The sequence below is a fragment of the Pseudomonas sp. C5pp genome (assembly GCF_000814065.1).
In the GTDB taxonomy this organism is placed as follows: domain Bacteria; phylum Pseudomonadota; class Gammaproteobacteria; order Pseudomonadales; family Pseudomonadaceae; genus Aquipseudomonas; species Aquipseudomonas asiatica.
This window is the reverse complement of sequence record NZ_JWLN01000008.1, coordinates 56912-114582: the sequence shown is the minus strand read 5'-3', so window position 1 is coordinate 114582 and position 57671 is coordinate 56912. Positions and strand designations below refer to the sequence as shown.

General features: G+C 62.4%; 45 protein-coding genes and 2 pseudogenes (2 of these 47 running past the window's edge). 20 read left to right on the top strand and 27 right to left on the bottom strand.

The window, feature by feature from the left end; translation table 11 throughout:
- From RR51_RS08685 to RR51_RS08650, 8 genes are all read left to right on the top strand, one after another.
- On the top strand, positions 1–1738 hold the 3' portion of the coding sequence (locus RR51_RS08685; protein WP_039613221.1) for a DUF294 nucleotidyltransferase-like domain-containing protein. The gene continues 200 nt to the left of window position 1, outside the view; 1738 of the gene's 1938 nt are visible here — the last part of the coding sequence; its start codon lies beyond the left edge, outside the window; it ends in the stop codon at positions 1736–1738.
- Positions 1735–2445, top strand: coding sequence for a 3'-5' exonuclease (locus RR51_RS08680; protein WP_039613220.1), 711 nt, complete (start codon positions 1735–1737; stop codon positions 2443–2445). Before RR51_RS08685 ends, RR51_RS08680 begins: the two co-directional genes overlap by 4 nt.
- 243 nt (positions 2446–2688) lie before the next feature.
- Complete coding sequence (locus tag RR51_RS08675; RefSeq protein ID WP_039613219.1) at positions 2689–3207, top strand: RNA polymerase sigma factor; 519 nt, start codon at positions 2689–2691, stop codon at positions 3205–3207.
- Positions 3204–4160: a FecR domain-containing protein gene (locus RR51_RS08670; RefSeq protein WP_039613218.1), complete on the top strand. Its 957-nt coding sequence runs from the start codon at positions 3204–3206 to the stop codon at positions 4158–4160. The genes RR51_RS08675 and RR51_RS08670 overlap by 4 nt, the downstream gene beginning before the upstream one ends.
- Positions 4161–4379: 219 nt before the next feature.
- Entirely contained in the window at positions 4380–6815 is a 2436-nt protein-coding gene (locus RR51_RS08665) for a TonB-dependent siderophore receptor (RefSeq protein ID WP_039613217.1), read from the top strand.
- Positions 6816–6944: 129 nt separating this feature from the next.
- A complete protein-coding gene (locus RR51_RS08660; protein WP_039613216.1) occupies positions 6945–8057 on the top strand; it encodes a PepSY-associated TM helix domain-containing protein in 1113 nt (370 codons plus the stop codon).
- On the top strand, positions 8054–8239 hold the full coding sequence (locus RR51_RS08655; protein WP_039613215.1) for a hypothetical protein: 186 nt from the start codon (positions 8054–8056) through the stop codon (positions 8237–8239). Before RR51_RS08660 ends, RR51_RS08655 begins: the two co-directional genes overlap by 4 nt.
- A gap of 66 nt (positions 8240–8305) precedes the next feature.
- On the top strand, positions 8306–11125 hold the full coding sequence (locus RR51_RS08650; protein ID WP_039613214.1) for a dermonecrotic toxin domain-containing protein: 2820 nt from the start codon (positions 8306–8308) through the stop codon (positions 11123–11125).
- Here RR51_RS08650 and RR51_RS08645 read toward each other — a convergent pair.
- From RR51_RS08645 to glnE, 8 genes are all read right to left on the bottom strand, one after another.
- Positions 11086–12528, bottom strand: a complete 1443-nt coding sequence (locus tag RR51_RS08645) for a lipopolysaccharide kinase InaA family protein (RefSeq protein ID WP_039613213.1) — start codon at positions 12526–12528, stop codon at positions 11086–11088. The genes RR51_RS08650 and RR51_RS08645 overlap by 40 nt on opposite strands.
- Entirely contained in the window at positions 12528–13280 is a 753-nt protein-coding gene (locus RR51_RS08640) for a lipopolysaccharide kinase InaA family protein (protein WP_039613212.1), read from the bottom strand. The genes RR51_RS08645 and RR51_RS08640 overlap by 1 nt, the downstream gene beginning before the upstream one ends.
- Positions 13277–14011 (bottom strand): lipopolysaccharide kinase InaA family protein, encoded by a 735-nt coding sequence (locus RR51_RS08635; RefSeq protein WP_039613211.1) that lies wholly within the window; start codon positions 14009–14011, stop codon positions 13277–13279. The genes RR51_RS08640 and RR51_RS08635 overlap by 4 nt, the downstream gene beginning before the upstream one ends.
- A complete protein-coding gene (gene rfaP, locus RR51_RS08630; protein WP_013970539.1) occupies positions 14011–14817 on the bottom strand; it encodes a lipopolysaccharide core heptose(I) kinase RfaP in 807 nt (268 codons plus the stop codon). Before rfaP ends, RR51_RS08635 begins: the two co-directional genes overlap by 1 nt.
- Entirely contained in the window at positions 14814–15938 is a 1125-nt protein-coding gene (locus tag RR51_RS08625; protein WP_039613210.1) for a glycosyltransferase family 4 protein, read from the bottom strand. The genes rfaP and RR51_RS08625 overlap by 4 nt, the downstream gene beginning before the upstream one ends.
- On the bottom strand, positions 15938–16996 hold the full coding sequence (gene waaC, locus RR51_RS08620; RefSeq protein ID WP_039613209.1) for a lipopolysaccharide heptosyltransferase I: 1059 nt from the start codon (positions 16994–16996) through the stop codon (positions 15938–15940). The genes RR51_RS08625 and waaC overlap by 1 nt, the downstream gene beginning before the upstream one ends.
- Positions 16997–18046, bottom strand: a complete 1050-nt coding sequence (gene waaF / locus RR51_RS08615; RefSeq protein ID WP_013970536.1) for a lipopolysaccharide heptosyltransferase II — start codon at positions 18044–18046, stop codon at positions 16997–16999.
- Between the two features lie 223 nt (positions 18047–18269).
- Positions 18270–21203, bottom strand: coding sequence for a bifunctional [glutamate--ammonia ligase]-adenylyl-L-tyrosine phosphorylase/[glutamate--ammonia-ligase] adenylyltransferase (gene glnE / locus RR51_RS08610; RefSeq protein ID WP_039613208.1), 2934 nt, complete (start codon positions 21201–21203; stop codon positions 18270–18272).
- A 383-nt stretch (positions 21204–21586) separates the two neighbouring features.
- On the opposite strand from glnE, the gene aceE reads away from it, so the two are divergent.
- From aceE to RR51_RS08585, 5 genes are all read left to right on the top strand, one after another.
- A complete protein-coding gene (aceE, locus tag RR51_RS08605) occupies positions 21587–24232 on the top strand; it encodes a pyruvate dehydrogenase (acetyl-transferring), homodimeric type (protein ID WP_003258640.1) in 2646 nt (881 codons plus the stop codon).
- 13 nt (positions 24233–24245) lie between these two features.
- A complete protein-coding gene (gene aceF, locus RR51_RS08600; RefSeq protein WP_039613207.1) occupies positions 24246–25886 on the top strand; it encodes a dihydrolipoyllysine-residue acetyltransferase in 1641 nt (546 codons plus the stop codon).
- Between the two features lie 283 nt (positions 25887–26169).
- Positions 26170–28860: a putative bifunctional diguanylate cyclase/phosphodiesterase gene (locus tag RR51_RS08595; RefSeq protein WP_039613206.1), complete on the top strand. Its 2691-nt coding sequence runs from the start codon at positions 26170–26172 to the stop codon at positions 28858–28860.
- A 159-nt stretch (positions 28861–29019) separates the two neighbouring features.
- On the top strand, positions 29020–29688 hold the full coding sequence (msrA, locus tag RR51_RS08590) for a peptide-methionine (S)-S-oxide reductase MsrA (protein ID WP_003257532.1): 669 nt from the start codon (positions 29020–29022) through the stop codon (positions 29686–29688).
- A gap of 3 nt (positions 29689–29691) precedes the next feature.
- Positions 29692–30315 (top strand): glutathione S-transferase, encoded by a 624-nt coding sequence (locus RR51_RS08585; RefSeq protein WP_039613205.1) that lies wholly within the window; start codon positions 29692–29694, stop codon positions 30313–30315.
- A gap of 149 nt (positions 30316–30464) precedes the next feature.
- On the opposite strand, the gene creD is transcribed toward RR51_RS08585, so the two are convergent.
- The 4 genes from creD to rloA2 all read right to left on the bottom strand — a co-directional run bounded on the left by creD (position 30465) and on the right by rloA2 (position 34694).
- Positions 30465–31793, bottom strand: coding sequence for a cell envelope integrity protein CreD (creD, locus tag RR51_RS08580; RefSeq protein ID WP_039613204.1), 1329 nt, complete (start codon positions 31791–31793; stop codon positions 30465–30467).
- Positions 31794–31983: 190 nt separating this feature from the next.
- The gene (gene creC / locus RR51_RS08575; RefSeq protein ID WP_039613203.1) at positions 31984–33420 is read right to left on the bottom strand and encodes a two-component system sensor histidine kinase CreC; all 1437 of its coding nucleotides are present in this window, start codon (positions 33418–33420) and stop codon (positions 31984–31986) included.
- Positions 33420–34100, bottom strand: coding sequence for a two-component system response regulator CreB (gene creB, locus RR51_RS08570; protein WP_039613202.1), 681 nt, complete (start codon positions 34098–34100; stop codon positions 33420–33422). The genes creC and creB overlap by 1 nt, the downstream gene beginning before the upstream one ends.
- Positions 34101–34193: 93 nt before the next feature.
- Entirely contained in the window at positions 34194–34694 is a 501-nt protein-coding gene (gene rloA2, locus RR51_RS08565; protein ID WP_003257529.1) for a retropepsin-like aspartic peptidase RloA2, read from the bottom strand.
- 182 nt (positions 34695–34876) lie between these two features.
- Between rloA2 and RR51_RS08560 the strand changes: the two genes are divergently transcribed.
- Both RR51_RS08560 and RR51_RS08555 read left to right on the top strand, forming a co-directional pair.
- Entirely contained in the window at positions 34877–35764 is an 888-nt protein-coding gene (locus RR51_RS08560; RefSeq protein WP_039613201.1) for an acyltransferase, read from the top strand.
- Between the two features lie 245 nt (positions 35765–36009).
- Positions 36010–37359, top strand: a complete 1350-nt coding sequence (locus RR51_RS08555) for an APC family permease (protein WP_039613200.1) — start codon at positions 36010–36012, stop codon at positions 37357–37359.
- Positions 37360–37563: 204 nt separating this feature from the next.
- On the opposite strand, the gene RR51_RS08550 is transcribed toward RR51_RS08555, so the two are convergent.
- Positions 37564–38154, bottom strand: coding sequence for a DUF2780 domain-containing protein (locus tag RR51_RS08550; protein ID WP_039613199.1), 591 nt, complete (start codon positions 38152–38154; stop codon positions 37564–37566).
- A gap of 163 nt (positions 38155–38317) precedes the next feature.
- Between RR51_RS08550 and RR51_RS29025 the strand changes: the two genes are divergently transcribed.
- Positions 38318–39301 (top strand): RHS repeat-associated core domain-containing protein, encoded by a 984-nt coding sequence (locus RR51_RS29025; RefSeq protein WP_082044670.1) that lies wholly within the window; start codon positions 38318–38320, stop codon positions 39299–39301.
- A gap of 659 nt (positions 39302–39960) precedes the next feature.
- Here the strand turns inward: RR51_RS29025 and RR51_RS29020 are convergent.
- The gene (locus tag RR51_RS29020) at positions 39961–40941 is read right to left on the bottom strand and encodes an RHS repeat-associated core domain-containing protein (RefSeq protein ID WP_082044669.1); all 981 of its coding nucleotides are present in this window, start codon (positions 40939–40941) and stop codon (positions 39961–39963) included.
- A 262-nt stretch (positions 40942–41203) separates the two neighbouring features.
- Between RR51_RS29020 and RR51_RS29015 the strand changes: the two genes are divergently transcribed.
- Both RR51_RS29015 and RR51_RS30195 read left to right on the top strand, forming a co-directional pair.
- The gene (locus RR51_RS29015; protein ID WP_082044668.1) at positions 41204–42184 is read left to right on the top strand and encodes an RHS repeat-associated core domain-containing protein; all 981 of its coding nucleotides are present in this window, start codon (positions 41204–41206) and stop codon (positions 42182–42184) included.
- A 176-nt stretch (positions 42185–42360) separates the two neighbouring features.
- A pseudogene (locus tag RR51_RS30195) lies at positions 42361–42486 on the top strand (DUF3077 domain-containing protein); the annotation flags it as partial.
- A gap of 117 nt (positions 42487–42603) precedes the next feature.
- Here RR51_RS30195 and fdhA read toward each other — a convergent pair.
- A complete protein-coding gene (gene fdhA, locus RR51_RS08545) occupies positions 42604–43803 on the bottom strand; it encodes a formaldehyde dehydrogenase, glutathione-independent (protein WP_039613198.1) in 1200 nt (399 codons plus the stop codon).
- A 271-nt stretch (positions 43804–44074) separates the two neighbouring features.
- Here fdhA and RR51_RS08540 point away from each other — a divergent pair, with 271 nt between their 5' ends.
- Entirely contained in the window at positions 44075–44407 is a 333-nt protein-coding gene (locus RR51_RS08540) for a hypothetical protein (RefSeq protein ID WP_039613197.1), read from the top strand.
- 6 nt (positions 44408–44413) lie between these two features.
- On the opposite strand, the gene purU is transcribed toward RR51_RS08540, so the two are convergent.
- The 6 genes from purU to RR51_RS08510 all read right to left on the bottom strand — a co-directional run bounded on the left by purU (position 44414) and on the right by RR51_RS08510 (position 51982).
- Positions 44414–45271, bottom strand: coding sequence for a formyltetrahydrofolate deformylase (purU, locus tag RR51_RS08535; RefSeq protein WP_013970522.1), 858 nt, complete (start codon positions 45269–45271; stop codon positions 44414–44416).
- Positions 45272–45283: 12 nt separating this feature from the next.
- Complete coding sequence (locus RR51_RS08530; RefSeq protein WP_039613196.1) at positions 45284–45916, bottom strand: sarcosine oxidase subunit gamma; 633 nt, start codon at positions 45914–45916, stop codon at positions 45284–45286.
- Positions 45917–46098: 182 nt separating this feature from the next.
- Positions 46099–49116 (bottom strand): sarcosine oxidase subunit alpha, encoded by a 3018-nt coding sequence (locus RR51_RS08525; protein WP_039613195.1) that lies wholly within the window; start codon positions 49114–49116, stop codon positions 46099–46101.
- Positions 49113–49448: a sarcosine oxidase subunit delta gene (locus RR51_RS08520; RefSeq protein ID WP_039613194.1), complete on the bottom strand. Its 336-nt coding sequence runs from the start codon at positions 49446–49448 to the stop codon at positions 49113–49115. The genes RR51_RS08525 and RR51_RS08520 overlap by 4 nt, the downstream gene beginning before the upstream one ends.
- Positions 49449–49462: 14 nt before the next feature.
- On the bottom strand, positions 49463–50713 hold the full coding sequence (locus tag RR51_RS08515) for a sarcosine oxidase subunit beta family protein (protein WP_003255680.1): 1251 nt from the start codon (positions 50711–50713) through the stop codon (positions 49463–49465).
- Positions 50714–50728: 15 nt separating this feature from the next.
- A complete protein-coding gene (locus RR51_RS08510) occupies positions 50729–51982 on the bottom strand; it encodes a serine hydroxymethyltransferase (protein ID WP_025337394.1) in 1254 nt (417 codons plus the stop codon).
- Between the two features lie 338 nt (positions 51983–52320).
- Here RR51_RS08510 and RR51_RS08505 point away from each other — a divergent pair, with 338 nt between their 5' ends.
- Positions 52321–53361 (top strand): threonine aldolase family protein, encoded by a 1041-nt coding sequence (locus tag RR51_RS08505; RefSeq protein WP_039613193.1) that lies wholly within the window; start codon positions 52321–52323, stop codon positions 53359–53361.
- A 153-nt stretch (positions 53362–53514) separates the two neighbouring features.
- On the opposite strand, the gene RR51_RS31910 is transcribed toward RR51_RS08505, so the two are convergent.
- The 6 genes and pseudogenes from RR51_RS31910 to gbcB form a co-directional block, all read right to left on the bottom strand.
- On the bottom strand, positions 53515–54243 hold the full coding sequence (locus RR51_RS31910) for a methyl-accepting chemotaxis protein (protein WP_371264017.1): 729 nt from the start codon (positions 54241–54243) through the stop codon (positions 53515–53517).
- Positions 54244–54378: 135 nt separating this feature from the next.
- Positions 54379–55407: pseudogene (locus tag RR51_RS31905) on the bottom strand (HAMP domain-containing protein); the annotation flags it as partial.
- 217 nt (positions 55408–55624) lie between these two features.
- Positions 55625–55927, bottom strand: coding sequence for a cell division protein ZapA (locus RR51_RS08495; protein ID WP_003257516.1), 303 nt, complete (start codon positions 55925–55927; stop codon positions 55625–55627).
- Positions 55924–56154: a hypothetical protein gene (locus tag RR51_RS08490; protein ID WP_003257514.1), complete on the bottom strand. Its 231-nt coding sequence runs from the start codon at positions 56152–56154 to the stop codon at positions 55924–55926. Before RR51_RS08490 ends, RR51_RS08495 begins: the two co-directional genes overlap by 4 nt.
- A gap of 361 nt (positions 56155–56515) precedes the next feature.
- Complete coding sequence (locus RR51_RS29010) at positions 56516–57205, bottom strand: RHS repeat-associated core domain-containing protein (protein WP_236693258.1); 690 nt, start codon at positions 57203–57205, stop codon at positions 56516–56518.
- A 118-nt stretch (positions 57206–57323) separates the two neighbouring features.
- Positions 57324–57671, bottom strand: partial view of a glycine-betaine demethylase subunit GbcB gene (gbcB, locus tag RR51_RS08485; protein WP_015268654.1) — the end only. Its footprint extends 753 nt past the window's final position; the window shows 348 of its 1101 coding nt (coding positions 754–1101); its start codon lies off the right edge, out of view; the stop codon is at positions 57324–57326.

The following is a 57671-nucleotide window of genomic DNA, read 5'->3' as shown; positions in this document are numbered from 1 at the left end:
GCACTTCTACATCGTCAAGCAGGGCCGCGTGGTCGGCGAACGCCAGCATCTGGTCAAACCTGGTGTGGAGACTACCTTCGAGATCACCAGTGGCGAATGCTTCCCGCTGGCTGCCCTGCTCGGCGAACGGGCGACACGCACCGAGCATCTGGCAGGTGAGGACACCTTCTGCCTGCAGCTGAACAAGGCCGCGTTCATCCGCGTGTTCTCGATGTCGGAAGTGTTTCGGGATTTTGCCCTGCGCGGGGTCAGCAGCCTGCTCGACCAGGTCAACCAGCAGGTACGCCAGCGCGCGGTGGAAACCCTCGGCACCCAGTATTCGCTGAACACGCCACTGGGTGAACTGGCCATGCGCCACCCGGTGGTGTGCAGCCCCGACACGCCCCTGCGCGACGCCGTGCGGCTGATGCACGAGCAGCAGGTCGGCAGCATCGTGGTGGTCGACCCGCAGCGCTACCCCACCGGTATCTTCACCCTGCGCGACTTGCGCCAGGTGGTGGCTGCGGCCGATGCCGACCTGGGTGCACCCATCGCACGCCACATGACCGCCCAGCCGTTCTACCTCAGCCCCCAGGCCAGCGCCTTCGACGCAGCCATGGCGATGACCGAGCGGCACATCGCCCACGTATGCCTGGTGGAAAACCAGCGCCTGTGCGGTGTGGTTTCGGAGCGCGACCTGTTCTCCCTGCAACGGGTCGACCTGGTGCACCTGGCACGCACCATCCGCCATGCGCCACGTCTGGATACCCTGGTCTCGCTGCGCGGCGAAATCAGCCAGCTGGTCGAGCGCATGCTGGCCCATGGCGCGTCCTCCACGCAGATCACCCAGATCATCACCCTGCTCAACGACCACACCGTGTGCCGGGTGATCGAACTGGCGCTGGCCGAGCGCGGTGACCCGGGCGTGCCGTTCAGCTGGCTGTGCTTTGGCAGCGAGGGGCGACGAGAACAAACCCTGCACACCGACCAGGACAACGGCATCCTCTTCGAAGCCGCCAACGGCGCCGAAGCCGACGCCATCCGCGCACGCCTGCTGCCGCTGGCGCAATACATCAACCAGTGCCTGGCCCAGTGCGGCTTCACCCTGTGCAAGGGTAACGTCATGGCCGGCAACCCCGAGCTGTGCCTGTCGCGCAGTGAATGGGCGCGGCGTTTTGCCGGTTTTGTCCGCGAAGCCAGCCCGGAGAACCTGCTGGGCTCGAGCATCTATTTCGACCTGCGCGTGGTGTGGGGCGACGAGCAAGGTTGCGAGCAGCTGCGCCAGGGCCTGCTGGACCAGGTGGCCGACAACCGCATCTTCCAGCGCATGATGGCTGACAACGCCCTGCGCCAGCGCCCGCCGGTGGGCCGCCTGCGCGAGTTCGTGCTGACCCGCCAGGGCAACGACAAGGCCGCCACCCTCGACCTCAAGGTCCAGGGCCTGACACCCTTCGTCGATGGTGCGCGGCTGCTGGCCCTGGCCAACGGCATCGGTGCCTGCAATACCTTGGAGCGCCTTCGCCAGCTCGTGGCCAAGGGCGTGATCGAGGCACTGGATGGCGCAGCGTATGAAGAGGCCTACCACTTCATCCAGCAAACCCGCATGCAGCAGCACCAGCGCCAGACCCGCGACAACCTGCCCTATTCCAACCGCCTGGACCCGGACAGCCTCAACCACCTGGACCGGCGCATCCTGCGCGAGTCCCTGCGCCAGGCCCAGCGCCTGCAAAGCAGCCTGGCCTTGCGGTACCAGCTATGAGCCTGTTCGCCTGGCTGCGCCCCAGTGCGCCGGAACTGGACCACGCCACGCGCCAGCGCCTGGCCCGGCTGCCCAAGCCAGCGCCATTGGGGGTGTGTACCCTGCGCGAGCAACGCTGGGTGGTGCTGGACCTGGAGACCAGCGGCCTGAACACCAACCGTGACCAGGTGTTATCGGTTGGTGCCGTCGCCATCGAAGACGGCGCCATCGACTTTGCCCAGCAGTTCGAACGCACCTTGCACCGGCCTTTGCAGAAGACCAACGCCAGCGTGCTGATCCACGGCCTGGGCCCGAGTGCCCTGGCTGCCGGTTGCGACCCGGCCGAGGCCTTGCTCGATCTGCTCGACTTCATCGGCAACAGCCCGGTGTTGGCATTTCATGCGCCGTTCGACCAGCGCATGCTCGCCCGCGCGCTGAAGGAAAGTCTGGGCTATCGCTTGCAGTCACCTTTCCTGGATGTTGCCGAGCTGGCGCCGATGCTCAACCCCGACACAGTGCTGCGCGAGGCCGGGCTGGATGACTGGGTGGCGCGGTTTGGCCTCCAGGTCGAGGAGCGCCATCACGCCAGCGCCGATGCGCTGGTTACCGCCGAACTGGCGCTGATCCTGTTCAGCCAGGCCCGACGCCAGCAGCTGGACAGCCCGCTGCAGCTGGAGCAGCGCTTGCGCGGGTGGCGCAGGCGCAAGGTGCACAACCACGGCCTGTAGCTTTTCACCGCCCTTGCTGGCCTCTTCGCGGGTAAACCCGCTCCCACAGGGACTGTACTGCCTTTGATGCCCTGGAGATCCTGTGGGAGCGGGTTTACCCGCGAAGAGGCCAGCACAGGCATAACATCTGCACGACTTGGATGATGGCCATCCGATAAGCGTCCATTGCACCCACCCCCTCCCCTCTGCAACAATCGCGAATAATTATCGTTAGTTAATGCATTCGTTCCGGGGGGACGCTGCTTGTCTTCTGCACAGAGCCCACACGCCGATCTGGTCGGTACGCTGTACCGCGACCATCGCGGCTGGCTGCTCGCCTGGCTGCAACGCAGCATGGCCTGCCGCCAACGTGCCGAAGACCTGAGCCAGGACACCTTCGTGCGCCTGCTCGGCCGTGCGCAACTGGATACGCCCCGCGAACCCCGCGCGTTCCTGGCCGCCGTGGCCAAGGGCCTGATGTTCGACCACTTCCGCCGCGCCGCGCTGGAACAGGCCTACCTGGCCGAACTGGCCCTGATGCCGGAAGCCGAACAACCTTCCCCGGAAGTGCAACACCTGATCCTCGAGGACCTCAAGGCCATCGACCGCCTGCTCGGCAAGCTGTCGAGCAAGGCCCGCGCAGCATTCCTGCACAATCGCCTGGACGGTATGAGCCATGCCGAAATCGCCGAGCGCATGGGGGTTTCGGTTTCGCGGGTGCGCCAGTACATCGCCCAGGGCATGCGCCAGTGCTACGTGGCCCTGTACGGGGAGCCGACGTGAGCAGTTCACCGGTTTCGTCCCGGGTGCTGGAAGCCGCCATTGCCTGGAAGCTCAGCCTCGACAACGGCAGCGGCACACCTGACGAGCGCAGCGAATTCATGCGCTGGCATGCCGCCAGCGAGGAGCATGCCCGCGCCTGGCGCCAACTCGGTGCCATGGACCAGCGCGTGAGCGCCGCTGCCGGCCCGGCACGCCAGGCCCTGCTGCAATCGCGCGCCGGGCTGCGCCGACGTATCGGCAAGGTCGGCGGCGGGCTGGCCGGCATGTTTCTGCTGGGCTCGCTGCTGGCCTGGGTCGGCGCACCATCGCTGGCACCGAGCTACTGGCTGGCCGACCAGCGTACCGCCACCGGCGAACTGCGTACCCTGCGCCTGGAAGACGGCACCTTGTTGAGCCTGAACAGCCACACTGCCGTGGATATCGACTACGCCGGCGAGCAACGGGTGATCGTGCTGCACCAGGGCGAGATCTCGGTCGAAACCGGCCATCAGGACCCGCGCCCGCTGCTGGTGCGCACCGACGATGGCCGCCTGCGCCCGTTGGGCACGCGCTTCCTGGTGCGCCGCGAGGACGACGGCACGCGCCTGGAAGTACTGCAAGCCTCGGTCGCTGCCATGCCGCTGAACAGCGGTGACGAACAGGTGCTGCGCGAAGGCCAGCAGGTTCTGATGAACGCCAACGGCCTTGGCCGGATCGGCACGGTGCCAGCCGGTGCCGACGCCTGGACCCGCGGCATGCTAGTGGTGGACAACGTGCGCCTGGCTGACCTGCTGGCCACGCTTGGCCAGTACCGCAGCGGTTACCTCGGGGTAGACGACCAGGTCGCCGACCTGCGGGTGACCGGCAGCTTCCCGCTGACCGATACCGACCTGGCACTGTCGTCGCTGGTGCCGGCACTGCCAGTGAAGGTCGAGCGGCATACGCCGTGGTGGGTGACCGTCGTTCCCAAATAAACCTGCACCGGCCTCTTCGCGGGTAAACCCGCTCCCACAGGGTTGCACCAGCCTCAAAGCCCCCGCGATCCCTGTGGGAGCGGGCAAGCCCGCGAAAGGGGCGGTACAGGCGAAAACCAACTTCAAATAATTCTCAATTTTTTTCAGATTCGCCCTGTCACTTTTCAAATCTCGCTCGGCAAGGAAGCAGAAAGCACTTATCCGTCGAGGAGCCGCTGCATGTCCCGTGCTGTTGATCGTATCCTGCGCCCCAGCCTGATGGCCCTGGCCATCGCCGTGGCCGCGCCATTGGCCAGCCCTGCCCTGTTCGCCGCCGAGCAATCCGCTCAGCGTGCCTACGACCTGCCCAGCGCTCCGCTGGCCACCACTCTCAACCAGATCGCCAGCCAGGCCGGCATCACCCTGGCCATCGACCCGGCATTGGTAAGTGGCCGCACCTCGGCCCCGGTGAGCGGGCAGTACGATGGCCTTGGTGCCCTGCAGGCCGCCCTGCGCGGCACCGGCCTGCAGCTGCAGCAAAGCAGCGTGGGCAGCTACAGCCTGGTGGCTACGCCGGAAGGGACACTGGCGTTGCCGGAGACTGCGATCAATGCGACTTCCAGCTATGAAAGCGCCTGGGGACCGGTAGAGGGTTACACCGCTACCCGGACAGCAGCAGGCACCAAGACCGACACCGCCATCGCCGAACTTCCCCGCTCGGTAAGCGTGATCACCCGCCAGCAGATGGAAGACCGGCCGGTGCTCAGCCTGAACGACGCCCTTCGCTACACCGCTGGCGTGCAGAGCAGCGGCTATGGTTCCGACTCGCGCAGCGACTGGTTGCTGGTACGGGGTTTTGTGCCTACCCAGTTCCTCGATGGCCTGCCATTGCCCAAGGGCAACTACGCCACCCCCAAGATCGAGCCCTGGAACCTGGAGCGCATCGCCGTGCTGCGTGGCCCGGCCTCTTCGGTCTACGGCCAGACTCCACCAGGCGGCCTGCTGGACATGACCAGCCGTCGGCCGCAATTGGAAAGCAGCCACGAAGTCGAAGCCCAGGTTGGCAGCAACAACCACAAGCAGATCAACTTCGACAGCACTGGCAAGCTCGACGATGCAGGCCAGTTCCTGTACCGAGTGAGCGGCACCGTGCGTGACAGCGGTTCGCCGGTAGACCACATCCCGGACAAGCGCTACAACATCGCGCCCAGCCTGACCTGGAACATCAACGACGACACCAAGCTGACTTTCATCAGCCAATACACCCGCGATGACACCGGCATCACCGGCCAGTTCCTGCCACTGCAGGGCACCAAACTGGATAGCCCCGCAGGCAAGATATCGCACCACAAGAACCTGGGCGACCCGGATTGGGAATCATACGACCGCACCTACTACCACCTCGGCTATGCGTTCGAAACACGCCTGAACGACACCTGGCAGTTCCGTCAGAACCTGCGCTACGCGCGTAACGAACTGGACTTCAAGGGCATTACCGCCGGTGGTTCGATCTGGCCAGCCGGCCCGGACGAAGCTGTCAGCGCCGATGGCACCGTGCAACGCACCGCCGGTATCGTCGAGGAGGACATCTCCCAGTTCGCCTTGGACAACAACTTCCAGGCCGACTTCCAGACCGGGCAGGTTGCCCATACCCTGTTGCTGGGGCTCGACCACCAGCGTTCGGACAGCAATGCCCGCTGGCGCTGGGGTTCGGCGGGTGTGCCACCGAGCAATATCCACAACCCCATCTACGGTCAGGATTTCTCGAACGTTCAGTACTTCGACATGTACGACTACGACCAGAAAACCCAGCAGACCGGCCTGTATATCCAGGACCAGATGGCGTTGGACAACTGGCGCCTGACCCTTGGTGGCCGTGAGGACTGGGTGCACACCGGCACCACCTTCCACAACCAAGGCGACGCCACCAATACTCAGCGCGACAAGAAGTTCAGTGGTAACGCAGCTCTCAGCTATGTATTCGATAACGGCCTGACGCCTTACATCTCCTATGCCGAGTCGTTCCAGGCTGCCACCGGTTCCACCGTCAACAGCGCCGATGCCTTCGAACCGACCGAAGGCAAGCAATACGAACTGGGCATCAAGTACCAGCCTCCAGGCAGCAATAGCCTGTTCACCGCTGCTGTGTTCGACCTGACACAGGAGAACATGTCGGTGACCGAGGGAGGTGTCACCCGCCAGGTAGGCGAAGTGCGCGTAAAAGGCCTGGAGTTGGAGGCTACCTCGGATGTGACCGAGAACCTCAAACTGGTGGGCTCGTACACCTACAACGACAGCGAAATCATCAAAGGCACCAGTGACGAGAAAGGCAAGCGCATGGCGCAGGTGCCGCGCAACCAGGCTACTGCCTGGGCTGACTACACCTGGCACAGCGGACCACTGGATGGGTTCGGGGTCGGCGTTGGCGTGCGCTACGTGGGCGACACCTACGGTAATACCACTAACACCGATTGGGGGCATGTTGGGTCCTACACCGTGTACGACGCTTCGGTGCACTACGACCTGGGCCGCCTGAACAGCACCCTCAAGGGGGTGACCGTAGCCGTGGATGCGAAGAACCTGTTCAACAAGGACTACTTGTCTACCTGTGACGGGTACTACTGCTACTACGGCGACGAGCGCAACGTGGTGGCCAGTGTCAATTACAAGTTCTGAGTGAGCCGGGCCATTCACAGCACAAGGCTGCTCCTACAACGGCCAACGCGGTCCCTGTAGAAGCAGCCTTGCGCTGCGAAAGGGCTGCGCAGCAGCCCCAGCTTCCAACAGGCAAAAATCGGTACCGTGATGAAAAGCCCAACCATCCGCCGCTGGTCGGTGATCCACACCTGGAGCAGCCTGGTCTGCACCCTGTTCCTGCTGTTGCTGGCAGTCACCGGCCTGCCGCTGATCTTCCACCACGAGCTCGAACACCTGCTCGGCGACGCCCCCGAACTGCGGGAAATGCCGGCCGATACGCCACACCTCGACCTGCAGCAGTTGGTGATCAAGGCCGAGCAGCACCGCCCCGGCGAGGTCATGCAGTACTTCGGCTACGACGAGGACGAAGCCAACGGCGTAGTGGCCATCACCGCCGCCACCGCCGGCACCGAGCCCAATTCGTCGCACACCTTCATGCTCGACGCCCGCACCGGTGAAGCCGTGGCCATGCCGGCCGCCAACGGCGGCTTCATGATGACCATGCTGCGCCTGCACGTGGACATGTTCGCCGGCCTGCCCGGCAAGCTGCTGCTGGCCTTCATGGGCGTGCTGTTCGTCGTGGCGATCATCTCCGGCACCGTGCTCTATGCACCGTTCATGCGCCGCCTGGACTTCGGCACGGTGCGCCACGGTAAATCCCGTCGCCTGCGCTGGCTCGACCTGCACAACCTGATCGGTGTGGTCACCTTGGCATGGGCACTGACGGTAGGCGTGACCGGTGTCATCAGCGCGCTGTCGGACCTGGTCATCGCCGCCTGGCGCAACGACAGCCTGGCCGCCATGGTTGCCCCGTACCGTGATGCCCCACCGCTCACCGAACGCGCCCCGGCCACCCACCTGCTGACCATCGCCGAACAGGCCGCTCCCGGCATGCGCCCGGACTTCATCGCCTTCCCGGGCACACGCTTTTCCAGCGAGCACCACTATGCGGTGTTCATGAAGGGCGCCACGCACCTGACCTCGCACCTGCTCACGCCCGTACTGATCGATGCGCGAACACTAACGGTGACCGCCGTCGGCGAACGCCCCTGGTACATGGATGCCATGGGCCTGTCGCAACCACTGCACTTCGGCGACTACGGCGGCCGGCCAATGCAAATCCTGTGGGCGCTACTCGATGTGCTGACCATCATCGTCCTCGGCAGCGGCTTGTACCTGTGGTGGGGCAAACAGCGCACGAAGCGGGAGGCGCGGGCATGAGCCACAAGTCACAGCCGACCTGGCGTATCTTCATATGGCCGACGGTCGTGGCCCTGCTCACTGCCGTGGGGCTATTTGCCGCCTTGCTGGGGGACGGGGTCTGGGACAGCCTGGCCTGGCTCGGCCTGGGGGTGTCGGCGGCTCTTGGCCTGCAAGGTTTCTACCCTCGTCCACGGCAGTAGCCGGGTAATACCCGCACCCTCTTTTGCCGCGACATGGTTGGCTGCCATTTTCCAAGGAGCCTTACCATGACACCTTTGCAGCGCCTCGAAGCGCTCGATCAACAACTGATCGCCCTTGAGCAAGGCAAACCCGAACTGGCGGGCGAAACGGAGCCGGCCGCCATGCGTCAGCGTTTTTTCGGTGACCTGGCAGCGTTCTGGAACGACCCTGTCGAAGCAGGCCACAGCCGCGCCCGACAACTGCGCGAACTGCGTCATGAGCAACTTCTGGCCGAACTGGAACTGCGCCTCGCCGACCAGACCCTGGACTACAGCCACATCAGCCTGCTGCGCACCTCCCTGGAACTGCCGCTACCCTGGCAGCGCAACCACCTGCCAGACACCCACCGGGCCCAGGTTTATCGGCCGGTATTCAACCGTTCAAGCCCCCATGGCCGGTTGCCGTTACCCGGCGTGCTGGTACTGGTGGCAGAAGCACCGGAAGGGGCCATTGCCGAGCCTGCAACAGCCACAGGCCAGGCACTGTTGTGCAGCGTGTCTCATGGCGTTGAAGGCTTCGCCAACCTGGCCGAACTGCACAGGGAGCTGTGCGAGCGCCTGGACGACCCCATGCAAAGCCGGCCAATGCTGCAACTGCTACCTCGCCTGCAGGACCAGCAACTGGTCCGGTGTGCCGACCGGCTGCGCTACGAGTGGTTTACCGGCGACCTGGTCGAGCAACAGGCCACTGACGTGATCGACGCGCAGCATCAACGGCTCACCATCGCCTGGCACGCCGCCTGGGCGCTTGACCAGAACCCGAATCTACCGGCACTGAAAAGCACCCTGGCCAAACAGCAGTCACTGACCGATCTCATGGGCAGCCAATACGCGTTGTCCACCCGTTATGCGCTGCTGCTGGAAAAACACCTGCCCGCCTGGCTGCGCCAGAGCTCCACGCAAAGCCTGACGCACATCATGCAAACGATCCAGGAGCTCGCCGGGGCCATCACCCAGGCTGCTGCACCCGGCCTTTTGACCCTGGAGGCGTTCGGCAATCGCCACCACCTGCTGGCATGGGTGCGCGAACGCCTCGGCAAGGCGCTGCGGCGCGAATTCTCCATCGAATTGCCTGCCGAAAAAGTCTGCATAACCGTCACACTTGCACACCGCACCGGCCCGCTGATCAACCCGCTGGCACCTTCGGGTTACGTGGCCGTTGCAAACCGTCGCCATGTCGGTGGCACCATCGAACTGGTAACCACCACCTACCGCCTGGACGAGCTGGCCCTGCTGAACATCGGCTGGTTCGACGTCGATTACTGGCTGACTGCCCGAATACACCACGAAGACGGTTCCACGCTGGAATCAATATCCGCGGAAGGGGTAAAGCGCCTGGTGCGTGAGCTGGACGCCGGCAGTGGCTACATCCGCTACCTGCGAACCCACCTGCTGGAGTCTCCAGGTGCGCGCTGGCGCATGCAATGCCACGGCAACATGAACCGCGCCCGCATGCGCGCCGAGGCGGCCAAGGCCCGCTATGCCAGGCACTTTCTGAACGATACCCACGAGCGGGGCTATCGCTGGGTCAAAGCCGTCACCGACCACCCCGACAACAATTGGCGCCCTACCATCGACGAGCATCGTATTGCGGTGCGCCAACTGATCATCGACGGGCACACGCTGCAAGGGGTACTGCTGCTCAATGCCGAGAGCGACAACCAGCCGTCGCTGGTGCTGTATACGCCGGACGCTCCCGATCGGCGCGCATGGCGTGAATACCCCGATACCCGGGCGCTGCTCAGAACCCTTCGCAGCACGCCTTCCTTGCGAAAGTACCTGATCCAGCGCGCGCCTCTGGCTGATGGCAAGCGGCTCGACAAGTTGGTGCGCAAGGGCCGCCTCGGGCCATACGTGCAAAGGCCAATGATCAACGGCAACCTCTTCGATGCCCTTTACAAGGCCCAGGTCCACGCCATGATCGCCGAGGCCGATACCAACAGCCGCAGCAACCGCGAGCTGCTCGGCGAGTACGGGCTGTCGACGCTGCGCCTGGTTCTCGACATGATCAGCCTCGTGCTACCGGCCCCGACAATGTCAGCCCTGGCCTTCGGCCGTATGTCGATTTCGCTGTGGGACGGCTTCGAAGCCCTGGAAAAAGAGGATTATGCAGCAACCTTCCACCACGCCATGGCCGCTTTGAGCCACAGCGCCGATGGGTTGTCCAGTTTCGCTGGTTCGCCCCTCATGCGCAGGGCGATGCGCGGCCTGCCGCCGCAACCTCCGCGCCCACTGCCGAATACCCACGAAGCGGCCGTGGATGTGAGCAAGCTGCGCTACCGGATCGACGGCGTTCATGGCGAGGAAGTGTACGAACAGATCAACAGCGTACCAGGTCCGGACCGGTACTTCGTCAAGGACAGCCAGGGGCGGTTGTACAACGTCCACTTCGACGGCTATCGCTGGCGGGTACTCGACCCCAGGCAGCCGGATGCCTACGCGCAACTGCCGATCAAACGGCTGCGCAACGGCAATTGGGTGGTCGATTCCATCGTGCTTTGGCATGACGGGTTGCCTGACATAGCCCACCTGCTGGAAGAGGTACGCCTGCAACAACCATTAGCGGGCGAACCGGTGGCAGGGGACGCCGACCTGCACGACGCTGGGGGGCAACTCTATCTGCAGTTGGGTAACCATCAGTTGCCGGTTCGACGGCACCTGCTTGCCGGGCAATACCATTTGCTGCTGCCCGAGAAGGCACTGGGCGCAGTCCACGCCTGGGCAGTATTGCGCCAACAGGGCGGCCAATGGCGCATTCGCGTGCGCCAGCCAGGCCGCAGCAGCGACTGGCTGGCACTACCGGCGGATTACTCGGCCAGCTTGGGCAGCAGCCGGTCCAGCCGCTGATGCAAGGCACTGCCGCTCGGCCAGTTGCGCAGCAGCCGCGCCCGATCACGGGCGTAGGCCGGGGCGAAGCTGAGCTGGGTGGCGTGCTGGCACATGGCGTCAAGGTCGATCAGCGACCATTGGCCGTTGTGCCAGAACAGGTTGTGGCCCTTGAAGTCACCGTGACTGATACGCTCGCGAATCAGCTGCTGCATCACATGCACCAGGGCATCCACCTGCTCCTCGGGCGCATCGCCGTTATCCACGTAGGGCGCGAAGCATTCGGCCAGGTCTGGGCCATCGATATACTCGGTGACCAGGTAGGCACGGCTTCGCAGCCCCATCACCCGTTGCTCCAGCACCGCCAGTGGACGCGGCGTGGCAATGTCGAGGAACTCCAGGCGATGGCCTTCGATCCAGGAATGCCAGGCCCGGCTCGGGCGCCAGAAGCGCTTGAACCAGTGAGCGGTGTTCTTGATGTTGTAGCGCTTGAGCACCAGCGTGCGGCCGCCAACCTCGATGCGCGCCACACTGGCCGCACCACCGGTCTTGTACAGGTGACCCTGGTCGATCAACGCGTCGGCCTGCTCCAGTACCGGCAGCATGGCTTCGACCTCGTCGCGGCGAATTGCCCGCAAGCCCGAAAGGCTGCGCTCGACACTGAACAGGCTGCATTCACGACCAGCCTTTTCCAGGTAATCCTTCTGGCGCCAGCTGCGCACCTTGTCCACCTGCTTCTGCAAGGCTTCCAGCGGCAGCGCATGCTCGGCGTTGGCCAGCAGGTAGTGCACCAGCAGTTCTTCGATGAAAGGCTCCAGGCGCTTGGGGAGCTGAGCGAAGAACACCCCCAGGTTTTCCAGCACACGCGGGCGTGACAGCTGCTGGCCAGGCGTTTCGGTCTTGATGCCGGCGCCGTCGATCAGGTACAGCTTGCCGCCGTGGCGCAGCAGGTTGTCCAGGTGCAGGTCTTCCTGCCACAGGCCCCGGGCGTGCATGTGCGCCACTGCAGTGAGCGCCTCGCCCAGCACCAGATGCTGCTCGTCAGCCAACACCGGCAAGCTCTCCACTGCCGCCCAGGCATCGGCCAGGCTTTCGGCGCTGTCGAGGAATTCGAACAGCAGCCAGCCGCCCTCGCCTTCCTTGAGGCCGTCAGCCAGCAGCTTCGGCGTGGTCAGGCCCTGCTCGGCCAACAGTTTCACGCCTTGCAGTTCGCGCTGGAAATGCCGTGCAGCGCTACCACCGACCAGCAGCTTGGCCAGCACCGGGGTACCGCGCCACACGCCGGCACCCACATAGCGCTGGCCCGGCAGCACGCGCAGCAGGCTGAGCAATTGCAGGTCGGCCGTGCCGGCGGCATCGGCCAGAGTGATGCTCAGGGGCAACGAGGGGCTGCGCCCGGCCTCTTTCAATTCAGACAAACGCATCAGCGGGCCTCTTTTTCACGACGGCGTTGCGTCAGGCGTTGCAGCCAGGTATCGACCAGCGTGCCATCGGCAGGCTGCGCCAGGTAGCTGGCCAGCAACGTACGTACATCGCGCTCGTCCCAGACCGGTGCGCGGCGCAGCAACGGCTCCAGGTCCTTGAGGCGGTCACGCATGCCGAACAGCAGGGGTCGGGTCTTCTCCAGGTCGATCAGTTGCGCGTCCCAGCCTTCGCGGCGCTGACGCAGGAAGATGTGCTTGGGGTAGAAGCAACCATGCACCTGGCCGGCGCTGTGCAGGGTGCGCGCCAGCTGGCCGCAGGCCTGCAGGACACCATTGCGTTCGGCATCGCTCAGTTGTGGCCACCGGGCCAGCAAGCTGTCGAGGTCGGCCCATTCGTCCAGAGCACGAGTCATCAGGATCGCCCGGTGCGTGCCGCCTTTCTTGCGCTCGCCGTAGAACACCGCCTGCAAGGCCGGAATCTGCAGTTTCTGGTAACGGCTGATGTTGCGGAATTCGCGGGCGAAGGTCGGCTCGCCGAATGGCCGGTGCAGGGTACGGGTCAGGTAGTCGCTCTGGCGCTTGAGGTAGTAGCCCTTGCCCTCGAGCTCCAGGCGGTACACGCTGCTCCAGCCACCGCGGCCGGTGTTCGGTTCGTCCACGGCATCCAGTTGCAGCGCCCACAGTGCCTCGAAGTCGTCCAGGCCATGGCGCTTGAGCAGCGCGAGGTCCGCGCTGGCCAGGTAATCGGTCATTCCCTTCCCTCGAAAAAGCTCACCACCTGGCGAATGCGCTTCTTGTCACGCACATTCAGCCGGTCGCGGCCACGATATTGCAGGTAGAAACGCAGGCGCTGGGTCGCCGACAGGTGGTATTTGGCCACTTTGTCCAGGCATGCCAGGTCCTTGATCATCCGGTGCCGCCACATGAAGCCGCGCCAGAAATCGCCGGTGGGGCAGTCGATGAAGAATAGCGTGCCCTGGTCGTCGACCAGTAAGTTGCGCCATTTCAGGTCGTTGTGGGCGAAGTGGTGCTGGTGCATGACCCGGGTGTGGCGCGCCAGCTGGCTGCTGACATGCCCGACCCAGGCGCGATCGGCCAGGCGTGCATCGTTACGCTCGGCCAGCGCCGACAAGTCTTCGGTATGCGGCAGTTCGCGGGTGATCATGGCCCCCCGGCCAAAGGCCAGGCCATTGCGTTCCAGGCCCCAGGCCACCACTTCGGCAGTGGGAATGCCCCACTTGTCGAACTGCTTGAGGTTCTGCCATTCGGCCTTGATCCGCGGCCGGCCCAGGTAACGGCGCATGTGCTTGCCGGCCCCGGTGTAGCGCTTGACGTAATAATTGACCCCGTCACGCGTGATACGCACCACCTCACTGAGCGGGTCGCGGGTCAGGCGCTCGCCTTGCAGGGCAAATACAGCATCGAGGCTGCCGAAGTCCGCCGCCAGGTGTTCGTACCCCGGCGCCAGTGTCCACCCCGCCATCAGAGTGCATCCCCATAGCGTTGCTTGCGGTCATAGAGTTTCTGCGCCTTGCGCTCCAGCCAGGCGAGCAGCGCGGCTTCATCCTTAAGGACCTGCCGCAGCGGGCGCTGGAAGTAACCGCGCAGGAAGCGCAGCTTGTCGCGTTGGGTCAGGCCGATGTCCAGCGCCGAGAAGTACAGCGCGGCCAGGTCCTTGTCGCGCCAGCGGCGGCTGATTTTCGCCCGGGTCTGCGCGCGGTGCAGGTCGATTACCGACAGTTTGAAGTCTTCCGCCGTCACCGGGCGGTCGGTGTGCAGCAGGAAGTGGCAGATGTAGCAGTCGCGGTGGTTGACCCCGGCGCGGTGCATGCCGCCGGTCATCTTCGCCACTTCGGCAATCAGCGCGCGCTTCAGGCGCGGCTCGGGCGGCTGCCTCACCCAGTCGATGCTGAAGTCTTCCAGGCTGATGGTCGGCGCCAGCTCTTCGGTGATGATGAACGAGTGCTGCGCGGCCGGGTTGCTGCCACGCTCGCCATAGGCGACGGCTGTCATGGTCGGCACGCCAACCTGGTGCAGGCGCTGGATGGCCTGCCATTCCTGGCCGGCGCCGAGTACCGGCAGCTTGGCGGTAAGCAGGTTCTTGAAGATCTCGCCCCAGCCGATGCCGCGGTGGATCTTGACGAAAAAGCCCTCGCCAGCGACTTCGGTGCGCAGCGTGCGGCGCCCTTCCAGTTCGCGATAGACCTCGCCTTGCAGCGCCTCCACGGCATCGAAGGCATCACGCCCGGCCCACAGGCGCTTGAACGGTTCGGCCAGTATCAGCTTCATGCGGACTCCTGCCCCAGGATCACGTCGGCGGCATGCTGCGGCATGCTGTACAGATCGGCGGTTTCAGCAAACGCCAGGCCGTTGCGCGACCAGCTGGCGCGGGCCTGCTGGTCTTCGAGCATGCGCTGCAGGTAGCCATTGAGCTGTTCCTGCTCGAACGGCTCGTCCAGCACCAGGCCACTGTCGGCCTCGGCGATATAGTGGGCGTAGCCGCATACTTTGGAGACCAGCACCGGCAAGCCGGCCACCAGTGCCTCAAGCAGTACCGTGCCGGTGTTCTCGTTGTACGCCGGGTGGATCAGCAGGTCGGCGCCCAGCAGAAAGCGCGGGATGTCGCTGCGGCCCTTGAGGAACTGCACCTGCTCGCCCAGGCCCAAGGTAGCACTTTGCAGCTGGAACACCTTGGGGTCATCCTGGCCGATCACCATCAGCCTGGTGCGTTTGCGCAAGGCCGATGGCAGCGCGGCCAGGGCCTTCAGGCTGCGGTCAACGCCCTTGGTCTTGAAGCCCGAGCCAATCTGCACCAGCAGCAGGTCGTCATCGCCCAGGTCGAATTCCTTGCGGAACTCGGCGCGGATTTCGCCGGCATTGGCCGGCGCGCGGCGGTCCTGGGAAATGCCCGGCGGCAGCAGGTGGAAACGCTCCACCGGGGTGCCGTAGTGCTTGATGAACAGCGGCTGCTGCACTTCGGAAATCATCAGCACTTCGGTATGGGCGTCCTTGGCGAACACCGCACGTTCGTACTCGGCAAAGTGCCGGTAGCGGCCCCAGCGGCGGTACAGGCCGCCACGCAGGGTCTGCGCCTTGTCCTCGAAGCAGCCGTCGGCGGCGTAGTACACATCCAGCCCAGGCATCTTGTTGAAGCCGATCAGGCGGTCGACCGGGCGTTTGGCCAGATCGGCGGCCATCCAGGCGCTGAGCTTCTCGTTGCGGCGGTGATTGAAAATCGCCTTCACCGGCGCCACCAGCACTTCGAAGCCCGGCGGAATGTCACCCTCCCAGATCAGCGTGTACACACGGATCTGGTGGCCCCGCTTCTGGCATTCCAGGGCAATGCGCATGAAGTCGCGCTGCAGCCCGCCGAAGGGGAAATATTTGTAAAGCACGAAAGCCAGTTGCATCAACGGACATCCTCAGCCAGCAGCAACGCGCTCAAGCGGCTCGCCACATGCTCGGGATTCAGGCGAGTGAAGCACAGCGGCCACTCGCGTTTCAGATCGAACCGGCGCAGGTCGTCGGCGCTCGGTTTGTAGGTGCACTTCTTCTGCAGGCAGGGCGCGCAGGGCCAGTCACTGGCCTGGTGAATCTGGGTCCGCCCGTAGGCGCCGGTCAGGCCCGGGTTGGTCGGGCCGAACAGCGAAATGGTGGGCACATCGAGTGCCGCCGCCAGGTGGCCGAGGCCGGTATCGACCGCCACACAGGCTTTTGCCGCCGCCAACACGCGTGCGACGCCGGCAAGGTTCAATTTGGGGAGCACCTGGCAGTTGTTCAAGCCCTGGGCGATGCGCTCGGCCCGCGCCTTCTCGGCCGGGTTGCCCCACGGCAGGCGCACTTCCAGCTTGCGCCGGCCCATGCGCTCGGCCAGTTCGCGCCAGTAGGCTTCGGGCCAGTGCTTGGTCGCCCAGGTGGTACCGTGCAGGAACACCACATAGGGGGCGGCCGGCGGCAGTTGCAGGCGCTCGAGGTCGAGGCCGTAGTTGCCGATGCCTTCCAGCAGGTCGTAGGCCAGGGCCATGGCGAACAGCTGGCGCACCCGCTCCACCGCATGCTGGCCGGTGGCAACCGACAGGCGCCGGTCATAGAAGCGGCTGGCCCAGCCTTCGCGGGCCGAGTAGCGGTCCAGGCCAGCCACAGGCGCCTTCACATAGCGGGTCAGCCAGGCCGACTTGACCAGGCCCTGGGCGTCGATCACCAGGTCGTACTTGCGCTCGCGTACACGTTGCTTGAACGCCTTCCACTCGCCGCTCTTGATGGTTTGCCAGAGGTTCTTGCGCCAGCGGCGAATGGCCACCGGGATCACCTGGTCGACCGCCGGGTGCCAGCTGGGGATTTCGGCGAAGCCTTCTTCCACCACCCAGTCGAAGCGGATGCCCGGGATGGCGTGGGCCGCATCGGTAAGCGCCGGCAAGGTGTGGATCACATCACCCAGCGACGAAGTCTTGATGATCAGTACCCGCACTTAGTCGACCTCGGCCACGGTATCGATCAGGTCCGGCCCGGTCAGGCTGTGCAAGGCAGCGATGACTTTGCCCGGTTCCAGCAGGCGCAGGCAGTTGTAGTGGCCGAAGCGGCAGGTGCGGTCGAAGCACGGGCTGCACTCGATGCCGGTGCGCACCACTTCCACGTGCTCGGCCAGCGGCGGGGTGAAGCCCGGCGAGGTCGAGCCGTACACCGCCACCAGCGGGCGGTTCAGCGCGGCGGCCACGTGCATCAGGCCCGAGTCGTTGGACACCACGGCATGGGCGCAGGACATCAGGTCGATGGCCTCGGCCAGCGAGGTTTCGCCGGCCAGGTTGGACGACTCTTCACGCAAGCCCGGGATCAGCCGATCGCGAATCTGCTCACCGACCGGGTGATCGTTCTTCGAGCCGAACAGCCACACCTGCCAGCCCTGGCGGATCATCGCATCGGCCACGGTGGCGTAGTGCTCGGCCGGCCAGCGCTTGGCCTCGCCGAACTCGGCACCGGGGCACAGCGCCAGCACCGGGCGGTCCAGCTCCAGGCCGAACTTGGCCAGGGCGGCGTCGCGGCTTTGCGCTTCGATCTGAAGGCTGGGGCGCGGGTACGGCTGCGGCAGCTCGGCGCCGGGTGCGTAGGCCAGGGCCATGAAGCGCTCGATCATCAGCGGGTAACGGGCCTTGTCCAGCTTGCGCACGTCGTTGAGCAGGCCGAAGCGCATTTCGCCGCGCCAGCCGGTGCGCTTGGGGATACCGGCAAAGAACGGCACCAGCGCCGACTTCAGCGAGTTGGGCAGCAGGATGGCCTGGTCGTACTGGCCGGCCAAGGACTTGCCGATGCGTCGCCGCGTGGCCAGTTCCAGTGCGCCGTGGCCGAGCGGGAAGCTCAGGGCCTGACGGACCTCGGGCATGCGTTCGAGGATCGGCCGGCTCCACTCGGGGGCCAGCACATCGATCACGCAGTCGGGGTGCTGCTGTTTCAGGCACTGGAACAGGGTCTGCGCCATCACCATGTCGCCGACCCAGCTGGGGCCAATGATCAGTATTCTCATGCTTAGTCCAGAAACGCTCGGGGAGGCTACAGGCTGCGGTACAGCCTGGCCTCCCCTCTTTATATTCAGGCTATGTGGCGGACAGTGTACCACTCAGGCATATCCGCCGCTGAGTGCAGACCCTGTGGGAGCGGGTTTACCCGCGAACACCGGCGAAGCCGGTGCCAGGCACCGCGTGGCCTTATTCGCGGGTGAACCCGCTCCCACAGGGTTGGCGGGGCCTTCAGGTAAGGCCCAATTCACCCCAGATCCGCCGCACCTCACGGCGTTCATCGGCAAACTGCGCCGCATCGATAACCCCGGCCTGCTTCTGCAGGGCCTGGCGGTGCGAGGCCGAGCGGAACGCCTTGTACACTTCACGCAACAGCACCGCGTCACTGGCCGGCATCAAACCCGCCTGCTCCAGCTCTTCCAGAATGCGGATGTTATCGGTCCATCGGAGTATGGCCGGGTGGTCGTGGGACCAGGCCAAAGCGGCGTATTGCACCATAAATTCGATATCGACGATACCGCCGGCATCCTGCTTGATATCGAACGGTACACCGGCCTCGAAGGCGTTGGCCGCGGTACCGGCAGCGGTGGCCTTGGTGCCGAGGTTGTCGCGCATCTTGGCGCGCATTTCGCTCACTTCGCTGCGCAGTTTTTCCAGGTCGCGGGCCTGGCCCAACACCTTGGCGCGCACACCTTCGAACGCCGCGCCCACCTGCTTGCAGCCCACCAGCACCCGGGCCCGCACCAGGGCCTGGTGCTCCCAGGTCCAGGCCTCGTTCTGCTGATAGCGCTCGAACGCTCCCAGCGAGCTCACCAGCAGACCCGAGGCACCCGACGGGCGCAGGCGCATGTCCACGTCATACAGCTGGCCCGAGTTGGTCTGGGTGGTCAGCAGGTGAATGATGCGCTGGCCCAGGCGGGTGAAGAACTGCGCACTGTCGATCGGCTTGGCGCCGTCGGTTTCCGCCTGCGGGTCGCCATCATGGATGAATACCAGGTCCAGGTCCGAACCGTGGCCCAGCTCCAGGCCACCGACCTTGCCGTAGCCGATGATGATGAAGCCCGGGTCGCACAGGCTGCCGTCGCTGCGCTTGGGCTGGCCGTGGCGGGCCACGGTCTGGCGCCAGGCCAGGGCCAGTACCTGGTCGAGGATGGCCTCGGCCAGCCAGGTCAGGTAGTCGCTGACTTTCATCAGCGGCAGGTTGCCGCTGATTTCCGAAGCGGCCACGCGCAGGCTGTGGGCCAGCTTGAAGTGGCGCAGCGCCTCCATTTGCTGTTCCAGGTCGTCCTCAGGGATGCGCGTCAGGCGCTCGCGCAGTTCGCTGGCCAGCTCCGGCGCCAGTGGCGGGCTGAACAGGCGGCCTTCGTTAAGCAGCTCGTCGAGCAGCAGCGGGTAGCGGGCAATCTGCTCGGCAATCCACGGGCTGGCGGCGCACAGGGTCAGCAGGCGGCGCAAGGCGCCGGGGTTTTCGGTGAGCAGCACCAGGTAGGCGGAACGCCGTGCCACGGCCTCGACCAGCGGCAGCACGCGCTCGAGCACCAGGTCGGGGTTGTCATGTTCCACAGCCTGCGCCAGCAACCGTGGGATAAAGGCGTCCAGGCGCTCACGGCCAATCCGCTGCATCGAACGCAACTGCGGGCTGGAGCGCAGCGCGGCCAGGCGCCGCAGGGCTTCGGCAGGCTGCTGGAAACCGGCCTCTTGCAGCTGACGGCCAGCCGCATCTTCATCCTGTGCCTGCTCCCACAGCGGTGACCATTCCCCCCCCACCACCAGCTCGCCCTCGCCGTCTTCATCATCCGGGTCGGCGATCACTTGGCGGAAGTGCCAGTCAATACGGCCACGCCAGTGCGTCAGCTGGTCATGGAAGCTTTGCCAGTCGGCATAGCCAAGCATGTAGGCCACCCGCGCCTGATCGATCTCGTTGTCCGGCAGCATCTGCGTCTGGCGGTCGGCGATGGCCTGGATGGCGTGTTCGGTATAGCGCAGGAACTCATAACCCTCGCGCAGCTCGGCGACCACGGCTGGCGGCAGGTAGCCCTGGCCCTCGAGGGTGGCCAGCACTTTAAGCAGCGGCCGCTGTTGCAGGCTGAGGTCGCGCCCGCCGTGGATCAGCTGGAAAGCCTGAGCGATGAATTCCACCTCACGAATACCCCCGGCACCCAGCTTGATGTTGTCGGCCATGCCCTTGCGCCGCACTTCCTGCTGGATCAGCTGCTTCATGGTGCGCAGCGCTTCGATCGCGGAAAAGTCCAGGTAGCGGCGGTACACGAACGGCCGCAGCATCTCCTGCAACTGTGCCCCGGTCGCCTGGTCGCCGGCCACAACCCGCGCCTTGATCATCGCGTAGCGTTCCCAGTCACGGCCCTGGTCCTGGTAGTACTGCTCCAGGGCATTGAAGCTGAGCACCAGCGCGCCGGCCGAACCATACGGGCGCAGGCGCATGTCGACGCGGAAAACGAAACCGTCGACGGTGACCGGGTCCAGCGCCTTGATCAGGCGCTGGCCCAGGCGGGTGAAGAACTCCTGGTTGTCCAGCGAGCGCTTCACCCCTTCGGTTTCACCGCCTTCGGGGAAGGCGAAGATCAGGTCGATGTCCGACGACAGGTTCAGCTCCACTGCCCCCAGCTTGCCCATGCCCAGCACCACCATGTGCTGCGGCTGGCCGCTGCGGTTGCCGACAGGCGTGCCGAACTGCTGGCAGTGGCGCGGGTACAGCCATTGGTAGGCTTCGTCGATGGCGGCGTCGGCCAGGTCGGACAGGTCGCGGCAGGTTTCGCCCAGCTCGGCCTGGCGGGTGATGTCGCGCCAGATGATGCGCAGCTGTTGGCGGTTGCGCTCGCGGCGCAGGTTGCGCGCCAGCTCGTCCTCGCTCTGCGCCGCCTGGGCGGCTGCAGCGATGTGCCCGCGCAGTTCACCCGCGGCGTAACGCCGATCCAGCTCGCCACTGGCCAGCAGGCCGAACAGCATGGCCGGCTCGCGCCGGACCAGGCCGAGCACGAAGTCGCTGGCGGCGGCTACCTGGTCGAACTGTTGCCGGTGCAGCGGGCTCCAGGCCTGGAGGTCGAGTTCCGGGTGGGCAGCCACCGCATCGCTGATGAATTGCTGGTTGCGCGCGACCAGCGGCTGCAGGGTAGCGGGCAGATCGGACGGCAAAGGTAGGCGCATGGTCTATCCTTGATCGGCGTGAAATAGAGGGGAAGAAGCGGCCAAGGGGAAGCCGGACCACGGTTGGACTGTCGTACAAAAGTTGGAAATAGCTGAAAGAAGCGAAAAAATGGCAACAAACATCAAAAATTACCCGTTCGCGACACAATGCCAACCAACATGAACGTTTTTCCTCACAAGCCAACATGCGACGAAACGTCGCACAAATGTAGTTTTACTACTACTCGCGTCACGTAAAAGCATGAAATGCGAAAGCAAATGTAGTAAAACTACACGGCGCCGGAGGACACCCCGGTAATCCAAGAATTCACGACGTCTGCCCATAAGGCCAGTCGCAATCTCAGGCAATCGATTCTGGTTGCCTTTCCGCCCTGGAGCAAGCCATGCAAGACCTCGATCCAATCGAAACCCAGGAATGGCTGGATGCCCTGGAGTCGGTCCTCGACAAAGAAGGCGAAGACCGCGCTCATTACCTGATGACCCGTATGGGCGAGCTGGCCACCCGTAGTGGCTCCCAGCTGCCGTATGCGATCACCACGCCATACCGCAACACCATCCCTGTCACCCACGAAGCACGCATGCCTGGCGACCTGTTCATGGAACGCCGCATTCGCTCGATGGTGCGTTGGAACGCCCTGGCCATGGTCATGCGTACCAACCTGAAAGACTCGGACCTGGGCGGACACATCTCCAGCTTCGCCTCCAGCGCCACCCTGTACGACATCGGCTTCAACTACTTCTTCCAGGCCCCGACCGAAGAACACGGCGGCGACCTGATCTTCTTCCAGGGCCATGCCTCGCCAGGCATCTACGCCCGTGCGTTCATGGAAGGCCGTATCAGCGAAGACCAGATGAACAACTTCCGTCAGGAAGTGGACGGCAACGGCCTGTCTTCGTACCCGCACCCATGGTTGATGCCTGATTTCTGGCAGTTCCCGACCGTTTCGATGGGTCTGGGCCCGATCCAGGCCATCTACCAGGCACGTTTCATGAAGTACCTGGAAGCCCGCGGCTTCATCCCGGCCGGCAAGCAGAAGGTCTGGTGCTTCATGGGCGACGGCGAGTGCGACGAGCCGGAATCCCTGGGCGCAATCGCCCTGGCCGGCCGCGAGAAGCTGGACAACCTGATCTTCGTCATCAACTGCAACCTGCAGCGCCTCGACGGCCCGGTTCGTGGCAACGGCAAGATCATCCAGGAACTCGAAGGCGTGTTCCGTGGCGGTGGCTGGAACGTCAACAAGGTCGTCTGGGGCCGCTTCTGGGACCCACTGTTCGCCAAGGACACCAACGGTGCCCTGCAGCGCCGCATGGACGAAGTCATCGACGGCGAGTACCAGAACTACAAAGCCAAAGACGGCGCGTACGTTCGTGAAAACTTCTTCAACACCCCAGAGCTCAAGGCCATGGTCGAAGACCTGTCCGACGAAGAGATCTGGAAGCTCAACCGTGGCGGCCACGACCCGTACAAGGTTTACGCGGCGTACCACCAGGCGGTCAACCACAAGGACCAGCCTACCGTCATCCTGGCCAAGACCATCAAGGGTTACGGTACCGGTGCCGGCGAAGCCAAGAACACCGCGCATAACACCAAGAAGGTCGACGTCGACAGCCTGCGTCACTTCCGTGACCGCTTCGACATCCCGGTCAAGGATGCCGACCTGGAGAACCTGCCGTTCTTCAAGCCGGAAGAAGGTTCTGCCGAAGCCAAGTACCTGGCCGAGCGCCGTGCTGCCCTGGGCGGTTTCGTGCCACAGCGCCGCGCCAAGAGCTTCAGCGTACCGACCCCGCCACTGGAAACGCTGAAAGCGATCCTGGACGGCTCGGGCGACCGCGAAATCTCCACCACCATGGCCTTCGTGCGTATTCTGGCGCAGCTGGTCAAGGACAAGGAAATCGGCCAGCGCATCGTCCCGATCATCCCGGACGAAGCCCGTACCTTTGGTATGGAAGGCATGTTCCGCCAGCTGGGCATCTACTCGTCGGTCGGCCAGCTCTACGAGCCAGTCGATAAAGACCAGGTGATGTTCTACCGCGAAGACAAGAAGGGCCAGATCCTCGAGGAAGGTATCAACGAAGCCGGCGCCATGTCGTCGTTCATCGCTGCCGGTACCTCGTACAGCTGCCACAACCAGCCGATGCTGCCGTTCTACATCTTCTACTCGATGTTCGGCTTCCAGCGTATTGGCGACCTGGCCTGGGCCGCTGGCGACAGCCGCACCCGTGGCTTCCTGATCGGCGGTACTGCCGGCCGTACCACCCTGAACGGTGAAGGCCTGCAGCACGAAGACGGTCACAGCCACATGATGGCGGGCACCATCCCGAACTGCCGCACCTATGATCCGACCTACGGCTACGAGCTGGCGGTGATCATCCAGGACGGCATGAAGAAGATGACCGAAGAGCAACAGGACATCTTCTACTACATCACCGTGATGAACGAATCCTACCAGCAGCCAGCCATGCCGGCCGGTGTCGAGGAAGGCATCATCAAAGGTATGTACCTGCTGGAAGAAGACACCCGCGAAGCCGCGCACCACGTACAGCTGATGGGCTCCGGCACCATCCTGCGCGAAGTACGCGAAGCAGCGAAGATCCTGCGTGAAGAGTTCAACGTTGGTGCCGACGTGTGGAGCGTCACCAGCTTCAACGAACTGCGTCGCGACGGCCTGGCCGTGGAACGCGCCAACCGCCTGAAGCCTGGCCAGAAGCCACAGCAGACCTATGTCGAGCAGTGCCTGAACGGTCGCAAGGGCCCGGTCATCGCCTCCACCGACTACATGAAGCTGTTCGCCGAGCAGATTCGCCAGTGGGTACCGAGCAAAGAGTTCAAGGTCCTGGGTACCGACGGTTACGGTCGCAGCGACAGCCGCAAGAAGCTGCGTCACTTCTTCGAAGTCGACCGCCACTTCGTGGTGCTGGCTGCCCTGGAAGCCCTGGCTGACCGCGGCGAGATCGAACCAAAGGTTGTTGCAGACGCTATCGTCAAGTTCGGTATCGACCCGGACAAGCGCAACCCACTGGACTGCTGAGGAGTATTTTTAAGTGAGCGAACTCATTCGCGTACCTGACATCGGCAGCGGTGAAGGTGAAATCATCGAGCTGTTCGTCAAGGTCGGTGATCGTATCGAGGCTGACCAAAGCCTGCTGACCCTGGAGTCCGACAAGGCCTCCATGGAGATCCCGGCCCCGAAAGCCGGCGTCATCAAGGAACTGAAGGTCAAGCTGGGCGACCGCCTGAAAGAAGGCGACGAACTGCTGGTCCTGGAAACCGAGGGCGCCGCTGCAGCGGCCCCTGAGGCTCCGGCCGCCGCTCCGGCCCAGGCTGCTGCGCCGGCTCCGGCCGCCGAAGCCGCCCCTGCCCCAGCTCCGGCAGCAGCCCCGGCTGCCGCCAGCGTGCAGGACATCCACGTGCCGGACATCGGTTCGTCGGGCAAGGCCAAGATCATCGAAGTGCTGGTCAAGGTCGGCGACACCGTCGAAGCCGACCAGTCGCTGATTACCCTGGAGTCCGACAAGGCCTCCATGGAAATCCCGTCGCCGGCTGCCGGCGTGGTCGAAGAAGTCCTGTGCAAGCTGGAAGACGAAGTAGGCACTGGCGACCTGATCTTCAAGCTGAAAGTCGCGGGCGCTGCCCCGGCTGCTGCTCCGGCACCTGCCGCTGCTGCCCCGGCCAAGGCTGAAGCGGCTCCGGCCGCCGCACCTGCCGCTGCAGCCCCGGCTGCTGCCCCTGCACCGGTTGCTACCGCACCGGCTGCCGGTAGCAACGCCAAGGTTCACGCAGGCCCGGCGGTTCGTCAGCTGGCCCGTGAATTCGGCGTCGACCTGGGCGCGGTTGCCGCGACCGGTCCGCACGGCCGCATCCTGAAAGAAGACGTGCAGGTCTACGTCAAGGCGATGATGCAGAAGGCCAAGGAAGCACCGGCAGCCGCCGGCGCAACCGGTGGCGCCGGCATCCCGCCGATCCCTGCCGTGGACTTCAGCAAGTTCGGTGAAGTGGAAGAAGTGGCCCTGACCCGCCTGATGCAGGTCGGTGCTGCCAACCTGCACCGCAGCTGGCTGAACGTGCCGCACGTGACCCAGTTCGACTCCGCCGACATCACCGAGCTGGAAGCCTTCCGCGTTGCGCAGAAGGCCGTGGCCGAGAAGGCTGGCGTTAAGCTGACCGTGCTGCCCCTGCTGCTCAAGGCCTGCGCCTTCCTGCTCAAGGAACTGCCAGACTTCAACAGCTCGCTGGCGCCAAGCGGCAAGGCCATCATCCGCAAGAAGTACGTGCACATCGGCTTTGCCGTGGACACCCCGGACGGCCTGCTGGTCCCTGTGATCAAGAACGTCGACCAGAAGAGCCTGCTGCAACTGGCTGCCGAAGCGGCTGCGCTGGCCGAAAAAGCCCGCACCAAGAAGCTGTCGGCCGACGAGATGCAAGGCGCCTGCTTCACCATCTCCAGCCTCGGCCACATTGGCGGCACCGGCTTCACGCCGATCGTCAACGCGCCGGAAGTGGCGATCCTGGGCGTCTCCAAGGCGACCATGCAGCCAGTCTGGGATGGCAAGGCCTTCCAGCCGAAGCTGATGCTGCCGCTGTCGCTGTCCTACGATCACCGTGTGATCAACGGCGCTGCCGCCGCGCGCTTCACCAAGCGCCTGGGCGACGTGCTGGGCGATATCCGCACCATGCTGCTGTAAGGCAGCCCGCTGCCCCTCCCTGCGAGGGGCAGTATGCTTTTCGAGCTGCCACGCTCGTACCTCAACCCCGTCGATTGGCGGGGCTTTTTTTTTGCCTCGCATAAGGCACATTGGGGGCGCAAAGCGGCCCCGGAAATATCAGCCAGACTACAGATTCCCACCCACCAGCCGATAACCCGTCCACAGCATCACGCATGGCTGCTTGCCAGCCCCCGGGACATGATGCAACCTTGCCAGACCTGCCGCCCCCAAAGGCCGCGTTTCCTCTTCAAGCGAGTCTTCGATGAAAAGCCAACCCGATGCCGCCAGCCGTGTGGCGGCCGAGGTCGTCACGCAGTTACCCGTGCCCTCGCGGCTCGGCATGCTGCGCTTCGAAAGGCTCAACGAAGCCACTTGGGCCATGCTCTACCTCGACCCGGCCTGCGAGCGCCAGTTCGGCCTGCACGCTGGCGACCTCTGCGCCCTGGTAGACGCACCCTACGCCAGCCTGATGGAACCCGAGGCCCGCTACCAGCTACACGACGAGATCCAGCTGCAACTGGCCCAGCGCGGGTACTACCGCGTGCGCTACACCTTGCACACGCCAACTGCTTCGCTACGCCTGCTGGAGGCTGGGGAAGCCTACAAGCAGCACAACCGCCATCTGTTGCGCGGCTACCTGAGCGTGCTCGACGACCAGGCCGAAGAAACCAGCGATGCCGGTGCCAGCGACCTGGAATCGCGCAACAACCGCCTGCAACTGGCCCTGCAACTGAACCAGCGCGCGCAGCAGGAACAACTCGAACACCTGGAACGGGTACGTGGCCAGCAAGACCTGATCCTGCGCCTGGCCCGCCAGCGCTACAGCGCAGGCAACTCTCTGCGGGAAGCCGCCCAGCTGATTACCCAGAGCGCCTGCGAAATCTACAAGGTCGATATTGCGAGCATCTGGCACCTTGAAGACCAGCGTCTGGAGCCGATCATCGCCTGGTACCGGGACGCGCAAGAACACCGCCAGCCCGAAGCCATCGATGCCAGCCGCTTCCCCGACTACCTTGACGCGTTGCACGCCAGCCGCGCCATCGACGCCCACAATGCCAGCCACGACCCGCGGACTCGCGCCCTGACGCAAAGCCTGTGCCCGGATAACAAGGCCATGCTCGATGCCAGTATCCGTGTCGATGGCCAGGTCGTCGGCGTGCTGTGCCTGGAGCAGACCGGCCAGACACGGGCCTGGCAGTCGGACGAAATCGCTTTTGCCGGCGAACTGGCCGACCAGTTCGCCCAGGTCATCACCAACCACAACCGGCGCACCGCCGCCAGCGCCCTGCACCTGTTCCAGCGCGCAGTCGAGCAAAGCGCCAGCGCCTTCCTGCTGGTCAACCGCGACGGTGTGGTGGAATACGTCAACCCCAGCTTTACTGCCATCACCCAGTACAGCACCGAGGAAGTGCAAGGCCGCCACCTGGCCGAGCTGCCAGCGCTGGAGAACCTGAGCGAGCTGCTGTTCGACTCGCCGTCGAGCCTGGCCATGGGCAACAGCTGGCAGGGCGAGTTCAAGAGCCGGCGCAAGAACCTCGAACCCTACTGGGGCCAGCTTTCGATTTCCAAGGTATATGGCGACAACCGTGAGCTGACCCACTACATCGGCATCTACGAAGACGTCACCCAGACGAAGCTGGCCCAGCAGCGCATCGAGCGCCTGGCCTACACCGACAACCTGACCAACCTGGGCAACCGCCCGGCGTTCATTCGCAGCCTGGACGAGCGCTTTGCCCGTGATGGCGAATACTCGATGTGCCTGCTGCTGGTGGACATCGACAACTTCAAGCGCATCAACGACAGCCTCGGCCACCAGACCGGCGACAAGCTGCTGATCAGCCTGGCCCGGCGCCTGCGCAACAGCTTGCACTCCGGCGGTATCCTCGCGCGCTTTGCCAGTAACGAGTTCGCGGTACTGCTCGACGATACAAGCCTTGAAGATGGCCAGGGCGTCGCCCAGCAATTGCTGCGCACCCTCGACAAACCGATGTTCGTCGACAACCAGCTGATCAACGTCACCGCCTCGGTGGGCCTGGCCTGCGCGCCACTGCATGGCGCCGACCCGGCCAGCCTGATGAAGAACGCCGGCCTGGCGCTGCACAAGGCCAAGGCCAACGGCAAGCATCAGGTGCAGGTGTTTACCGAAGTGCTCAATGCCGAAGCCAGCTACAAGCTGTTCGTCGAGAACAACCTCCGTCGTGCCCTGACCCAGAACGAGCTGGAGGTGTTCTACCAGCCCAAGCTGTGCCTGCGCAGCGGTCGCCTGTTGGGGCTGGAAGCGCTGCTGCGCTGGAACCACCCTGAACGCGGCATGATCCGCCCGGACCAGTTCATCAGCGTGGCGGAAGAAACCGGCCTGATCATCCCCATCGGCAAATGGGTGGTGCGACAGTCGTGCCGCATGAGCCAGCAACTGCGCGAAGCCGGCATGGGCAACCTGCATGTGGCCATCAACCTGTCCCCCAAGCAGTTCTCCGACCCGGACCTGGTGGCATCGATCAGCACGATCCTCGAGGAAGAAGCCCTGCCCCCGCACCTGCTGGAGCTGGAGCTGACCGAAGGCCTGCTGCTGGAAGCCACCGAAGATACCCACCGCCAGCTGGATGAACTGAAGGCCCTGGGCCTGACACTGGCCATGGACGATTTCGGCACCGGTTATTCGTCGCTGAGCTACCTGAAGAAGTTTCCGATCGACATCCTCAAGATCGACCGCAGCTTCATCAACGAGATCCCGGACAACCAGGACGACATGGAAATCACATCGGCGGTGGTGGCCATGGCTCACAACCTCAAGCTGAAGGTGGTGGCCGAGGGTATCGAGACACCGGAGCAGCTGGCGTTCCTGCGTCGGCACCGCTGCGACGTGGGCCAGGGCTACCTGTTCGACCGGCCGATTCCGGGGCGCGAGCTGGCTGAACGGCTGAAGCGCTATCCGCGTGGCCCGGTGGCCTGACAGCCGCGCAAACCTCGGGCACTATAGAGCCCATACGGGCCCCTTCGCGGGTGAACCCGCTCCCACAGGTACATCACAATATTCGAAATCTGTGCAGGACCTGTGGGAGCGGGTTTACCCGCGAATGCCCCCATCTCAAAGATCTACAGAGGAACGGCCATGGTCCTGCGTTCGGAAATCCTGGTGAACAAAAACGTCATGCCAACAGCGGAACAGGCCCTGCCTGGCCGCGAAACGCCAATGAGCCTGCCCGAGTTCCACTATGTGTTCAAAGACACGCCGCTGCTCGGCCCTTTCTTCGAAGGCGCCATCGACTTCGCCATCTTCGGCCTCGGTTGCTTCTGGGGCGCCGAGCGTCGCTTCTGGCAACGTGAAGGCGTAGTCAGCACCGTGGTCGGCTACGCAGGCGGCTTCACCCCCCACCCCACCTACGAGGAAGTGTGCTCGGGCCTGACCGGCCACACCGAAGTGGTGCTGGTGGTGTTCGACAAGGACAGAGTCAGCTACCGCGAGCTGCTGGCGATGTTCTGGGAACTGCACAACCCGACCCAGGGCATGCGCCAGGGCAACGACATCGGCACCCAGTACCGCTCGGCCATCTACTGCACCAGCCCTGAACAGCTGGAACAGGCCAAGGCCAGCCGCGACGCCTTCCAGGCCGAACTGAGCAAGGCCGGCTTCGGTGAGATCACCACCGAAATCGATCAGGCACCGACCGTGTACTTCGCCGAGGCCTACCACCAGCAGTACCTGGCCAAGAACCCGGACGGCTACTGCGGTATCGGCGGTACCGGCGTGTGCCTTCCACCGAGCCTGCAGGGTAACTGAAGCATGAGCACGATGACCCTGTTCCACTCGCCGTTGTCGCCTTTCGTGCGCAAGGTCATGGTGGTGTTGCACGAGACCGGCCAACTTGAGCGCGTGCAGCTGCAGCCGGTGAACATCAGCCCGGTCAGCGGCGACCCACAGCTCAACCAGGACAACCCGATCGGCAAGATCCCGGCCCTGCGCCTGGAAGACGGCACCGTGCTGCATGACAGCCGGGTAATCTGCGAGTACCTCGACCTGCAGCACGTCGGCCTGCCGCTGCTGCCGCGCGAAGGCTCGGCACGCTGGCGGCGCATGACGCTGGTGTCGCAGGCCGATGCCATCATGGATGCGGCGGTGTCGAGCCGCTACGAGAGTTTTCTGCGCCCTGTAGACAAGCGCTGGGATGGTTGGCTGCAGGCACAGGGCGACAAGATCCGCCGTAGCCTGGCCAATCTGGAGCAGGAGCATTTGCCCGAGTTGATGTCCGGGTTCGACCTTGCAGCGATTGGCGTGGCCTGTGCGCTGGGGTATCTGGATTTGCGCCAGCCCGAGTTTGGCTGGCGCGAGCACCAGCCTGGCTTGGCTGCGTGGTATGCCCAGGTGGCCAAGCGGCCGTCGATGGTGGCAACAGCACCGGCAGCCTGACAGGCCCATTCGCAGCACAAGGCTGCTCCTACAGGCACTCGCGCTCCCCTGTAGGAGCAGCCTTGTGCTGCGAATGCCTCACCTCGGTATCACAGGAAACAACTGCCCGATCCTGAGGGCCAACCACCGCCCGATCTCTCTGTCCTCCCTCATGCCGCCCTCCCCACCCGGGCCCAATCCAGCCGCCTGGTCAGCACCATGAATACCCCCAGCAGGCCAAAGCACAGCAACGAGCCCATCAACAGCGCATAGTCCTCGGCACTCAGCAGCCCGTACAGCAGCGCATACAACGCCGCCAACCCCACCGCAAAGCCCACCCCACGCCCCAGGCTTCGCAGCACATGGCTCAGGTAGAAGCCGATCAGCAGCACACACGCCGAAGCTGACAGCCCATACGCCAAACCAAAGCCGATGTGCTCGGACAACGACAGCAACAGCAGGTAGAAGAACGCCAGCGCCACCCCCACCAGGATGTACTGCACCGGGTGCACGCTGAGGTTCTTCAGCACTTCGAACAGGAAGAAGCCGGCGAAGGTCAGGGCGATGAACAGCAAGGCGTACTTGATCGCCCGCTCGCTCTTCAGGTACTGGTCCACCGGGTCGACGAAGCTGACGCCGAAGCTGCGCTCGCTGAAGTCCGCACACTGCCCGGCGGCAGCGCACTGGCGCAGGGCGTCTTCGAGGTTGGTGGCAAAGAACGAGGTCTGCCAGTGGGCACTAAAGCCTTGGGCGTCGATATCGCGGCGACTGGGCAGGTAGTTGCCGACGAAGCTCGGGTGCGGCCAGTTGGCACGCAGGTCCACGGCACTGGTGCGGCCCACCGGCACTACGTGCAGCTGGCCGGTGCCTTGCAGTGCCAGATCGAAACCATAGCTGAATTCACGCGCCTGCAGGCCGTCCAGCCCCGGCAGGCTGGCGTGCACGCCGCCGCGCATCCAGTCGAGCCGGGTACCGGCTTCGAACGGTACTTTCTGCTCGCCGATGCTCAGCTCAAGGCCGCTCTCGATGCCGCGGATATCGCTGATGCCCACCACCAGGAACGGCTTGTCGAAGCGGTAGTCGTCGAAATCCTTGTCGATGCCCCAGCGTTCCGGGAGCTTGAAGCGGCCACTGATACGGCCCTTGGCGTGGAACAGCCGGGCCTGGTAGATGCCACGGGCGCGCAGTTCGGTGTCCACGCCCAAGTCGGCGTCGAAGGTTTCCGGCAGGAAGTACAGGTGACCGGCAATGGTGCTGGTTTCTTGCGTGCGCTCGCCGTCCTTTTCGATCCAGCGGCGCTGGTACTTGCGGTAGGGCACCACCAGCAGCGGGCCGCTGAGTTGCTGGTCGAAGCTGGCGCTCTGGGCGATATCGCGCAGCACATTGTCGCGCAGTGCCTGGCGTTCACCGATCAGGCCGCTGATCAGCAGTAGCGGGACGAGCAGCAGCAACATCGATACGGCGATCATGCCGAGTTTGAAACCGAGGGTCTTGTTCATGGGGCCTCCTGTGGCAGTGGGCGCAGTGTCTGCGCCTTGCGTGGAGGCCTCGGGGAGATGGTGTGGAGATTGTGTGTTTTTGGGGCCGCTTTGCGGCCCATCGCGACACAAGGCCGCTCCTACAGGAGGATGCGCGCTCTTGTAGGAGCGGCCTTGTGTCGCGATGGGCTGCGCAGCAGCCCCGGCAATGTCAGCTGATACGCCGCACCGGCAGCCACAACCTCACCCGCACCCCACCATCGACGTTATCCACCGCCAACGCCCCGCCATGCAGCTGCATCACCTCGGCCACGAAATTCAGCCCCAGCCCGGTGCTCTTGCGCCCACTCCCCGGCCGCGGCAGCGAGTAGAACCGCTCGCTTACCCGCCCAATGGCATAGGCAGGTATCGCCTGCCCCTGGTTGAACACACTCAGCGCCACCCGCTCGCCATCGCGCTCCAGGTCGAACAGCAGCGCGCCGCCCTCCGGGGTGAAGTCCAACGCGTTGTCGAGCAGGTTGGCCAGCGCCTGGCGCATCAGAAACGGGTCACACAACAAGCGCAAACCAGCCGGCACCCGCTGGCGCACCTGCAAATCGGCACCTTCGATACGCGCCGCATGGGCCAACAGCAACTCGTCCACCAATGCCGCCAGCGCCACCTGCTGCTCATCCTCCAGCGCCTGCATCTGCTCGACCCGGGCCAGGTTGAGCAGGCGTTCGATCATCTGCTGCAAACGCTCGCTCTCGCGCTCGATGTTGCCGGCAAAACGCGCCCGCTGGTCAGCCGGCATATCATCGCCCTGCAACAGCTCGGAAGCGCCACGGATGGCCGCCAGTGGGCTTTTCAGCTCGTGTGTCAGGGTATGCACATACCGCTCGACATAGGCCTTGCCCTCCAGTTGCGTGCGCATGCGCTCGACCGCCTGGGCCAGGTGCGCCAGTTCGCCACCCTTGTAATGCGGCAGGGCGGCGCGCTCGCCCTCGCTGACCGCCTGGGCGTAGCGGGCCAGCCGGCGCAGCGAGCGCGCCAGCCACCACGACAACGCGGCACCGATCAGCAGGCCCAGGCCAATCAGCCCCAGGCCCAGGGTCAGCAAGCGCCGTTCTGAGCGGTCGATGTACGGTTGCAGCGAGCTGTTGGGCTTGGCCACGGTGACCACGCCGATGATCTTGCCCTCGTCGATGATCGGTGCGCCCACGTGCATCACCGAGGTGCTTTCATCGTCGGGGTCGCTGCGGGTGGAGCGGGCGCCGTACTGGCCACGCAAGGTCAGGTACACGTCATTCCACTTCGAGTAGTCCTTGCCCAGGTCCTCGCCGCTGGAGTCCAGCAGCACGGTGCCCTTGGCATCGGTGACATAGATGCGGTGGCTGACCTGGTTCTTGGCCAGGCCCCAGATCTGCGCACCCGGGCTGCGCGAGCCGTAGGCCTTGAGCACTTCGGGCAAGCGGCTCTGGTTCAGGGTGCCGGCCTTGACGTCATCGCGCAGGATCTCGGCCAGCAGGTTGGCGGTGTCCACCAGCGTTTCTTCCGAGGACTGCCGCACTACCGGACGGATCTGTTCACGCACCGTGTTGAGCAGAAAGTAGCCCGCCAGCCCGACGAACAGGAAGTACACCAGGAAGATCCGGATGCCCAGGCGCATCAGGCATGGTCCGGGCTATAGCTGTAGCCGAGGCCACGGTGGGTCTGGATCGGTTCGGCGTCGCTGGCCACCTGGCGCAGCTTGGCGCGCAGGCTCTTGATATGGCTGTCGATGGTGCGCTCGTACCCCACGTCAGAGGCCACGCCCACGGCGTCGAGCAGCTGTTCGCGGCTGAATACCCGGTGCGGTTGCTCGAGCAGGCATTGCAGCAGGCGGAATTCGTGGCGGGTAAGGGGAAGAGGCTGGCCGCGGTAGGTGATCTGCATGCGCAAGGTATCGAGCTGGAACAGCGTGGTCTCGACAGCTGGCTCGACCCTGGGGCCCATGCGCTTGAGGATCGCCCGTACCCGCGCCGCCACTTCACGCGGGCTGAAGGGTTTGACCACATAGTCGTCTGCGCCGATTTCCAGGCCCACCACCCGGTCGATTTCGCCGTCGCGGGCGCTGAGGAACATTACCGGTACTTCACTGAAGCGGCGCAGCTGACGGCAGGTTTCGAAGCCACTGATATCGGGCAGGCCGATATCGAGGATGACCAGGTCGGCCGGGCGCTGGCGCTGCTGGTCGAGGGCGGCGCTGCCCAGGGTTACCCATTCGGTGCTATGGCCGTCGGCCTGCAGGGCATAGACCAAGGTGTCGGCGATGGCGGCTTCGTCTTCGACGATGAGGATGTGGGGCATGGCGTCCGGCCTAACTGGGGGCAGACTGGACTTTTAACTTACCGGCCTCTTCGCGGGCAAGCCCGCGAAGAGGCCGGCACAGGTGGCTTGCGATCAGCAGTCAGGCTTGCCAGCGGTGAACTTCTTGGCCGGGTTGACCGCCGCCTTGAACTCGCGCAAAGCCTTGGAGCCCACCAGCAACGGGTAGTTGAAGCTGCTGCGGTCCACCAGGTTGACCTCGACGGTGCGCTTCACGTCCCCCAGGCACAGCTCCAGGTCGACCACCGGGCGCTTGGAGATTTCCGGCGCATCGCCTTCCTCTTCTTCATCGGCACGGCCCTTGATCTTGCTGATGCGCGAGACCTTGTGCTCGTACACCTTGCCGTCCGAGTCCTTGGTAGCCAGGCGGAAGCGCACCCACTCGTCGCCATCACGGGTGAACAGCTCGATGTCCTTGGCCGACAGCGACGCGGTGAAGGCACCGGTATCCATCTTGGCTTTCAGGGTTTCGCCCAGTTCGGGCAGGGCTATGTTCTCGTAACGGCCATAGATTGTGGGCTCGGCGGCCATGACCGGCAGCGCCAACAACGACAACAGGGCAAGCAGAGGTTTCACAGGCAAGCTTCCTTGAGGAGGGTCAGTGCTTAGACTGCACTGGCAGGATAGGTTCGCTGTCACAAGCCTATCCAACATAATGTGAAACATTTGTCCTCGCCGCAGGGCACTGGAAATTTGGCGTAGGCCACTGCCCTGCTTATCATTGCCAACCGTTTATCTCCCACAACAAGAGTCTCTTTATGCGTCGCCTGCTGACCGGCATCCTCACTACCACCCTGCTGCTGCTCAACACCCTGGTGTTGATCTGCCCGCTGCTGGTCTTCGCCCTGCTCAAACTGGTGCTGCCGGGGCGTGGGCGTGACTATGCCTCGTGGGCGGTGATGTGGGTGGCCGAGACCTGGTCGGAGATCGACAAGGCCATCTTTGCCCTGTGCATTCCTACCCAATGGGATATCCGCGGCGTCGAGAACCTGCGCAAGGACACTTCGTACCTGGCCGTCAGCAACCACCAGACCTGGGTCGATATTCCAGCGCTGATCGAGAGCCTCAACCGCCGTACACCGTTCTTCAAGTTCTTCCTGAAGAAGGAGCTGATCTGGGTACCACTGCTGGGCCTGGCCTGGTGGGGGCTGGACTACCCGTTCATGAAGCGCTACAGCAAGGCGTTTCTGGAAAAGCACCCCGAGCTGAAGGGCAAGGACCTGGAAATCACCAAGGCTGCTTGTGAACTGTTCAAGCGCCAGCCGGTGACCGTGGTGAACTACCTGGAAGGCACACGCTTCACTGAAGCCAAGCGTCAGCAGCAGCAATCGCCGTATCGCTACCTGCTCAAGCCCAAGGCTGGTGGCGTAGCGTTCGTGCTGGCGGCATTGGGCGAGCAACTGGATGCCTTGCTGGACGTGACCATTGTCTACCCCGGCAACAAGGCGCCGGGGTTCTGGGATTTGCTCAATGGCAGCATCAGCCGGGTGATTATCGACATTCGTGTGCGTGAACTGGACCCGATGCTGTGGGCGGGGGATTACGAGAATGATGCTGAGTTCAGGCAGACCGTGCAGGGCTGGGTGAACCAGTTGTGGGTGGAGAAGGACTTGCGGATCGAGCAGCTGCGGGTGGAGATGGGCTGAGATTTCCATTGCCTGACCAGGCCTCTTCGCGGGTAAACCCGCTCCCACAGGTACTGCGCAGTACTCAAGACCTGTGAGCCCCCTGTGGGAGCGGGTTTACCCGCGAAGAGGCCGGAACAGGCATTACAAATATCCGATTAAAAACCTGGCTAATAATCAGCATTAGGATTACTTCTTTGTCACACCCCACCTAAGTGGATAAAAATCGACCAAAGCACAACTACAAAAATGCTCTGGATCGAACGATGGCCAACCCACCCAGCTCCACCCCCGTCCAGCTCCGCCGTGTCCTCGGCCTGCCCGCCCTGGTGTTCTTCGGCCTGGTGTACATGGTCCCGCTGACCATCTTCACCACTTACGGCATCGTCACCGAACTTACTGGTGGCCGCACGGCCGGCGCCTATATCGTCACCCTGGTGGCCATGCTGTTCACCGCCACCTCCTACAGCTTCATGGTCAAACGCTTCCCGGTCGCGGGCTCGGCGTACTCCTATACCAACATGGCCTTCGGCCCGAACGTTGGCTTCCTGGCAGGCTGGTCGCTGCTGCTCGACTACCTGTTCCTGCCGATGATCAACTACCTGCTGATCGGCTTGTTCCTGAACATCGCCTTTCCGGCCATCCCCGCGTGGTCGATCGCGCTGGCCTCTATCGCCCTGGTCACGGTGCTCAACGTGGTCGGTATTCACTCTGTGGCCAAGACCAGCAACCTGATCGTCGGTGCACAGATCGTCTTCATCGTGGTGTTCGTCGCCCTGTCCTGCCAGTCCCTGGCCGGCCAACCGCTCGACCTGCTTTCGCCACTGCTGGGCGACGGTTCGCAGCCGGGCTTCGGCGCGCTGATGGCTGGTGCGGCGGTGCTGTGCCTGTCGTTCCTCGGTTTTGACGCTGTCTCGACCTTGGCCGAAGAATGCCGCGATGCCCGCCGCGATGTGCCACGGGCAATCATCCTCACCACCCTGTTCGCCGGGGTGCTGTTCACCGTGCTGGCCTATGTCAGCCAACTGGTACTGCCGGGCACCACCTTTGCCAATGCCGATGCGGCGGCCAACGAGGTGATGTTCAAGGCGGGCGGGCAGTTCCTGGCCAACTTCTTCACTGCGGCCTATGTGGCTGGCAGCTTGGGCTCGGCGCTGGCCTCGCAGGCGGCTGTGTCGCGCATTCTGTTCACCATGGGTCGTGACAAGGTGCTGCCGCAGCGAACGTTCGGCTACCTGTCACCGCGCTTTGGCACGCCGGTGTTCGCCATTCTGCTGGTTTCGGCGTTCTCGTTGCTGGCGTTGGTGATCGACCTGGCGACCCTTGCCTCGCTGATCAGCTTTGGTGCGCTGGTGGCGTTTTCGGCGGTGAACCTGGCAGTGGTGAAGACACACCTGGTGGACGATGCCTCACAGCGCAGCCTCAAAGGGCTGCTGAGCTATGGCCTGGTGCCGGTGGTGGGGTTGGGGCTGACACTGTGGCTGTGGACCAGCCTGTCGGCGCTTACCTTGGTGATTGGCCTGTGCTGGTTTGCGCTGGGTCTTGCGTACCTGGCAGTACTGACCGCCGGCTTCCGCCGCCCGGTGCGGCTGGTGGATTTTACCGAAGCGACCTGACTCGCCTTTGCGGGATACACCAATCTCATGGCCTGCGCTGGCCTTTGTAGGAGCGACCTTGTGTCGCGAAAGGGCTGCAGAGCAGCCCCGGCTATATCTACATCGATGCTGAAATAGGGGGGCCGCTTTGCGGCCCTCTCGCGACACAAGGCCGCTCCTACAGGTACAGCGTCAGCCTTCAAGGCTGTGATGCTGGCAAAACCCTCAGACCGAAGGTCGAGTCAACGGAGCAGGAGTGGTCCACAAACTCCCCAGGTTCTGCAACAACGACCCAGCAATCCCCTGCTGCCCCAGGTACTGCAGCAGCAACGGCGCAAACTGCCCGATCATCCCGGTATCCATCCCCAGCGCCTTGAACGCATTGTCCAGATCGCTGCGGTTTTCCACATTGTTGCCCAGCGCATTGCTCAAGGCCGACTGGCTCTCGCTGTTCTTGCCCAGCAGCTCACCCAGGCCACTCAAGCCACTCAAGCCACCCAGCACATTGGCCCCGGCAAGCAGGTCCAGCCCTGGCACGGCCTTGGTCAACTGGCCGTAGTCGTCGCTGCTCAGGTTGTTGCGCGCCAACCCAAGCATGGCCCCTGCCCCGCCCACGGCTTGCTCCGGGGTGATATTCAATTGGCTGCCCAAGGTATTGAGCAGGTTTGCCTGCGCCTCGGGTGCCTGTAACTGGCCTTGCTGGCTCTGATTCTGGTTCTGCATGGCCGACACGGCGTTGGCGGCGTCGCTGAGGTTGAAGGCGAACACCGGGCTTGCGGCCAGGGTCATCAGGGTTGCCAGGGTGAATGCTCTCATCGGGAGGGGACCTCGTCGGCCGGGATGGCGTGGGAAACGAAGGGTTTGACAAAACATTTGAAGGTTTGTTCCTGACCATTAATTACCTAGTAAAACTGCTAGTTGCTGGCACTAGCAAGAATGCGCAGAGTTAGCCATAAAGCACTCTCTGAGATAGAACGTCATGACTACCAGTTCGAAATGCATAAACGGACAGGCTCCCTCCGAGTCTATGAGGAGGCTGAAAAGGATAGCCAATGGCGGAGCCCTTCATTTCTATAAAAGTCATCACGTAACAACAGAGATATCTGCACAAGGCACTCGTCATGTACTGTGGGCACAAGACATACCAGTAGCTCAAGGCGACCAGAGGACGTCGGTCAAAATTCTAAAAAGCGACCGCACCAACTCCATTCTCGGCACACCTACAGAATCAATGGCTTATTCACCTTACGGATATCTGGATAGCAACAAGGCGACAACACTACTTTCGTTCAATGGGCAATGGTTTGACCACGTAATTAAAGGGTATCCGCTAGGTAACGGATACAGAGCATTGAGTACAGTCTTGCATCGCTTTCTTAACCCAGACTCTTTCAGCCCTTTTGGCATAGGCGGACTAAATGCATACATCTACTGCCTTGGAGACCCGGTGAACTTTAATGATCCTTCTGGCCACGTTCCACATTTTATGCGCAGCGTTGCAAAAGGCATAGCAAACAGGCTGCATCTTAGAACGCCCTCGGCCAGACGTACACAAAGCCCACCCCAGTTGGCAGAAACGCAAGCTAACATGGTTTCTCGCTCACGGAGCCAAAGCTCAGAGACAATTGGAATCCAACTAACTCCTGTAGACACACCTCGCTCATCTTTCACTGTATTTGACGACACGCGCGCCCCCCACCCGATAGATGGACGGAATAAGTTACCTCTACCGACATACGCTGAAACTAAAGGCGAACCACCAGATTATGAGACTGCGATAGCGCGCATGCAGTCTCCCCCATCAAGAACGCCCAGCATAGGCTCCCAACATTCACTCGACACCGTTGAGCTAACACCACAAGAAAGACGGGAACGGATCCGCCAGCTAGCAGATCAAACATCTATGCAAGGTATTAGGGGGCCTAGTGGGCGTCGCGGCGCAATCCTGCTAACGAATCTTTAAAAACAGTTCAGGGAATTGCGAAAATCACGATAGATGATCGTAAATGCCAGTTAGCAGATTGTAGACATCACCTGAAAACTGCTCGATGCGAGAGCTGTCCACCTCGGTTCGACCGATGCGGATGCTCTGTTTTTTGCTCCTATCAATAGCATTCAGCGTCCGCAGTCCAGGCCATTGCGGCGATCTGGGTTGCGTCCTAGTCTCAGGCGGTGCTGCAAATCAGCGATCGACTTTGACAGGCCGACATAAATAGATACGTTATGGCTTGCCTCAATGGTGGCTGTGCGTGGGGCACCTTGTGTGCGCCGGGTTCACTCTGTCGACCCGCGTACAGCTGCCACCCATTTGTTTGACAGCAGCGGGGGTCGGCAGAACCGACAGAGGGTTACACCATGCTGAAAACTGTCTCTGATCCGCCCCATAATCCCCACTCCCTTGAAGACGGCATCCTCCAGACCACACTGATCAATTCCGATGGTTTCACTTTTAAAGCAGATACCCAGATACTCAAAGGAGTCGGCCCCTAATCACCCGCTACCTGATAAAACTGCTGGCCGCCGGTGATAGGGCCAGCACTACGCGTCCTAAAATTTCAGACTGAAGGCTGAACCAAAGGCGCCGGCTTTGCCCACAGTGAAGGAAGAGACGACACCGCACAGTCAGCTTTCCCTCAGCCTTTGCTGGAACGCTTGGATATCGCGCGCCATTTGCTCTTCCAGAGTTATAAACCTGCCAAAATCTGTAGGCTCGCCTGGACTTGAAACTCGCTTGAACGTAAGCAAGTGGTGCGCCGCCCTGGGAATCCTAAGTTCATTTATACCTTTGCTCCGTACCACTCCCCGTGAGGATTCTTTCTGAACCCCTTCAAAATCAACTGCACTTACCGCTAACACAGTACCTTTTTTCTTTAAACGTGCATAGTTGAGCGCATTCTCGTACGTATCGGTCACAAACAATGTGCCAGTTGGGCTTTTAAAACCTTCATTCAAAATTTTCCTTGCTGCGGCCTTACTTGTACCATGATAACCAATCCGGACGTTTTGGTCTGCCTGCTTTCCGCCAGGACTTTTAGAGGACCAATGAAGACTCCTAAAAAATTTGAAAATCCGCGCATGACCTGTCGGATCGATAAAGTTTACAGGGTCACCAATGCAGTACACGTACGAATTCGCTCCCCCTCTACCAAATGGGCTCAAGTTATCCGGACTGGTAAATCGCATCAGACTGGGACTATACGCACGATATCCATTACCTAATAAGTAACAAACTGCGATTTCATCAAATCGCTCACCACTGAACCCGAGCAAAGCATCTTTTAAATTTTCTAAGGATCCACAACCATAGGGCGCGTAGGCGACTCCAAATTTCGCTCCATATTTCGGCACACGCGAAACAGATAATTTTTCATCATGATAAAGCAGTCCTATCTCGTATCGACCGTCATGAATTTCACGCTGGGCAAGCACGCCGTGCTCGAACCTATAAATCGATTGCCATTTATAGCCTTGGTTTTTTGCATGTAGATTATCACCTTGATAGAAATACTGAGCGAAGGCTAGTTCCAACTTGGCATCATATTCCTCAGGCATCCCTTGTTCAGGTACAGGTTCAATAGGCATAGTTATCACCTCCAGCAGCATGATCACCTCTATCCATACACTCGCTCATTCAGGTTATGCCGTCTACTAGCAAAAATATCAGTTGATGGCGCTACTCACAGTGCAATCGGACATTTCCTCAGAGAACGGCCAAAGAGCCATGTCGTTCCAGAAAAGCAACTGTCAAATTTGCCAGTAGCAGAATCAACATACATGAAGTTAGTCTAATTTATACTTCCGCGACTCCGCCATCGTACCGCCAAGCACCACGAGGCTAGCTTAATCAATTTATTGGAGGACTATCATGGCACACCTCTTCTACCGAAGCGGTCATCTCATCACTTTAAAAATAGGCGATTATTACCGCTCGACTTTCCGGTCCGCCAAACATATTTTCGCTGAATCCTCTACTGATAGCGCCCGAAAACGTGAACTGTTAGCGACAGATACGAAAAACTCAATAATGTACGCCCATGACAGCGTAAAAAAAGAAGAGTATGCATATGCCGCTTTTGGGCATTCGAGAAACCTACCGTCCAAACGGACGTTGCAAGGATTCAATGGCGAATTCATAGATATACTATTAGGAGTCTATCACCTTGGATTGGCGTATAGGGCATACTCCCCGGATCTAATGCGCTTTCAATCACCTGATAGTCTCAGCCCCTTTGGAAAGGGTGGAACGAACTGTTACGCATATTGCGGCGGAGATCCAGTCAACTATACAGACCCGACAGGTCATGCACTCGTACATTTGAAAAATGGCCAGACCATGAGGGTAGGCAAGAACTCTGCCGTGGCGCTTCCTCATAAATTCAAGCCCTCCACGCTCACGCGTACCACCTCGCATGCCAGTGCATTGCGTCCAAATGCCCCACGCTACTCTGCCACACCTGAAAATCACTTTGGTAAAATAACAAAGCCCGATATATTCGAGGCCATTATTAGCAATCTATTCTACCAAGAGGCAGCCGCACTCTCAAATACATCTAGATCCATCAATAGCTATACAGCCCCAATCATTCAAAGATACATAAAAGCAATAACCGCAAACAATCAAACAATGAGCGCTGCGAGGGCGGGAACACTCTCCGGCGTACCGGGCAATTTCAGCAGAAGCGCTGTAGCTAGGCTTGATCTATTAGAAGATATAAACAGCATAGGAGTTCATGGCGGTGCAAGCAATTATTTGAGACTGATCAGAGATGGCCGACAGCAAGCTCGTCGAGACGCCTGGAGAGAGCGACCTGGCAGGCTTGAGGACCTCATCTTCGATGCTGATTAAAACATGAGGGCGAACACTTCAAAGTCGCCCTCTACAAGCGGCTTTGAATGTTCAATACATTTCTCAGATTTATTGTATTCGTCCAGCCAATAGATCTTCCTGCCGCAACCGCCGAAGGCCATGGTGTCCACCAAATTTGAATGGACTTCGGTTGTACGATCAGGAAGCCGTAGCGGTATGTGCGGGATATGACCATTGACGGACTGATAGACAACAAGCCGCAGTTGCTTTGGGCTTCACATTACCTGAGCGCGTTGGCCAAGGCGCTGATGGATGATGCCCAGTTGGGGATGATGCGCTGAGCCTTGTATAGCTTGGCCGGTTAACGCGCTCCTACAGGGGGCAGTGCAGGCTTGAGATCAGTGCAACAGCCACAAAAAAGCCCCTCGATTCGAGGGGCTCTTGTTAATCGGCGCTGATTACGCCGCCCCCCACATCTTGTGCGGGTCAATCACGAACTTCTTCGGCACACCCGCATCGAACTCGCCATAACCTTCCGGCGCCTGGTCGAGGTTGATCACCTGCACACCCACCACTTCGGCAATGTTGATACGGTCCCACATGATCGCCTGCATCAGTTGGCGGTTGTACTTCATGGTCGGGGTCTGGCCGGTGTGGAAGCTGTGCGATTTCGCCCAGCCCAGGCCGAAGCGGATGCTCAGCGCGCCGATCTTGGCAGCAGCATCCACTGCACCCGGGTCTTCGGTCACGTACAGGCCCGGGATACCGATGTTGCCGGCAACGCGGGTAACCTGCATCAGCGAGTTCAGCACGGTGGCCGGCGCTTCATGCTTGGCACCTTCGTGGCCATGGCCGCGGGCCTCGAAGCCAACGGCGTCGATGGCGCAGTCCACTTCAGGCTCGCCGAGGATATCGACGATCTGCTCGTGCAGCGGGGTGTCCTTGGACAGGTCGACCACTTCGAAGCCCTGGGACTTGGCGTGAGCCAGACGGGCCTGGTTGAGGTCGCCGACGATGACGCAAGCAGCACCCAGCAGGCGCGCCGAGGCAGCGGCAGCCAGACCGACCGGGCCGGCGCCAGCAACGTAGACGGTGCTGCCCGGGCCAACGCCGGCAGTCACGGCACCGTGGTAGCCGGTCGGCAGGATGTCGGAGAGACAGGTCAGGTCACGGATCTTTTCCATGGCCTTGTCGCGCTCGGGCAGCTTCAGCAGGTTGAAGTCGGCGTACGGCACCAGCACGTATTCGGCCTGGCCGCCGGTCCAGTCGCCCATGTCGACGTAACCGTAGGCACCGCCAGCGCGGGCAGGGTTGACGGTGAGGCAGACACCGGTGTGCATTTCCTTGCAGGAGCGGCAGCGGCCACAGGCGACGTTGAATGGCACCGAGACCAGGTCGCCAATCTGCATGCGCTCGACGTCACGGCCCTTCTCGACGATCTCGCCGGTGATTTCGTGGCCCAGTACCAGGCCGACCTGGGCAGTGGTGCGGCCACGGACCATGTGCTGGTCGGAGCCGCAGATGTTGGTGGAGACCACCTTCAGGATCACGCCGTGCTCGATCTTCTTGCCGCGTGGGTCCTGCATTTTCGGGTAGTCGATCTTCTGCACCTCGACCTTGCCGGCGCCGAGATATACCACTCCACGATTGCCAGACATGCTCTTACCTCGCTTGATTTATATTTATGCAGCGGTGGTTGAACGCGCCGCCATCCGTGGGCGGCATGTGTTACTGGAATGCAGGGAATTGTGGGCCTGATGGGGCCGGATGCGCTGACTGGAAACGACAGGCAAATGCCTCTGAACGGCAATCGGCCAGGTGGTGGTCGCGCGCTTGCGCAGGACGATGAATATCTACCGCAATACGTTGGCGGCCGGGTGTTTCGATAGGGATGCAGCAACCCATCGTCCATCAAACTGGAGAACCACCATGACAGATATTGAACGCCCTGAAGACGCCTTCTGGCCCTACTGGGTCGAGGCTGCCAAGCAGCAGGGCTTCGACCCAGACATCGAAGCAGCATTGTTCGGCAAACAGCGGTACTTTCTGGACGCCGATAAGATCTTCTATTACGCGGCTTATGGTCCCGGCTACGACTTCGACGAAGAAGCCGAAGACATGGATCTTCACGAGTTCAAAGCAGACTGGGTGGACCTCGACGGCGATCCAATCCCAGGTAACAAACTGGGTGCGGACATGCGCCAGAAGTTCATTACAGCCATCCGCGAAACCCTGAAAGCCCATGCCCGCGATAAAAGCTAGACGCGGTCAGAGCACCACAGTCCTGTTCGCATTGAGGAACACTCGTCGCTCGATGTGATACCCCACCGCTCGCGCCAAGGTCAGGCACTCGATGTCGCGCCCTTTGGCAATCAGGTCTTCGGGGTAATGACTGTGGTCGACCACCTCCACGCCCTGGGCGATGATCGGGCCTTCGTCCAGGTCGTTGTTGATGTAGTGCGCCGTAGCGCCAACCATCTTCACGCCCTTGTTGTACGCCTGGTGATAAGGCTTGGCACCCTTGAACCCTGGCAGCAACGAGTGGTGAATGTTGATCGCCCAACCATCCAGGCGCCGGCACAGCTCCGGTGACAGCACCTGCATGTAGCGCGCAAGAATCACCAGTTCGGCACCGGTTTCCTCGATCACCTGAAGTACCTTGCGCTCTTGCCCGGGCTTGTCCTTGGGGTCGAGGGCAAAGTGGTAGTAAGGAATCTTGTGCCAGTGTGCCAGGGGTTCGAGATCAGGGTGGTTGGACACCACCGCGACCACGTCCATGGCCAGCTGACCGATACGCTGGCGATACAGCAGGTCGTTAAGGCAGTGGTCGGCCTTGGACACCATGATCACCACCTTGGGGCGATGGTTAGGTGCGGTCAGCTCGAAGGTCATGCCGAACGCCTCGCTGCGCTCGGCAAGGCCGGCCCGAAAGCCGGCTTCGTCGAAATCATCCGGCTGGCGGAACTCCACGCGAATGAAGAAACGCCCCGACAGCCGGTCATCGAAGGAGTGGTGCTCCGTCACGTAGCAGCGCTGCTCGAAGAGGTAACGCGTCACCACGTCGACGGTGCCGAGCATGCTCGGGCAGTCGGCGGTGAGAATCCAGGTATCCGGTGCCCGACTCATGTTCTGTTCTCCTTAAGCCTCGATGCTCAGGCCGTACTCGGCCGAAGCGTCCTGCAGCCACAGCCACCAGTAGTCGGCGAAGCTGCGGCGAATCACCAGCTCCCAGGTATCTTCGGCGGTGCGGCGGATCACCAGTTGCGACTTGGCGAAGATGGTGCCGACTGCCTTGCCCACCGGGAAGTTGTTCGGATGAACATCATAGCTGGTGGATTTCATCAGCACTTCGCGCACGTTCGGGCCGCGCAGTTCCAGCAGGCTCTGGCCGCCGCTGACATTGACCACCTGGATGTGCTGGCCTTCGAGGGCTGCGCGCAGCTTTTGCTCAACGGCAAACTCCTGGCCGCCCGGGACGATCAGCAACCACTCGTCGGGGCCCATCCATTGCAGCGACATTTCGTTGTTGGCGACCACGGTCAGGGCCACTGGCAGCTCCAGGCCCAGGGCCTTGTGCACACCGGCAGCGAATTCCGGGTCGTGGCCATCGCCACGGATGGTCAGGTGGCCGAGGAACTTGCGTTCACGCAGGGTTACGCCTGCGTTCTTGCGGCCTTTGCCAACCAGGCTGGCCAGGTCGGCGTGGTGCAGTGGCGACTGGGCCTTGGCCTCGGCGCCGGGGTTTTGCTGGAAGACGTTGATAGCGCTCATTTCTTACCTGCCTTGAATTCTGTTGATCGCGAAGACCTGAGGTAGAACCTGTAGTCACAGACTGAGGAGACCCATTGTGGGAGCGGGTTTACCCGCGAAGAGGGCGGTGAATCCACCATCGCATTCGCGGGTGAACCCGCTCCCACAGAGGCCGCATTCCAATCAGAGCTACCGGTGAAGCCTCAAACGTTCTGCCGCTCACCCTTCGGATCGAAGAACACCGAAGACACGATCTCCGCCTCGATCACGCTGCCATCCGCCTGTGGCGAATAGACGCGCTCGCCCATGCGCTTGAGGCCGCCTTTGACCACACCCATGGCGAACGAGTAGCCCAGGGAGTTGGACGCATAGCTGGAGGTGACGTGGCCAACCATATCCATCGGGATCGGCTGTTTCGGGTCGAATACCAGCTGGGCGCCTTCCGGCAGCCACTGGTTCGGGTCGACCGGCTTCAGGCCTACCAGTTGCTTGCGGTTCTCGCGCACGCAGTCTTCGCGGTTCATGCCACGCAGGCCGATCCACGAGTACGGCTTGTTGCGGCCTACGCACCAGCTCATGTTCAGGTCGTCCGGGGTCATCGAGCCGTCGGTATCCTGGCCAACAATGATGAAGCCCTTCTCGGCACGCAGTACGTGCATGGTTTCGGTACCGTACGGGGTCAGGTTGTACTTCTTGCCTGCCTCGATGATCTGTTCCAGCACGCCCATGGCGTAGTTGGCCTGCACGTTGACTTCGTACGACAGCTCGCCGGTGAACGAGATACGGAACACCCGGGCCGGTACACCGCCGACGTTGCCTTCCTTCCAGGTCATGAACGGGAAGGCTTCCTTGTCCATGTCGATGTCGGTCAGCTCGCTCAGCAGCTTGCGGCTGTTGGGGCCGGACAGGGTCATGGTGGCCCAGTGGTCGGTGACAGAGGTGAAGTACACCTTCAGTTCCGGCCATTCGGTCTGGTGGTACAGCTCCATCCACTGCAGCACACGGGCGGCGCCGCCTGTGGTGGTGGTCATGATGAAGTGGTTGTCGCCGACGCAGGCGGTCACGCCGTCGTCGAAGACCATGCCGTCTTCCTTGCACATCAGGCCATAGCGGGCCTTGCCCACGTCGAGCTTGGTCCAGGCGTTGGTGTAGATGCGGTTGAGGAACTCACGCGCATCCGGGCCCTGAATGTCGATCTTGCCCAGGGTCGAGGCGTCCAGCAGGCCCACGCTGTCGCGCACGGCCTTGCATTCACGGGTCACGGCGGCGTGGATGTCTTCACCGGCTTTCGGGAAGTACCACGGGCGTTTCCACTGGCCGACGTCTTCGAACTCGGCGCCGTTCTTCACGTGCCAGGCATGCAGGGCGGTGAAGCGTACGGGCTCGAACAGGTGACCACAGTGACGGCCCGCTACCGCACCGAAGGTAACCGGCGTGTAGTTGGGGCGGAACATGGTGGTGCCCATTTCCGGGATGGTAATGCCGATCGAACGGGCGGCGATGGCCAGGCCGTTGATGTTGCCCAGTTTGCCCTGGTCGGTACCGAAGCCCAGCGCGGTGTAGCGTTTTACGTGCTCGACCGACTCGAAGCCTTCGCGGGTGGCCAGTTCGATGGCGGCCGCGGTGACGTCGTTCTGCTGGTCGACGAACTGCTTGGGTGCGCGGGCAGTGCCCTTGTCGTGCGGCACCTGGAACAGTGCCACGGTGGCCTCTTCCTTGCGCGCAACGGTTTTTGGCAGGCTGCCAACGGTGGCCTTGAAGCCCGCTTCGGTGGCTGCGCGAACGCCGCCTTCGAAGCCATCGGCGATCACGTCGCCCAGGGCGTAGACGCCGTTGATGCCACCCACGCATTCGCGTTTCTGCGGAGCATCGCCCGGTACGAAGCCGAGGATGTCTTCACGCCATACCGGGCGACCGCCCAGGTGCGAAGCCAGGTGCACGATCGGGCTGTAGCCGCCGGAGGTGGCGATCAGGTCGCACTCGAGGGTTTCGCCAGGGCTGGTGACCTTGTGTGCCTGCACATCGATGGCGGCCACGCGGGCGCCGGTGACGTGCTTGCTGCCCTTGGCCTCGATCACGGCGCTGGAAGTGAGGATGCGGATACCTTTGGCACGTGCTTCTTCAACCAGCGAGCCACGCGGGTTGTGGCGGGCGTCGGCAATGGCGACCACTTGCAGGCCGGCGTCGTGCCAGTCCAGCGCGGCACGGTAGGCGTGGTCGTTGTTGGTCGACAGCACCAGCTTGCGGCCCGGAGCCACGCCGTAGCGGCGTACGTAGGTGGACACGGCACCGGCCAGCATGTTGCCCGGCAGGTCGTTGTTGCCGTACACCAGCGGGCGCTCGTGGGCGCCGGCTGCCAGCACCACGCGCTTGGCGCGGACGCGGTGCACGCGGTGGCGTACCTGGCCGATCGGGGCGCGGTCGCCGAGGTGGTCGGTGAGGCGCTCGTGGATGGTCAGGAAGTTATGGTCGTGGTAGCCGTTGACCGTGGCACGTGGCAGCAGGGTCACTTCCGGCAGGCTTTCCAGCTCCTTCACCACGGCGCTGACCCAATCGGCAGCAGGCTTGCCGTCGAGGGTTTCGCGGGTGTCGAGCAGACTGCCGCCGAACTCTTCCTGCTCGTCAGCCAGGATCACGCGGGCACCGCTGCGGCCAGCGGCCAGGGCAGCGGCCAGGCCGGCAGGGCCGGCACCGACGATCAGCACGTCGCAGTGCTGGTTCATGTAGTCGTAGCTGTCCGGGTCGTTCTGCAGTGGCGCGCGGCCAAGGCCAGCGGCTTTGCGGATGTACTTCTCGTAAGTCATCCAGAACGATTTCGGGTACATGAAGGTTTTGTAGTAGAAGCCCGGCGGCATCATGCTGCCGCCAACCTTGCCCAGGATGCCCATGACGTCGTTGTTGACGTTCGGCCAGCCGTTGGTGCTGGTAGCTACAAGACCTGCGTACAGCGCCTGCTGGGTGGCACGCACGTTGGGGATCTGGGTGGCTTCGCTGGAGCCGATCTGCAGGATGGCGTTCGGCTCTTCGGTACCGGCGGCGATGATGCCGCGTGGACGCGAATACTTGAAGCTGCGGCCGACGATGTCGACGCCGTTGGCCAGCAACGCGGCGGCCAGGCTGTCACCGGCATAACCCTGGTAGGTCTTGCCGTTGAAGCTGAAGTTAAGGACCTTGCTGCGGTCGATACGGCCGCCGCTGGCGAGGCGATAGGTCTGGCTCATACTTTTTCCCCTTGGCCTTTGACGGTCGACGCGGCGCTGCTCTGCTTGCCGCTGGCGGTCACTTGCGGCTTCTCGCCAATCTTGTAGGTTTCCAGAATCTCGTAGGTCACGGTGTCACGGGTGACGTTGAAATACTGGCGGCAGCCGGCAACGTGGTCCCACAGTTCGTGGTGAATACCGCGTGGGTTGTCACGGTAGAACATGTAGGTACCCCACTCCTCGTCGGAGCAGGCGTTAGGGTCCAGCGGGCGGGCGATGTGCGCCTGGCCAGAGGCATGGAACTCTTCTTCGGAGCGCAGCTCGCCGCAGTGGGGACAGAAAATATGCAACATGACGGTGTCTCCGGTTAGTGGGCGACGGCGGCGGCGCCGTGTTCGTCGATCAGTGCGCCGTTGTAGAAACGGTCCATGGAGAACGGCGCGGCCAGTGGGTGCATTTCGCCCTTGGCCAGGCTCGCGGCGAAGACGTTGCCCGAACCCGGGGTCGCCTTGAAGCCGCCAGTACCCCAACCGCAGTTGAAGAACATGTTCTTGACCGGGGTCTTGGTGATGATCGGGCAAGCGTCCGGCGAGGTATCGACGATGCCGCCCCACTGGCGGTTCATGCGCACGCGCGAGAGGTTGGGGAACATCTCGACGATGGCCTGCAGGGTGTGCTCGATCACCGGGTACGAACCGCGCTGGCCGTAGCCGACCCAGCCGTCGATACCGGCACCGATCACCAGGTCGCCCTTGTCGGACTGGCTGATGTAGCCGTGCACGGCGTTGGACATGATCACGCTGTCGATGATCGGCTTGATCGGCTCGGATACCAGTGCTTGCAGCGGGTGCGATTCCAGCGGCAGGCGGAAGCCGGCCAGCTTGGCCATGTGCCCGGAGTTACCGGCGGTGACCACGCCGACGCGCTTGGCGCCGATGAAGCCTTTGTTGGTTTCGACACCGATGACCGCGCCGTTTTCCTTGCGGAAGCCGATCACTTCGGTCTGCTGGATCAGGTCCACGCCCAGGGCGTCGGCGGCACGGGCGAAGCCCCAGGCCACGGCGTCGTGACGGGCCACGCCGCCACGGCGCTGCACGGTAGCACCAAGGATCGGGTAGCGGGTGTTCTTCGAGCAATCCAGGTACGGGATCTCGGCCGCGACCTGGGCGGTGTTGAGCAACTCGCCGTCCACGCCGTTCAGGCGGTTGGCGCTGACCCGGCGCTCGGAGTCACGCATGTCCTGCAGGGTGTGGCACAGGTTGTACACGCCGCGCTGGGAGAACATCACGTTGTAGTTGAGGTCCTGGGACAGGCCCTCCCACAGCTTCATGGCGTGCTCGTACAGGTGCGCCGACTCGTCCCACAGGTAGTTGGAACGCACGATGGTGGTGTTACGGGCGGTGTTGCCGCCGCCCAGGTAGCCCTTCTCGATCACGGCAACGTTGGTGATGCCGTGCTCTTTGGCCAGGTAGTAGGCCGTGGCAAGGCCATGGCCGCCACCGCCGACGATAACCACGTCGTAGACCTTTTTAGGGGTTGGCGTGCGCCACATGCGCTGCCAGTTCTCGTGGTGGCTGAGGGAGTGCTTGAAAAGGCCGAAGCCCGAGTAACGTTGCATGGTGTGTGGCTCCACTCAGCGGTAAACAGGGAAATCTGCGCACAGGGCCGCGACGTTCTTCGCCACATCGGCTTCGACGTCTGCGTCACCGAGGTTGTCGAGGATGTCGCAGATCCAGCCGGCCAGGGCCACGCACTGAGCGACCTTGAAGCCGCGGGTGGTGACGGCCGGGGTGCCGATACGCAGGCCCGAGGTGACGAATGGCGACTGCGGGTCATTCGGCACGGCGTTCTTGTTGACGGTGATGTGCGCGCGGCCCAGGGCGGCGTCGGCATCTTTGCCGGTGAGGCCCTGGCGGATCAGGCTGACCAGGAACAGGTGGTTGTCGGTGCCACCGGAAACCACGTCGTAGCCGCGGTCGATGAACACCTGGGCCATGGCCTGGGCGTTTTCGATCACTTGTTGCTGGTAGGCCTTGAATTCAGGCTCCAGCGCTTCCTTGAAGCAAACCGCCTTGGCGGCGATCACGTGCATCAGCGGGCCGCCCTGGGCGCCGGGGAACACCGCGGCGTTCAGCTTCTTCTCGATCTCTTCGTTCGACTTGGCCAGGATCAGGCCGCCGCGTGGGCCGCGCAGGGTCTTGTGAGTGGTGGTGGTAACCACATCGGCGAACGGAATCGGGTTCGGGTACAGGCCAGCGGCAACCAGGCCGGCTACGTGGGCCATGTCGACGAACAGCAGCGCACCGACCTTGTCGGCGATGGCGCGGAAGCGTGGGAAGTCGAGGGTCTTGGAGTAGGCCGAGAAGCCGGCAACGATCATTTTTGGCTTGTGCTCGACAGCCAGGCGCTCGACTTCGTCGTAGTCGATCAGGCCGGTGTTGGTGTCGATGCCGTATTGCACAGCGTTGTAAAGTTTGCCCGAAGACGACACCTTGGCACCGTGGGTCAGGTGGCCGCCGTGGGCCAGGCTCATGCCGAGGATGGTGTCACCAGCCTGCAGCAGGGCTAGGTAGACGGCGCCGTTGGCCGAGGAGCCGGAGTGCGGCTGGACGTTGGCGTAGTCGGCACCGAACAGCTGCTTGGCGCGCTCGATGGCCAGGGCTTCTACCTTGTCCACGTGCTCGCAGCCACCGTAGTAGCGCTTGCCCGGGTAGCCTTCGGCGTACTTGTTGGTCAGGCCGCTGCCTTGGGCCTGCATCACGCGCTTGGAGGTGTAGTTTTCCGAGGCGATCAGCTCGATGTGGTCTTCCTGGCGCTGCTCTTCGGCATTCATCGCCGCCAGCAGTGCATCGTCGTAACCCTGAATCTGGTCTTGCTTGCTGAACATCGTGTATCTCCCGGCAGCGATCGTTTTTTGTCGTGGGGCACTGTGGCCCTTTGTGGCGATGTTATGACTGGCCGGGGCGGGTCAGATGCCTGCGCACGCCTTGCAATGGCGCGTTTACGACATTCGCTTTTGTGTTGACCGTGCCGGCCCTTTCGCGGGTGAACCCGCTCCCACAGGTACGGCGCTGCCTCAATGCTTGCAATCTCCCAGTGGGAGCGGCTTTAGCCGCGAATAGGCCAGTACAGGCAATGCCGAAATCAAACGCTGCACCGCTTGTATAGGCAACTGCTGAATCGATGGTTTAGAGTGCTGTTCTGCGTCGTTCACAGGACAGTGTCATGACAGATAAGAGCCAACAATTCGCCAGCGACAACTATTCCGGCATCTGCCCCGAAGCCTGGGCAGCGATGGAAAAGGCCAACCATGGCCACGACCGCGCCTACGGCGACGACCAGTGGACCGAACGCGCCGCGGAATACTTCCGCAAGCTGTTCGAAACCGACTGCGAGGTGTTCTTCGCCTTCAACGGCACCGCCGCCAACTCCCTGGCCCTGGCCTCGCTGTGCCAGAGCTACCATAGCGTGATCTGCTCCGAGACCGCCCACGTCGAAACCGACGAGTGCGGTGCGCCGGAGTTCTTCTCCAACGGCTCCAAGCTGCTGACCGCGCCCAGCGTCAACGGCAAGCTGACACCACAGTCGATCCGCGAAGTGGCGCTGAAGCGCCAGGACATCCACTACCCCAAGCCACGGGTGGTGACCATTACCCAGGCCACCGAGGTGGGCACCGTCTATCGCCCCGATGAGCTGAAGGCGATCAGCGCCACCTGCAAGGAGCTGGGACTGAACCTGCACATGGACGGTGCCCGCTTCAGCAATGCCTGCTCGTTCCTGGGCTGCAGCCCGGCAGAGCTGACCTGGAAGGCCGGTGTCGATGTACTGTGCTTTGGCGGCACCAAGAACGGCATGGCGGTGGGCGAGGCGATCCTGTTCTTCAACCGCCAACTGGCCGAGGACTTCGACTACCGCTGCAAGCAGGCCGGGCAATTGGCATCGAAGATGCGCTTCCTGTCGGCGCCTTGGGTGGGCCTGCTGGAAGATGGCGCCTGGCTGCGCCATGGCACGCATGCCAACCATTGCGCGCAGCTGCTCGCCTCGCTGGTGAGTGACTTGCCGGGAGTGGATCTGATGTTCCCGGTTGAGGCCAACGGGGTGTTCCTGCAGATGCCGGAGCATGCGATCGAGGCACTGCGCAGCAGGGGATGGCGGTTCTATACCTTCATTGGTAGCGGCGGGGCGCGGTTCATGTGCTCGTGGGATACCGAGGAAGAGCGGGTGCGCGAGCTGGCGGCGGATATCCGCGCCATCATCAGCGCCTGACAGGCCGCATTCGCGGGTAAACCCGCTCCCACAGGGATCGCGCAGGTTTCAAGGCCTGAGGTGAGCCTGTGGGAGCTACAGGTACAGCTCTGCCCTCAAGAGCAATGATGAACCTGTGGGAGCGGATTTACCCGCGAAGAAGCCAACACTGATCTAAAGCCTGAACCCACCCATCTGCCGCGCCAGGTCATCCGCCAAGCCACGCAGCGCCTGGCACTCTTCACGACAGCCCTGCACCTCCGCCGCGGTCTCCCGCGCCAGGTCGGAAATCCCCTGCACCGTACGATTGATCTCCTCGGTCACCGCCGACTGCTCTTCGGTCGCAGTAGCTACCTGATGGTTCATGTCGCTGATGTGCTCGACCTGGTCAGTGATCGCCCCCAATGACGCTCCGGTGCGCTGGCTAGACTCCACCCCGCTACCCGTCGCCTGCTGCCCAGCCTGCATCGAACTCACAGCCGAACCCGCGCCCTGCTTCAAGCGCTGGATCATCTGCTGCACTTCGTCGGTGGACAGCTGCGTGCGCCGGGCCAAGGTACGCACCTCATCGGCCACCACGGCAAATCCACGGCCCATCTCCCCTGCCCTGGCCGCCTCGATGGCGGCATTCAGCGCCAGCAGGTTGGTTTGCTCGGAAATACTACGAATAACCGCAAGAACTTCGTCGATCGAGGCTACTTCATCGGCAAGTTGGCTGACTGCCTCGGCAGCCTTGCCGATATCACCCGACATCCCCTCGATACCACGGATCGAGCGCTGCACCACTTCACGCGCCTGCAAGGCTTCGTCCCTCGCCGACTGCGAGGCCTGGGCCGCATCACCGGCATTGCGGGCAATGTCCTGCACGGTCAAACCCATTTCGTGCACGGCGGTAGCGACCATTTCAGTCATTTCCTGCTGGCGCCCGGAACGCTCGGCGGTGTTGTCCACCACCTGTGTCACCTGCTCGACCGCCAGGTGCAGCCGCTCGGAAGTGTGCAATACCTCGCCGATCAACCGGCGCTGGCTGTCGAGGAAGCGGTTGAAGCCACGCGCCAGGTCACCCAGTTCGTCCTGGCGTGAATCGTCCAGCCGATGGCTCAGGTCACCCGCGCCACTGCCAATCTGCACCAACGCCGCTGTGACGCGGCGGATCGGCCGCACCAGACCACGCGCCAGCAGCACCACCAGCAACAGCGACACCAGGGCCACGGCACCACCGATCAGGCTGGTCAGCCATACCGCCTGGTGCATTGGCGCGTAGATTTCCTCCTCCGGCACCTCGGCCACCAGGGTCCAGTTGAGGTCGCGCAGGGGCAGGCCGAGCGCCAGGTAGCTTTCGCCGTCACGGCTGAAGCGGCTGCTGCGCAGGCCTTCGCCGCCGGTCATCAGCACCTTGGCGGCATCCGCGCCGAGCTGTTCGGTGAGCTGGCGTTTGCCGCTGAAGGCAGCGTCCGGATGAACCTGGATCAGGCCATCGTTACGCACCAGGAACACTTTACCGTGCTCGCCAAATTTGAAGTCATGGATCAGCTTCGACAGTTCGGTCATGCGCAGGCCCATACCGGCCACACCGACCAGTTGGCCATTCTTTTCCACGCGATAATCGATGAACAGCGCGAGCTCGCCGGTGGCACCGTCGATGTCGATGTTGATCAGGCGTTCGGCACCGCTGTCGATGTAGCCGTAGAACCATTTGTCCTTGGGATTGCTGCGACTGAGGGTACGGTCCAGGCCATTCTCGTTGTAGTAGTGGCCGGTGTCGGTCGAGACGAACAAGGTGGTGAAGGCCTGGTTGCGCTGCTTGGCGGCGGTCAGGTACTCGATGAATGGAGCGGCATGGGCGGGGTCTTCACCGGCGGCAAGCCAGTCGCGCAGCAGGGTGTTGCCGGCAATATCCGCCGCCGCCACCAGCGGCTGTCCGAGCATGCGCTCGATGTCGTTGCGGATGGCCTCGATGCTGGCGGGCAGCGCGGTATCGACCAGATAGCGTTCGGTGAGACGGTTTAGCGCCACCGTGAAAATGATGACCACCACCAGGATGCTCGCCAGCAGGGCTGCGCCCATGCTGGAGATCAACTGCCACTGGATGCTTTTACGCCAGATACGCATGCCCTACTCCCCGCATAATTATTGTTTTGCGGAAAGTGTATACACTTGCGTATCCATTTAATCCAGTGACCTGAAGCAATCAGATACCCTGTGGGTTTACCCGCGAATGCGATGCTGAATACACTGACGCATTCGCGGGTGAATCCGCTCCCACAGAGGACGATGTAAGGCCTTATTGTTCGGCTATGGTCCGCACGATGGCATCCACCGTGGCATCGATCTGCGCCTGGGTACGCTCCAGCGTCTTGCGGTGCTCATCCTGCAGCTCGATCTGCCGCGAACACAGGTTCAGCGCGGCCAGCACCAGCAGCTTGTCGCCGATCAGGGTCGGGTACTGACGCTTGGTCTGGGCCAGGGCGGTGTTGAGCATCTGCACCGCCTGGGCCAGGGTCGCTTCCTGGCCTTCAGGCGCCTTGATCGAATAGTCGTTGCCGAGGATCGACACGACATTGATCGGCTGCGCTCGAAGTGTCATGCGCCTACGACGCCGGCGTTGGCGCGCTCGAGCAGGGCCTGCAGGCGTGCGGCCGTGCTGCCGTTCTTCTCTTCCTGCTCCATCAGCGACAGCTGCAGGGTTTCGTTCTCTTCCTTGGCCTGGGCCAGTTCCTGACCGAGGGCGGCGTTCTGCTCGGTGAGTTGAGCGTTCTTCTGCATCAGGTCGCTGACCAGTTGCTCGATTTGATTCAGGGAAGCTTCCAGCATGGGTCTATCTCAGGTTGTTGCGAGGGGCGCACACGATAAAGAAAAGTGCGGCCCATCGCCATTAAATATCGGATTCACAAAGTGTCTAACCCGCAGATTGACAGGGTAGCCGGCCCCTTGTTCCGACCTGGGTCAACCGCCGGTCAGGAAAAGGACAGACGAAAGCGCCCGCGGCCAGCAGCAGAACAACGAAATCGAACAGGCGGCCAGCACCCTCATCGAGATGATCAGCGCTGTGGAAGAAGTGACGCGGAAAGTGGACGCAACCTGGCGAACATCAATGACATGTCAGTGCAGAGTGCTACCGGGGCGCGACAGGCCCGTGCGGTGATTGCAGATTTGTCACGCCTTGCCTTGGACTTTAATGGGTTGGACGAGATACAGCCCTGATCTGTTCAGCAAGCTCCAAGGGGCTTGGAGACTCGCTGGCGGTGGTAGGGCCAACGAAGGGCGAAAATTCAGCCCCAGCCAAATCCATCATGAGAGGCCCAGAACTATTCTCAACCTGTTTCTTCAGCGACCTGCCGACCGAAAGTCCTTTTAACCCGACCTTCACAATACTCCCAGCAGTCGCCAACTCTTTACCACCAGGTACTCCGTAAAAAGCCAGGCTGCCTCCGATACCGGCCGTCCATTGAGCCGCTTCAGCCAACACCTTCAATCTAGCTGGACGAGCCCAAGCTGCTTTAATCCGCGAGCCTAGCCATATCGCGCTTTTGAGAAACGAGAGAATGCTGAATGCTCCGCTCGGATCTTGCCTGTTAACCGGATCTCCCAAGCAATAGGCATAAGCATTGATACCCCCCTTGGAAAATGGGCTTAGCTGGTCTGCAGACAAGAATCGCCTTGATGCGGAGCTATATGCTCTTCTGCCATTGCCGAGCAGATAAAAGCCTGTGAGGTTATCTCGGCGCTCGCCATTAAATGCGAGTACCCAAGCAGCATTGCCTGGATGTGCACCATAGGGGTCATATGCGCCGTGTGTTCTGCAGTGGCTGCCGTAAAACACTGAACCGCTCATATCAACAACTAGCAAATGGCAACGGTTCATGCTCAATACTCAAAGAGGACTGAGGCAATTCTATTTGGTACCTCGGGTAATCTGGAACTGTCGGAAATACCAGTTGTGAAACAGAACAGGGCCGCTTTGCGGCCCTGGGAACACCGGATCAGTAATCGATCCGCACATCTCCTTTCGGCACACTGCAGCACGACAGGATGTAGCCCTCGGCTTCGTCCTCTTCGGTAATGCCGCCGTTGTGCTCCATCTCCACTTCGCCGCCCAGCTTGAGCACCTTGCAGGTGCCGCAAATGCCCATACCGCAGGCTTTCGGGATCATCAGGCCAACCTTGGCGGCCGCCGCGTGCACGGTCTCGCCCGGGGCGATGCGGATGCTCTTCTCGCTGCCGATGAACTCCACCAGGTTGAGGTCGGCCGCATCCAGTTCCGGCGCGTCGGCAGCCTGCTCGGCATGCTCCACCGCATCGGCCTTGGCCTCAGGCGGCGTCGCACCGAA

Bases quoted from the DNA above. Each gene is read 5' to 3' on its own strand.
- RR51_RS08680 (WP_039613220.1), top strand. From the start codon at position 1,735: ATGAGCCTGTTCGCCTGGCTGCGCCCCAGTGCGCCGGAACTGGACCAC.
- RR51_RS08665 (WP_039613217.1), top strand. From the start codon at position 4,380: ATGTCCCGTGCTGTTGATCGTATCCTGCGCCCCAGCCTGATGGCCCTG.
- RR51_RS08660 (WP_039613216.1), top strand. From the start codon at position 6,945: ATGAAAAGCCCAACCATCCGCCGCTGGTCGGTGATCCACACCTGGAGC.
- RR51_RS08655 (WP_039613215.1), top strand. From the start codon at position 8,054: ATGAGCCACAAGTCACAGCCGACCTGGCGTATCTTCATATGGCCGACG.
- RR51_RS08650 (WP_039613214.1), top strand. From the start codon at position 8,306: ATGACACCTTTGCAGCGCCTCGAAGCGCTCGATCAACAACTGATCGCC.
- RR51_RS08645 (WP_039613213.1), bottom strand. From the start codon at position 12,528: ATGCGTTTGTCTGAATTGAAAGAGGCCGGGCGCAGCCCCTCGTTGCCC.
- RR51_RS08640 (WP_039613212.1), bottom strand. From the start codon at position 13,280: ATGACCGATTACCTGGCCAGCGCGGACCTCGCGCTGCTCAAGCGCCAT.
- RR51_RS08635 (WP_039613211.1), bottom strand. From the start codon at position 14,011: ATGGCGGGGTGGACACTGGCGCCGGGGTACGAACACCTGGCGGCGGAC.
- rfaP (WP_013970539.1), bottom strand. From the start codon at position 14,817: ATGAAGCTGATACTGGCCGAACCGTTCAAGCGCCTGTGGGCCGGGCGT.
- RR51_RS08625 (WP_039613210.1), bottom strand. From the start codon at position 15,938: ATGCAACTGGCTTTCGTGCTTTACAAATATTTCCCCTTCGGCGGGCTG.
- waaF (WP_013970536.1), bottom strand. From the start codon at position 18,046: ATGAGAATACTGATCATTGGCCCCAGCTGGGTCGGCGACATGGTGATG.
- glnE (WP_039613208.1), bottom strand. From the start codon at position 21,203: ATGCGCCTACCTTTGCCGTCCGATCTGCCCGCTACCCTGCAGCCGCTG.
- aceE (WP_003258640.1), top strand. From the start codon at position 21,587: ATGCAAGACCTCGATCCAATCGAAACCCAGGAATGGCTGGATGCCCTG.
- RR51_RS08595 (WP_039613206.1), top strand. From the start codon at position 26,170: ATGAAAAGCCAACCCGATGCCGCCAGCCGTGTGGCGGCCGAGGTCGTC.
- msrA (WP_003257532.1), top strand. From the start codon at position 29,020: ATGGTCCTGCGTTCGGAAATCCTGGTGAACAAAAACGTCATGCCAACA.
- RR51_RS08585 (WP_039613205.1), top strand. From the start codon at position 29,692: ATGAGCACGATGACCCTGTTCCACTCGCCGTTGTCGCCTTTCGTGCGC.
- creD (WP_039613204.1), bottom strand. From the start codon at position 31,793: ATGAACAAGACCCTCGGTTTCAAACTCGGCATGATCGCCGTATCGATG.
- creC (WP_039613203.1), bottom strand. From the start codon at position 33,420: ATGCGCCTGGGCATCCGGATCTTCCTGGTGTACTTCCTGTTCGTCGGG.
- creB (WP_039613202.1), bottom strand. From the start codon at position 34,100: ATGCCCCACATCCTCATCGTCGAAGACGAAGCCGCCATCGCCGACACC.
- RR51_RS08560 (WP_039613201.1), top strand. From the start codon at position 34,877: ATGCGTCGCCTGCTGACCGGCATCCTCACTACCACCCTGCTGCTGCTC.
- RR51_RS08555 (WP_039613200.1), top strand. From the start codon at position 36,010: ATGGCCAACCCACCCAGCTCCACCCCCGTCCAGCTCCGCCGTGTCCTC.
- RR51_RS08550 (WP_039613199.1), bottom strand. From the start codon at position 38,154: ATGAGAGCATTCACCCTGGCAACCCTGATGACCCTGGCCGCAAGCCCG.
- RR51_RS29025 (WP_082044670.1), top strand. From the start codon at position 38,318: ATGACTACCAGTTCGAAATGCATAAACGGACAGGCTCCCTCCGAGTCT.
- RR51_RS29020 (WP_082044669.1), bottom strand. From the start codon at position 40,941: ATGCTGCTGGAGGTGATAACTATGCCTATTGAACCTGTACCTGAACAA.
- RR51_RS29015 (WP_082044668.1), top strand. From the start codon at position 41,204: ATGGCACACCTCTTCTACCGAAGCGGTCATCTCATCACTTTAAAAATA.
- fdhA (WP_039613198.1), bottom strand. From the start codon at position 43,803: ATGTCTGGCAATCGTGGAGTGGTATATCTCGGCGCCGGCAAGGTCGAG.
- RR51_RS08540 (WP_039613197.1), top strand. From the start codon at position 44,075: ATGACAGATATTGAACGCCCTGAAGACGCCTTCTGGCCCTACTGGGTC.
- purU (WP_013970522.1), bottom strand. From the start codon at position 45,271: ATGAGTCGGGCACCGGATACCTGGATTCTCACCGCCGACTGCCCGAGC.
- RR51_RS08530 (WP_039613196.1), bottom strand. From the start codon at position 45,916: ATGAGCGCTATCAACGTCTTCCAGCAAAACCCCGGCGCCGAGGCCAAG.
- RR51_RS08525 (WP_039613195.1), bottom strand. From the start codon at position 49,116: ATGAGCCAGACCTATCGCCTCGCCAGCGGCGGCCGTATCGACCGCAGC.
- RR51_RS08520 (WP_039613194.1), bottom strand. From the start codon at position 49,448: ATGTTGCATATTTTCTGTCCCCACTGCGGCGAGCTGCGCTCCGAAGAA.
- RR51_RS08515 (WP_003255680.1), bottom strand. From the start codon at position 50,713: ATGCAACGTTACTCGGGCTTCGGCCTTTTCAAGCACTCCCTCAGCCAC.
- RR51_RS08510 (WP_025337394.1), bottom strand. From the start codon at position 51,982: ATGTTCAGCAAGCAAGACCAGATTCAGGGTTACGACGATGCACTGCTG.
- RR51_RS08505 (WP_039613193.1), top strand. From the start codon at position 52,321: ATGACAGATAAGAGCCAACAATTCGCCAGCGACAACTATTCCGGCATC.
- RR51_RS31910 (WP_371264017.1), bottom strand. From the start codon at position 54,243: ATGGTCGCTACCGCCGTGCACGAAATGGGTTTGACCGTGCAGGACATT.
- RR51_RS08495 (WP_003257516.1), bottom strand. From the start codon at position 55,927: ATGACACTTCGAGCGCAGCCGATCAATGTCGTGTCGATCCTCGGCAAC.
- RR51_RS08490 (WP_003257514.1), bottom strand. From the start codon at position 56,154: ATGCTGGAAGCTTCCCTGAATCAAATCGAGCAACTGGTCAGCGACCTG.
- RR51_RS29010 (WP_236693258.1), bottom strand. From the start codon at position 57,205: ATGAACCGTTGCCATTTGCTAGTTGTTGATATGAGCGGTTCAGTGTTT.